A 57,671-nucleotide genomic window follows, 5' to 3' on the forward strand; every position below is an offset into this window, starting at 1 on the left:
CGATGACACAAATGACGAGTGTACTGATGTTCGCAGATAGTTGAATGCCTCTCATATGAAGCAAAATAGAGACAGCCAGCATACAGCATGCAATCAAAGTAATCTGCCAATCCGAAGCCTCTGTAACGTAACTGACGTAATGCGCGCCAGTCAAAGCGATGACGGGAACGCCGATTGGAACGGACCCTAACATGATCCAGCCCAAAACCGCTCCGACTTTTTTCTGAAAAGCCAGCTGCACGTAAGCCGTAATTCCTCCCGCGCTGGGTGCTATTTTCACAAGCCGGGCCAGTGTGCCGACAAGAAGAAAAGATAAGAAAGACATGAACACCCAAACAAATAAAGAAGCTGGACCGGCTGCGTCAGCAGTGACAGACGGCAGGATTAATATCCCGCAGCCTAAAACGGCCCCAATCGTTAATGCCGTCCCTTGTATCCAAGTGATCGAACGCTGCAATTCTGGCAACATGATTCCTCCTCTCCCGTTGATGGCTTTATTATAAGAAAAATAAGACGGCATCCATATGCTACAATTAAGTTAAATCAACAGCATTACCTTATGATAAAAGGAATTTTCACGAATTCGCTTAAACATGTAAAGGAGCCAGACAAATGGACGATACAGATCTTCACATTCTCTCGCATTTGCAGCGAAATGGCAGATTAACGATGGTTGAGCTGGGAAAGCTCGTCGGCCTCAGCTCGCCAAGCGCGGCGGAACGTGTCAGGAAGCTGGAAGACAAAGGAGTGATTACCGGCTATAGCGCGAATATCTGTTACGAAAAACTAAACAAGCATGTTACGGCTTTTATCCTAATGGAGCCGAAAAGCTGCAAGCACTACGCCGCCTTTGCAAAAGCGCATCCTGATGTGGCAGAAAATCACCGCATTACAGGGATGTACAGCTATGTAACAAAAGTGGTGACAGAATCGGTACATACGCTTGAAGATTTTATTGATGCCTCGATGGCGCACGGAAAACCGACCACGCTGGTTGTACTTTCTTCTTCCGCTCACCACCCCGCTTTTGTATAATAAAAAACCCGCAGCTCAATCTGCGGGTTTTCATCATTTTATTTTTGAGCAGCCTTTAAAGCGCGTGCCCCAATGTCTTTTCTGAAAAAGAGTCCGGGCTTGATGATCTCATCAACGGCTTTATACACTCGGTCTCTCGCCGCTTCAAACGTTTCATCAAAAGCCGTCACATTGGCGACGCGGCCCCCGTTTGTGACGAACTCTCCATCTTCTGCTTTCGTTCCGGCATGGAAGACCACAACCTGCTCAGTTTCCGCTGCAAGGCTGCCGATCGGCGTGCCTTTTGCATAGCTTTCCGGGTACCCTTCTGAAGCAAGCACAACACTTACAGCCGCGGTATCCTTCCATCTTAAGTCAACTTCCTTATCATCCAAAAGATCAAGAAGCACCTGTACCAGATCAGATTCCATGCGCGGAAGCACGACCTGTGTTTCCGGATCGCCGAAACGGGCATTAAATTCGATGACCTTCGAGCCGTTTTCAGTAAGCATCAATCCCGCGTACAAAACGCCAGTGAAGGAACGGCCTTCTTGCACCATTGCTTTTGCAGCGGGCTTGACGATGGTTTCTACAGCATGGCGGATCATTTCTTCCGAAATTTGCGGAACTGGAGAGTAAGCGCCCATTCCGCCCGTATTGGGGCCTTTGTCTCCGTCAAACGCCCGCTTGTGATCCTGGGCAATCACCATTGGATACACCTTTTCTCCTTTGACGAATGCCATTAGAGAAAACTCTTCACCGGACAGAAATTCTTCAATAACAACGGACGCGCTCGCATCACCGAACTTCTCATCCTCAAGAAAATCATGCAGACATGCAATCGCTTCTTCCTCTGTCATGGCAACTGTAACGCCTTTTCCAGCCGCAAGTCCATCTGCTTTTATGACAATCGGAGCGCCTTTTTCCTGCACATATGCCTTCGCCTCTTCAAAGGATGTAAACGTGTCGTATTCTGCGGTCGGTATGTCGTATTTCTTCATTAAATCCTTAGCGAACTGTTTGCTTCCTTCGATGATCGCCGCGGCTTTTGACGGGCCGAACACGCGCAGACCCGCTTTTTCGAATTCATCCACCAGACCTTCAATTAAAGGAACCTCAGGGCCGACAATGGTCAGGCCGACCTGATTTTCTTTTGCAAACGAGACAAGCCCGGCGTGGTCGCTTTCCTCAATGTTTACAAGCTGTGCGGAAGCTGCCATGCCGTCATTTCCAGGAGCGGCAAATACGTTCTCGACGAGGCTGCTTTGCGCCACCTTCCATGCCAGCGTATGCTCTCTTCCGCCTTTACCGATAATTAATACATTCACGTCGTTTTCATCCCCTTAATGTTTGAAGTGTCTGATGCCGGTGAATACCATGGCAATGCCGTACTCATCCGCTTTTTTGATGGAATCCTCATCACGTACAGATCCCCCCGGCTGAATGATAGCCGTAACGCCTGCTTTTGCCGCTTCTTCAACAGTATCCGGCATTGGGAAAAATGCATCAGATCCAAGTGCGCTGCCTTTCGCTTTTTCACCTGCTTGCTCAATGGCGATTTTCGCTGATCCGACGCGGTTCATTTGGCCTGCTCCTACGCCGACTGTCATGTTGTCTTTCACAAGAACGATCGCATTTGATTTCACATGCTTTACGACTTTCCAAGCAAGCTTCAAGTCTTCCCACTCTTGCTCGTTCGGTTCTCTTTTTGTCGGAATGCTGATCTCAGCATCATCGAAGCCATGCATATCTAAATCTTGAATCAGCAGACCGCCTTGAACGGATGTCAACTGTTTTTCTTTTTGAACGGCAGCTGTCACATCAAGTGTCAGCAGACGAAGATTTTTCTTCGCAGTCAGGATATCAAGCGCTTCTTGGCTGAATGAAGGCGCAATGATGATTTCTAAGAAAATGTTGTGGAGCGCTTCGGCAGTTGCCTTGTCCACTTCACGGTTCAGCGCGATAATGCCGCCGAAGATAGATGTTTTATCCGCTTCAAACGCTCTGTCAAACGCTTCTGAGATTGTTTTCCCTGTTCCAACGCCGCACGGATTCATATGCTTCACGGCAACCGCAGCAGGCTCAGTGAATTCACGGACGATTTGAACTGCCGCATCCGCGTCTTTAATGTTGTTGTAAGAAAGCTCTTTGCCGTGGAGCTGTTCCGCTTGCGCAATGGAGCCTTTAACAGGAAGTGCTGTTTGATAGAATGTTGCTTCCTGATGCGGGTTTTCTCCGTAGCGAAGCGATTGTTTTTTCTCAAATGTTACAGTGAATTGTTCTGGTTCTTTTTCACCGACAACGTTTGTCAGATAGTCAGCGATCAGTGCATCATATGCCGCAGTATGACGGAATACTTTTGCCGCCAGCTCGCGTTTTTTCTGAAGGGATACGCCGCCTTCTTCTTTGATTTGATTCAGCACTGGGCTGTAATCCGCTGGATCAACGATAACCGTCACGTCCTGATGGTTTTTTGATGCCGCACGCAGCATGCCCGGTCCGCCGATGTCGATATTTTCGATCGCTTCTTCATATGTGACATCTTCTTTAGAAATCGTTTCTTTAAATGGATAGAGGTTGACGACAACGAGGTCAATCGGCTGAATCCCGTGTTCATTGATCTGCGCCATATGCTCTTCATTGCCGCGAACTGCTAGAAGACCGCCGTGAATATTCGGATGAAGTGTTTTGAGCCGTCCGTCCATAATTTCAGGAAAGCCTGTCACTTCAGAAATTCCGATGACATTCACACCGTTTTCTTGAAGAAGCTTTTTCGTTCCGCCTGTTGAAATCACTTCAACGCCAAGCTCTGTTAATTCTTTTACGAAAGGAACGAGATTTGTTTTATCTGAAACACTGATTAATGCACGTTTAATGGTCATGCCTTTTCACCTCTGTTATTTAATCCTAATAGCTGTTTAATTACACTCGGATACCATTTATGCTCAAGCTTGTGAATCCGCTGTTCAATTGTTTCCAATGTCTCATGTTCGTCAATTTCGATTGCCTTTTGAGCGATGATCGGGCCTGTATCCATTCCTTCATCGACATAATGCACGGTGATTCCGGCCACCTTCACACCCGCGCGGTACGCCTGTCCGACTGCGTCGATCCCAGGGAACGCCGGAAGAAGTGACGGGTGAATGTTAATGATTTTTCCTCCGTATGCCTGAAGCAGCGTATCACCTATCAGCCTCATATAACCGGCAAGAACAATCAATTCAACATTGTGAAGATGAAGCTGTTCGATAATGGCCCGTTCAAATGCGGCCTTGTTTTCATAAGACTTCGGCTCAAATGCAAAGGATGGAATTTGAAATGTTTCCGCCCGTTCGATGACTTTCGCCTGCGGTTTGTCGCAAACGAGGAGCGATACGGACGCATCCCAGTTCTCCTCTTTCAAACGCGTGACGATGGCTTCGAAGTTTGAACCGTTTCCTGATGCAAATACCGCAAACTTTTTCATGAAAGTGCCGCACCGCCGAATGTGACGCCTTCGCCTTGTTTCACACGCCCGATCAAATAGGCTTTTTCGCCTTGGTTTTCAAGCGTTCCGATCACATCTGTCAGATGCTCTTCTTTGACTGCCAAAACAAAGCCGATGCCCATATTAAAGACGTTGAACATGTCTTCTTCCTTCAGCTTGCCGTACTCTTGCAGGAAAGAGAAAATCGGCGGAATCGGCCATGAGCCGTGATCGATTTCCGCACTTAAGCCTTCCGGAAGCATACGAGGGATATTTTCGATGAATCCTCCGCCTGTCACATGTGCCATGCCGTCGACTTTTCCGCTTTTCACCGCGGCAAGCACAGGCTTCACATAAATTCTTGTCGGTTCAAGCAGTTCCTCGCCAAGCGGGCGGTCAAACGGTTCGTATGTTGTATCAAGATCCAGCTCCGCATCATCCAGAAGCACTTTTCTCACAAGGGAAAATCCGTTGCTGTGAAGGCCGCTGGAGCTAAGGCCGATCAAAAGATGGCCCTCTTTGATGTTTTCTCCAGTCACGATTTCGTCCTTTTCTGCCACTCCGACTGAGAAACCGGCAATATCGTATTCATCGGCTGTATAGAGTCCCGGCATTTCAGCCGTTTCGCCGCCGACTAAGGCTGAACCTGATTGCTCACAGCCGTTCGCTACACCTTGTACGATCTGCTCAATTTTCATAGGGTCCGCTTTGCCGACCGCTAAATAATCGAGGAAAAACAACGGCTCTGCGCCTTGTGCCAGCACATCATTGACACACATCGCAACAGCGTCAACCCCAATCGTGTCATGCTTATCCATGGAAAAAGCGAGCTTTAATTTGGTGCCGACACCGTCCGTTCCCGAAATTAAAACAGGTTTTTGATAAGAAAGCTCAGACAGGTCAAACATGCCGCCAAAACCGCCGAGGCTGCCCATAACGCCAAGCCGTTTTGTGCGCTCCACATGTTTTTTCATTCGTTTTACAGCTTCATATCCGGCTTCGATGTCAACTCCTGCGTTTTTGTATGCTTCAGACATCCTATTCACTCCTTTAAGGCGCTTTTCAAAATATCTCCCCGAACGAGGGCAGAAAGAGAAAGGCAGCCGAACTGCGCTGCCTTTATGTCATTTTCAAGTTTTATTTGGTTAATACTGCTTCTTTTACATGAGGAAGCACTGTATCCTGGTAAATTTCAGTCGGATATTTTCCTGTAAAGCAAGCGAGACACTGTCCGCAATTAGAGTCATCGTATTTTCTGCCGATGCCTTTCAAGAGCCCTTCCACACTCAAAAATGAGAGGGTGTCCGCCCCGATTTCCTGACGGATTTCTTCAACAGAATGGGAAGATGCGATCAGTTCTTCATGTGTGGACGTATCAATGCCGTAAAAGCACGGATGAGCGATCGGCGGTGAACTGATTTTCACATGCACCTCTGTTGCACCCGCTTCTCTGAGCATCGTGACAATCCGGCGGCTTGTTGTTCCTCGCACGATAGAGTCATCTACCATAACGACGCGTTTGCCTTCCACAACCCCGCGCACCGCTGATAGCTTCATTCTGACGCCTTGCTCGCGCAGAGCCTGGGACGGCTGAATAAACGTTCTGCCGACATAGCGGTTTTTGATTAAGCCCAGCTCGTACGGGATGCCTGTTGCTTCTGCATACCCGATCGCCGCAGAAATACTGGAATCGGGAACCCCTGTTACGACATCAGCTTCAACTGCGGATTCCTGAGCCAGCATTTTCCCAAGGTTTTTACGCGCACTGTGCACGTTAATGCCGTCAATGTTACTGTCAGGTCTTGAGAAATAAATGTACTCCATGCTGCAAATGGACCGGTTGATATTCATAGAGAATCGCTCTGATTTCATGCCTTCATCATTGATGATCAGCATTTCGCCCGGTTCTACCTCACGAAGATACGTTGCGCCGACGACATCAAATGCGCATGTTTCTGATGCGACCACATAAGCGTCGCCCAGCATGCCGATGGATAGCGGTCTAAGCCCGTTTGGGTCAAGCGCGACGATCATTTCTGTTTCGGTCATGATCAGGAATGCGTATGCACCTTTCAGCATGGAAAGCGAGTTTTTAATTTGATCCTTCAGCGTGAAGTGGCCGCTTCTTTTGATCAGGTGAGCCAAAACCTCTGTGTCCGAAGAGGTTTGAAAAATGCTCCCTTGATTTTCGAGCTGCTGCTTCAGCTGAGTGGCGTTGACAAGGTTTCCGTTATGAGCAAGCGCCAAGCTGCCGTTGTTTTGGGAACGGAAGAGGAGCGGCTGTACATTTTCGTATCCGCCGCCTCCAGCCGTCGCATACCGAACGTGCCCGATTGCGCCTTTTCCCTTTACTTTGCTGAGCTCGCCATTTTGAAACACTTCAGTGATCAGCCCTTGGCCTTTGTGCGCCGTCAGTTTTTCACCGTCAGTCGCTACAATGCCCGCACCCTCCTGTCCTCGGTGCTGGAGGCTGTGGAGTCCGTAATACGTGATTTGCGGGGCTTCTTCATGTCCCCAAATCCCAAATACGCCGCACTCTTCATTTAAGCCTTTGATTTCAGCAAGCATGGGATAGCTCCTTTCCATGCGCGCTCAAGCTCTTTCGTTTGCGCATGAATCAATTGTTGTCCGTCTTGGTTTTGAATCGCCAGAAGACCATCAGCTGTTACCTCACCGATATGAACTGCATCTTTCACAGCTGCTTCAAATGCTGCTTGATGTTCTTTTTTCACTGAAACGACGAAGCGGGATTGAGATTCAGAGAATAATAATGCTGCTTCCCCTTCAACAGTCACGTTCGCGCCAAGATTTTCCGTCGTCATGACACTTTCTGCAATCGCTACGCCTAAGCCGCCTTCAGACACATCATGCGCAGATTGAACAAAGCCTTTTTTAATCGCATCAAGCAATGCTCTTTGGCGTGACAGTTCTACATCAAGATCGATTTGCGGTGCTTTTCCGTAAATACTGCCTTCTGTCATTTTTTGCAGCTCGCTTCCGGCAAACTCAGGTTTTGTTTCGCCAATCACGTATACGAGATCTCCCGCTTGTTTGAAATGCTGTGTTGTAATGTGTTTTGTATCTTCAATTAAGCCGACCATGCCGATAACAGGTGTCGGGTAGATCGCCGTGCCGTTTGATTCGTTATAAAGCGATACGTTTCCGCCGATAACCGGTGTGCTGAGAACACGGCACGCCTCGCTGATGCCGTCAGCCGCTTTTTCGATCTGCCAGAAGATTTCCGGTTTCTCCGGGTTTCCAAAGTTAAGGTTATCTGTGACTGCAAGCGGTTCTGCGCCTGAGCAAATGATGTTGCGCGCCGCTTCAGCGACAGCAATTTTCCCGCCGACTTCAGGATCGAGATAAAGATAACGCGCGTTACAGTCTGTCGTCATCGCCAGCGCCTTTTTCGTTCCGCGGATTCTGAGAACACCCGCATCAGACCCAGGAGCGACAACGGTATTCGTCCGCACCATGTAGTCATACTGATCGTAAACCCACTCTTTGCTTGCAATCGTCGGCTGCTGGAGGAGGGCCATCAGCGTTTCATTCGCATCACCAATTTGGGGAGCCGGAACATCCGTCTCTAAAAACTCACGGTAGTATGCTGGTTCTTGAGATGGCTTGTGGTAAACCGGAGCTTCTTCTGCCAAGGCATCAACAGGCAGCTCACATACAACCTCACCTTTGTGTGTGAGGCGAAGCATTTTATCATCTGTTACACGTCCGACAGAAACCGCTTCAAGTTCGTACTTGTCAAAAATATCGATAATTTCCTGCTCACGTCCACGCTCGATGACCAAAAGCATCCGTTCCTGTGATTCAGAAAGCATCATTTCATACGCAGTCATGCCTGTTTCACGCTGAGGGATCAGGTCAAGATTCATCTCAATACCAGAACCGGCTTTACTTGCCATTTCCGCACTTGAGCTTGTTAAACCGGCAGCTCCCATATCCTGAATGCCGACTAACGCATCACATTGGATGACTTCCAGACATGCTTCAAGCAAAAGCTTCTCCATAAACGGATCGCCGACTTGAACAGCAGAGCGCTTTTCTTCAGACGAATCAGACATTTCTTCAGATGCAAACGTAGCGCCGTGGATTCCGTCACGCCCCGTTTTCGCTCCTACGTACATTACTGTGTTGCCGACACCCTTCGCCTGGCCTTTTTTGATGTCTTCATGGTTGATTAAACCGACGCACATTGCGTTGACGAGCGGATTTCCTTCATAGCTGCTGTCAAACTGCACTTCTCCGCCGACTGTCGGGATGCCGATACAGTTGCCGTATCCGGCGATACCCGCTACTACTTCTTCAAACAAGTACTTCACGCGCGGTGAAGTCAGTTCACCAAATCGAAGAGAGTTCAATACAGCGATTGGACGGGCACCCATTGAGAAAACGTCACGGATAATGCCGCCTACGCCAGTCGCAGCGCCTTGGTAAGGTTCGAGAGCTGATGGGTGGTTATGTGATTCAATTTTGAACACAACCGCTTGGTTGTCACCGATGTCAACGATTCCGGCGCCTTCCCCCGGACCTTGCAGCACACGCTCTCCGCTTGTCGGGAATTTACGCAGAATCGGCTTTGAGTTTTTGTAGCTGCAATGCTCTGACCACATGACAGAAAAAATTCCGATTTCTGTGTAGTTCGGCAATCTGCCAAGAATGGATTCAATCAATGCAAACTCATCATCACTGACACCCATTTGCTGATACATTTTCTCTTCTTTTATTTGTTCTTTACTTGGTTCAAGCAGTAGTGACATGAGTTTCCCTCCAATTTTTCACGATAGACTGAAACAATTTAAGACCGTCGGCGCTTCCAAGCAGTTCATCGACCGCGCGCTCAGGATGAGGCATCATGCCTAATACGTTGCCTTTCTCATTCACGACACCGGCAATGTCGCTGACACTTCCATTAATATTGGAGCCGTATGTGAAAGCAATTTGATTGTTTTCTTTCAATGAAGCAAGCGTTTCGTCATCACAGTAGAAATTTCCTTCACCATGGGCAACCGGGATTGTAATCGATTGGCCCTTTTCGTAGGAAGATGTGAATAATGTTTCATCGTTTTGTACAATTAATTCAACCGGACGGCAAATGAACTTCAAATCTTTGTTGCGTCTCATTGCGCCTGGCAGAAGGCCAAGCTCCTGTAAAATCTGGAATCCGTTGCAGACGCCAAGAACAGGTTTTCCTTCAGCGGCCGCCTGTTTGATAGCTGGCATAATATTCGCAAATCGGGCGATAGCGCCGCATCTCAAGTAATCGCCGTAAGAAAATCCTCCCGGAATTAACACGCCGTCGAAGCCGTCAAGGCTTGTTTCCTCATGCCAGACGTATTCCACTTCATGGCCGAGCTCATCCTTTACAGCATGATACATATCGATATCACAGTTGGAGCCGGGTAACACAATCACCGCAAATTTCACTGTGCGACTACCTCCTCAACCTCGTATCTGTAATCTTCAATCACTGTATTCGCAAGAAGTTTTTCGCACATTTCTCTTACCAGGACGTCAAGATCACGGTCAGATTTTTCAATGGTAAGCTCCATGTATTTTCCGATGCGCACATCTTGAACTTCGTTATAAGTCATACTGTGCAAGGCATGCTGGACAGCGCTCCCTTGTGGATCTAGTACACTTTCTTTTAAGCTGACATAAACTTTTACTTTATACATGATGAATGCCTCCCAGTCTTTTGAAAATCTCTTCGTATGCGTCGGTTAAGCTTCCCAGATTGCGTCTGAATAAATCTTTGTCCAGCTTTTCGTTCGTGTCTTTGTCCCACAAGCGGCATGTGTCAGGTGAAATTTCATCCGCCAAAAGCACTTGCCCGTCTGCATCTAAACCGAATTCAAGCTTGAAATCTATTAATCTGACATGACAATCATCAAAAATGGCTTGAAGCTCTTCATTTACTGTTTTTGTAATGGACTTAATGGTTTCTACCTGCTCAGGAGTTGCCGCTTTTAAGAGCCAAATATGATCTTCTGTGATAAGCGGATCACCCAGCGCGTCATCCTTGTAGTAAAACTCGATAATCGGCTGTTCAAGCTCTGTACCTTCTGGAATGCCGAGACGTTTGGACATGCTTCCTGCTACCACATTTCTGACTACGACTTCAAGCGGCACAATCGTTACCTTTTTAATGAGCTGCTCTGTTTCCGAAATACGCTCGATAAAGTGGTTGTTAATGCCTTTAGCATGAAGGTGTTTGAAAATTAAGCTTGAAATCTCGTTATTTAAGCGCCCTTTTCCGCTGATTTCTGCTTTTTTCTCGCCGTTAAAAGCAGTGGCGGAGTCTTTATACACGACGTACAGCGTGTTTTCGTCATCGGTTTTGTAGATCTTTTTTGCTTTTCCTTCGTATAAAAGTTCATTCTTCACAATATTCACGGAAGGCCTCCTAACCCGAATGTTGGGAATTTTCAAACTAAGACGGTATAGAAGAAGCCGCCTAAAAGCTTCTTCTATGCTAAACCTAAACGTTCAAAGATCAGATCAACATTTTTCAGATGGTAGTTGTAATCAAAGCAGTCAGCAATTTTTTCTGGAGAAAGACGGGACGTGATTTTCTCTTCCGCTTCCACAAGTTCACGGAACGGCACTTGTTTTTCCCACGCTTCCATTGCTTTTGGCTGTACTGTATCATAGGCTTCTTCACGAGTCAGGCCTGTGTCAATCAAGGCAAGCAGCACGCGCTGAGAGTAGATAAGGCCGAGTGTGCGGTCCATGTTGCGCTTCATGTTTTCCGGGAAGACCGTTAAGTTCTTCACGATGTTAGAGAAGCGGTTCAGCATGTAGTTCAGAGCGATTGTCGCATCCGGAAGAATAATCCGTTCTGCTGAAGAATGAGAAATATCGCGCTCATGCCATAATGGAACATTTTCGTAAGCCGTCATCATGTAGCCGCGGATCACGCGTGCTATTCCTGTCATGTTTTCAGAGCCGATCGGATTGCGTTTGTGCGGCATCGCAGATGAACCCTTTTGCCCTTTCGCGAAAAATTCCTCAACTTCGCGTGTTTCACTCTTTTGCAGTCCGCGGATTTCCACTGCGAATTTCTCGATGCTTGTCGCGATCAAAGCAAGTGTCGCCATATAGTCAGCATGGCGGTCACGCTGAAGGGTTTGAGTTGAAATCGGTGCTGCTTTCAATCCGAGCTTCTCACATACATATTGTTCAACAAACGGGTCAATGTTCGCATATGTGCCGACAGCGCCGGAAATCTTCCCAACCTCGATGCCTTCTTTCGCTTGTTTGAAACGCTCAAGATTCCGTTTCATTTCCTCATGCCAAAGCGCAAGTTTTAAGCCGAATGTTGTAGGCTCAGCGTGTACGCCGTGTGTGCGCCCCATCATGACTGTGTATTTATGTTCTTTCGCTTTTTCTTTTATAATGTCAACAAATCTCTCAAGGTCCTTGAGCAGAATATCGTTTGCCTGTTTTAATAAGTAAGAAAGAGCAGTATCAACAACGTCAGTTGACGTTAAGCCGTAGTGCACCCATTTTCTTTCTTCACCCAGTGATTCGGAAACAGCGCGTGTAAAAGCGACAACGTCATGGCGCGTGTCCTGTTCGATTTCTAAAATGCGGTTGATGTCAAATGACGCGTTCTCGCGCATGACCTTTACGTCTTCTTTCGGAATGACGCCCAGCTCCGCCCACGCTTCACAGGCAAGAATCTCTACCTCCAGCCATGCTTGAAATCTGTTTTCATCCGTCCAAATCGCGGACATTTCAGGTCTTGAATAACGTTCGATCATTCTGCTTGTCCTCCGTCTCTATTCATCCATTTATTTGTGATCTCCTGAATCCAATGGTCTTCAGGCTGCTTCATAAATGTAATATGCCCCATTTTGCGGCCTTTTTTGATTTCATGTTTTCCGTATATATATAGCTTTGCTTCTTTTAAAAGCTCCGGCTCTTCCTCCACAAGCTTCACTTCATCGCCGAGAAGATTCACCATCATGCCCGGCTTCAGCAAATCTGTTTTCCCGAGCGGAAGGCCGCATACCGCTCTGATATGCTGTTCAAACTGGCTCGTTTCGCAAAGGTCCAGTGTATAATGCCCTGAATTGTGCGGTCTTGGCGCCAGTTCATTGACCAAAAGCTCTCCGTCTTCTGTCAGGAACATCTCAACAGCAAGCGGTCCGACAAGGTTAAGCTCGTCTGCAAGCTTAACGGCTAAATCAGCAGCCTTCTTCTGAATCCCTTCCTCCACCCGTGCAGGCACGATGCTTTGGGAAAGAATATTGTTATGGTGAATGTTTTCAGCTGCCAGAAATGTTGCAATTTCGCCGTTTACCGATCTGACGACGATTACCGACAGTTCCATTTTAAAAGAAACCCAGCTTTCGAGAATGCAGGTTCCGTGTTCTAAAAGAGCTGCAGCCTGCTCAATTTGCGCCTCTTCCTTGATCACAACTTGGCCTTTGCCGTCGTATCCGCCGCGACATGTTTTCAGGACTGCTGGAAGCCCAAGCTCCTGTACCGCCTGTTTCAGTTCATCCTTTGTTTTGACGATGCTGTACGGCGCGACTTCACAGCCCGCCGCTTGAATTGCTTTTTTCTCCGTTTCACGGTTTTGGGTAATGAGCAGCAGCTCACTTCCTTGCGGGAGATACGCATGACCTGTTAGCCAATGCAGCGCATCATAGTCGATGTTTTCAAACTCATACGTGATGATGTCGCTGATTTCAGCCAATTTTCGAATCGCTTCACGGTCATTGTAATGAGCGGTAATTTCGATATCCGCAACCTGCCCGCACGGCGAATCTTTCACTGGATCAATGACCGCGACTTTATATCCCATTTGTTTGGCGGACACAGCCATCATTTTCCCAAGCTGGCCGCCGCCGATAATGCCGATTACAGCTCCCGGATAGATGATTTGTTTAGACAAGCTGATCACTGCTTTCTAACACCGTCTGTTTTGTATTTTCTCTTCTCTCGTCCAGCTTACGGGCAAGGTCTTCGTCAAAAGCTGACAAAATTTGCGCCGCTAACAGGCCTGCGTTCACAGCGCCTGCTTTGCCGATGGCTGTTGTCGCAACAGGCACACCTCCAGGCATTTGCACGATAGAAAGAAGTGAATCCAGCCCGTTCAGCGCCTTGGACTGAACCGGTACTCCAATGACCGGCAGAGTTGTTTTCGCCGCCGTCATCCCTGGAAGATGGGCCGCTCCTCCGGCACCGGCGATAATCACCTTGATGCCTCTTTCTCTGGCAGTTTCAGCGTATTCAAACATGAAATCAGGCGTCCGGTGAGCGGAAACGACCTTTTTTTCGTACGGAACATTGAGTTCGTCAAGTATGTCGCATGCGTTTTTCATTGTCTCCCAATCGGAAGTGCTTCCCATGATGATTCCTACTAGCGGCTGCATTCTGTTCCCACCTTCTAATGCTTTTGTTTTCAGAAAATAAAAAATACCCGCTCTGCATTGCACTTATGAGGAAGCAATACAAACCGGGCATGGTACATGTATCGTCAGTCGTTCGCTTCTGCGATATATCCATGTCAGTTTTATCGATCACTTTCCTGCATAGTCCGGCAATTTACGGTCGCCGGGTAGAAACTTATGGGCCATATTCCCAAGATTATATGAGGTCGTGTTTTGATTTCATGTTTATCTTAACAACGGACATGGATAATGTCAACGATATTATCGAACGATACAAAAATTCATTCAACTAATGTTCGTGTTTTAGATCAATTTCCCTTCAAATACGATTTTTTTCCCACACGGAACGATCTGAATTGACCCATTTTCCTTTTTCTCCATAAAAATAGGCTCTTCCATTCGCCTTACAGGCAGATATCCTTCTTCTTTCATTTGCTGAAGCACCGCATCAATCGTTTGCTGCTCTGTTACTTCAAACTTTTTCTTCTTCGGCTTTGCCATTATTCTTTAATTCTCCTCTTCTTCACCGCTTTGACCCAGAAGCCGCCATGGATTGTTTTTGGTTCATATGCAATAATAAAAGCTTTTGAATCAAGTGTTTTAATCGTATCATATAGCTGAAGTTCATATCTTCTCGGCGTCAGAATCTGAAGGGCGGTGCGGTCACCTTCAAGCCCGCCGGCCACCCAGTTTGTCACGCCGTAGCCTTTTTCACGGAGCTGCCTCGGAAGATCAAGATCGAGCTCCTTCGTAATCACATTGACCATAATATAGCCAAGCGCCAATTTTTCTTCTATTTTCATGCCGACAATCACGCCAAGACCGTAACCGAGCGCGTACGCGATCACATTTTGAATCTGGTCTAAGTTATCGAGCACTAGACTCAGCCCTGTCACATAAACCAGTATTTCAATCGTACTGATGCCGGCCGCTAAATAACGCTGGCCTTTCAGCGTTAAAATCATTCTTATCGTAAAAAATGACACATAGACAATATTAATAATGAGAATTATGAGAACCATGGCTAACCCATTTGATAAGATGGTTTGCATCATTTTATTTCATCCCCCTACTCTTCATCTTGCATAAAGCATTCATATTCTACTAGAGAAATGAGTCGTTTACAATGAGCTGAGGCCATGAGCCTAAGGAAAATATTTCGACACGCTTTATGAGATTGAACAGTAGTAGTTTACCCTCTTTCTCACCTTTTCAAAATCAAAATAAAAAAGCCCGCTTTTCAGCAGACTCACCTCTTCTCATATATTGTCAGATCTCTTTTTTCATTTTCAGAAGGGACTTGTATTCTTTCTCAAGCTCACTCAGCGTATAATGAGCCAGCTGTTCCCCTCTTCCTTGATAAAATTCCGAGAGCAGTAATTTGGTTTTTAAAAATTGTTTCTTTTGATTAATCGCTCGGCGAAGTAAATCAGCCATGTCCATCATCCTCCTTAAACATAAAGGTTTGTGCGCTGGACGTTTACAGCATTTTCCCTATCATACATGGATTAATCCTACAAACCAACTATGTTTTTTAGATATATTTGTAAAAAGTGTGACATAAAAAAACCGGCTTGGATTAGCCGGTTTTTTCATTAAAGCGGAATCAGCGACGCCGTAAAATATTCAGAAATCAACGGCCAAGTCACTGCCGCAAACAGCAGCGCTATCGCAACCACAGCAAATACACAATAGATATAGTCAATCGGTGCATCCTGTGCCGCCTGATACAGACGCTGCACATACAGCGCCATCATAAAAAAGATCGAAAACAAGATCAGCACTGTAAACAGAACTGTCAGCATTGGGATATTCACGATCGCAAAGATCAGCCAAAGGATTGAAACAGCAATCACTGGTACAAGCAATGAACCCAAACCGGCAGCCGCTTCCCTGAACGTCACCTTCTGCTTCATCATATAGCGGGAGACGGCCCATACGGCTAAGACCATTACCGCGAAAAAGAGAAGCAAATACACAAGAACGACTAAAAATCCGTCATAAAAAGCGTGATGGCGTTCTCCGAAACCGAGCGGCCGATTCCAGCTCGCCTTTAACTGAAACCAGTTCCCGATTGAAAAGATCATACTGAATATAAGCATTGAAATCAGACCATACTTATAATGAGAAAAACCATCCGCTACGACGGTTTTCGCCGGTGATTTCAAAATCGAGAACGCAAAACCGCAATATCTGTTGATGGCTGCCCATACAGACGCAAGCTTGTCTTTAGCAGTTGATACACCGCGTTCCTGATGCGGTTTCTGCTTTTGTTTTTGCTTCTGCTTGCTTTGCCTGCTGGCATTTCTGGACATTCTCGATAGCGGTTCTTCATCTGCATCTATTCTTTCACTCTGGTTAACTTCTTCTTCAAACGTTTCTTTTCTTTCTTCCGTCATGTCAGCAACTCCTATCAAAAAAATACGGCGGAATACCATTCAGCAAGAAAATAAAACACTTATATAAGGTACCGAAGCCTTCCTGAACAGTCAAGTCATTTCCATTTAAGTAAAGCATGGCGGCACATCTACATGACGGTATATCGTATGAAATGGTTTTACCTTTTGCAACAAAAAAACCAGCCGCCTCGGCAGCTGGTCTTCATTCCTTATTTTAAGAAGATAAAGTACAGGATAAATACGGCAAACAGCCCGTACATGATCGGATGAACCTCTTTGGCTTTTCCTTTGCACACCATTGTAATCGGATAGAAAATAAATCCGATGGCAATCCCGGTCGCAATGCTGTACGTTAACGGCATCATGATCATGGTAAGGAAAGCGGGAACGGCCACCTCGAACTTATCCCAAGCGATTTTGCCAAGCGGCGCCACCATCAATGCACCAACAATAATAAGCGCCGGCGCTGTTACATTTGATGTAACGACTGATAAAAGCGGCGAGAAAAACGTAGCCAGTAAAAAGAGAATACCTGTTACAATTGCCGCAAATCCTGAACGGGCGCCCGCAGCGACACCTGAGCTTGATTCAACGTAAGAAGTTGTGGTAGACGTACCAAGCACGGCACCGATTACAATGGAAGATGAATCAGCTAAAAGCGCACGGCCCGCACGCGGCAATTTGTTTTCCTTCATTAAACCAGCTTGAGTTGCCACAGCAACAAGTGTACCCGCTGTATCAAAAAATCCGACAAACAAGAAAGTTAAAATGACGATCAGCATTTGTACGGAGAAAATATCCGGCAGATGAATCCACGCTTGTCCGAAAGTCGGCGCAAGGCTCGGCACACTTCCGACGATTTGAGACGGTACTGGAACCAAACCAAAAATCATGCCGGCAACTGCTGTTAACAGCATCCCGATAAACACGCCCGCGTTAACGCGAAGCACCATTAAAATAACCGTTACAATCACACCGAAAATCGTTAACAGCACAGGACCGCTGTGAATGTTTCCGATGGTGACGAGTGTAGAAGGGTTTGCAGTAATGATTCCTGAACCTTGTAATCCAACAAATGTAATAAACAGGCCGATACCCGCGCCGACTGCCAATTTCAGCTCAGGCGGAATGGCGTTGATGATTTTCTCACGAAAACCTGTTAATGAAAGAGCAACAAAAATAAGACCTGAAATAAAAACACCAGATAAAGCTGCCTGCCAGGAAATGCCCATGCCAAGGACGACAGAAAACGCAAAAAACGCGTTGAGCCCCATACCGGGCGCAATGGCGATCGGATATCTCGCTATCAATCCCATTAAAATACAGCCTGCTGCAGACGCCAGCGCTGTTGCTGTAAAGACCGCACCTTGGTCAATTCTCAGCGCCTCCGGAAAATCTTTCACGCTCTCCAAAGCAAGTGTAATCGGATTGACGAACAGAATATATGCCATAGATAAAAAAGTCGTTAATCCGCCAATGATTTCATTGCGATAGCTGGTGCCCAGCTCATCAAACTGAAAAAACGTTTTCAAGCTATTTGACTCCCTTCACTCTTTGCTATTTATTCTGTCCTGAAAACGCCAAATAAAAAACGCCCCAATACATTTTGGGACGCTTGACTACAGACGGATTTCAGTTTGAATAAATAAACGTGTTTTATTTATATCAAACGAAAGAAATGTTTACGTAGTCAAGCCATTTACGGTAGCTTGGTAGAGACTTGCGAGCCATATCCCCGCGATTATACGAATTCATCTTATTTGATTTCTGTGTCTATTGTACCAACTTCAATTTGAAATGACAATATAAATAACGAACATTACTTATTAAAAAAATTGGTTTATTCGTCTATTGACTAAATTGGCAACAATGATAAAAACCGTATGCATGGCTTCATACGGCTTTTCGACTTATGATTATTTTTTTTCGGTAGGCTGACTCACCTGATGCACTGGTACAGTAAACGAGATTGGCTTTAGTTGAATCAGGTGATTTAAAACGCCGTTATCAATATACAGACCATACTCATTAAACTCAAAATGCTTTAAAGATAACTTATTATTATAATCATCATCCAGTTCAAAAGTAGATACCATTTCGGCTGTTTTCATATTTTTTACTTTAGCTATATTTCCTTTCAAATAATAACCTTCTTCATAATCACCTACTGGATCAGGCCAAGATTGCATTTTTTTTATATCACCAAGGCCAATTGTTTCACCGATATTCACTAATTTATTTTCGTCCACGCTTGAGGTATCAATTCCAGTGAAATGGTAATGAACCAATACTTTATTTCCTTTTTGGTTAATGTTATTGATTTCAATCCCTATGTTTTGATGGTTTGTCCTTGAAACATGAAATGGCATCTCTGCATTTAGCGGGACAAGTTCACTGCCCTCTGCCTCAGATTTAATATCAGCTATTAATGTTAGCTTTTTCGCTTTTGGATTAATTGGTGATTCTAACTGTGTTTGTCCTTTTGCTCTTACCGTTCTCTCGTTCATTTTTTTGCGGTCTCCAAGTTCGATGTTTGACGCTGTCATCTCATATGTGTTTCCTAAATCATCTTTGACTTCGTTAATTTTAACTACATCATGCTTTGCTATACCTTGATAATCGATTGTAAATTGAAGTACAGATCCGAGTTTCCCGTTCTCCACTTGAATATTGGAAAATTGATAACGATTATGATGAACAGATACAACTTTTGAGCTTTCTAAATAACTCGCATTCTTTTTGGTAATAGGCAGTTTGAATCTCCAATTCCCCTGTATTTCATTAATATGAGTAATCACAAAAGGCACGGTATCCCCATTTTTTATTTCGGTCCCTTTTGTATATAGCCTTAATTGCCCAGCGTATTGTTTGTTATTTAATTTTTTGAGCATTAAGGAATCGTAGTTGATTGAAAAATTATCGTTAAAACTCGCTTTGTCCACATTATAACTGAGCTCTTTTTCATCAGACTGGAAGTTATCAACCGTGAAGTTATAGACAAGCTGTCCGGCATCGTAATAGGAGCTGTTTACAGAAACGATGATTCCCCTTGACTCAGCTTTTTCATTCAAAGCTGTGACCAAATTGCTTTTAAACAATGATAGGCCAACTTTATCTTGAAACTCCTTATAAATTTGGCCCACAATGGGTATGCTTCCCATCGCTTTGTTTACAGATGGCAGAAAAAGACCGGACGTTAAATACAGTATACATACCACAGCAGCAACAGCGATTCCATTTGTAATTGTTCGTCCCCATTTAAAACGGCGCTTGCTGTTACTTTCATTTTCAGCACGAACGACAGCTTGATGTATGGCCTTTTTTAGCGCTTTCTTAGGCACTTCTATGTCATCAAATATCTGCTTTACTTGGTGTTTGTCCATTTGTTTTGATCCTCCTTTTCCAGCTCCTGTTTCAATGCTTTTCTCGCTCTATGTAAATGCGTTTTAATTGTGCCTTCTGCCATTCCCGTTTGTTCAGCTATCATTGATATTGAATAATCTTGAAAATAATAGAGCTGTATCGTGAGCTGAACATGTTCATCAAGTGTATCAAGTGCATTTCGCAAGTCTATATATTCCTCGATATTACCTTGATGGGTTCCAGTATCGTGGTGTTTCTCGAACGGAACCAATTCCCCTTTCTTTTTATTCATGGCAAAAATGGAATTGATCAATATTCGAGTAAGCCACGTTAAAAAATACTTTGGCTCTTTTAGTTTTTCTATACTGATAAAAGCTTTATAAGCTGTTTCCTGTACAGCATCAAGTGCATCTTCTTTATTTCTTAAATAGAGATAAGCTGTTTTATATAAAGTCTCCTGATGTGCCAGCATAAGCTTTTCAAAGGCCCGAGCATTTCCTTTTCTCGCCTTTGTAATCAATCTTTCTTCCTTCACCTTATCCACCTCCTATGTTGTTAGATACGAAAACTGTCGAAACGGTTTCAAAAAGTTAACAAAAAAACGCCCCTCTTGTAAAAGGGACGTTTTTTGCAAATAACAATGCAGCACATAAAACTTTTCACTGAGTTATAATAAAGATAAGTTACCGCTATTTCGATTATACATAACTGTTCTTATATCGCCTTTTTCTCCAACCCCTTGTGTAAAGACTGTTGAATAATTAAAATTAATTGGGAGCGTATTATCTAACGATACACCATTGTCGTTAAAAGGATCGGTAATATCTATTTTAATTAAATGGCTATGCCATCCTCTTGAATTTAATTTATAAAGATCAAAATGATACTTTCTAGCATAATATAATATCTTATCAAAATGTTCAAAATCATTACCTAGTATTACAGCCTTAACAGATTCTTCTAAAGGGACAAACATTTCTTTCTCTTGGTTTTTAGTGTGAATAACAAATCTATATTCTCTTTCACCGCTCCAAGAATCTTTTTTTGTAAAAAATAATTCATTATAGAAGTATTTGATATGCGCACTCATATATTTTTCAAACCCCATACTTCTTATTTTTTCGAGACAAAGCATATAAGGATCAGTACAAGTGGGATTCAAAAAAGGATGACTAAACATAGTAACAGTAGGATATATAAATCCTTTAAAGTTACTTTTCGTTAAATCGTTTTTTTGATTAATATAGGGATAAGATAGATAATCTATTTTCCCATGATATATATCTCCATCCGTTTTATTGATTGGTAAATCTTCCTTTGATCAAAAATTATAGAAAGTCCTTTATGATTATCTGCATACTGTGCCCACATTCTCATGTCTAAGTCATGCTCTTGATAATTAGGAAAAGCATAATCATAACTAAAACAACAAACTAAATATAGTTATGAGCTCTTTCAAATAAACCTTCTTCGAAAAGAACCTTATTTTTATCCTGATAACAAAAAAACTTAAAAGGCCATATTTTAGATTCTCTAGGATCATTTACACCTTTTAAACTATTGAATTTTATTGAATTATTTTTAAATATATATTCTAGAGCAGTACCCGCTTTTGTAAAATGAACTAAATGCATATCTCACCAAATTCCTCTTTATATTCAACTTTATATTAACAAAAAAAACCATCTTATAAAAGATGGTTTTAATCTTAATCTTATTCCCACTCAATCGTCGCAGGCGGCTTACTTGTAATATCGTACACCACGCGGTTAATGTGCTTCACTTCGTTTACGATACGTGTAGAAATGACTTCTAGCACATCCCACGGGATACGCGCCCAGTCAGATGTCATGCCGTCGATTGATGTAACGGCGCGAATTCCGATTGTGTAATCATATGTTCTTGCGTCACCCATAACACCAACGCTGCGGATGTCAGGAAGAACAGTGAAGTATTGCCAGATATCACGCTCTAACCCGTGATTTGCTACTTCTTCACGCAAAATCGCATCTGATTCGCGAACGATTTCCAGTTTTTCTTCTGTTACTTCACCAAGAACGCGGATTCCGAGGCCCGGTCCTGGGAAAGGCTGGCGCCATACGATTTCATCCGGAATGCCGAGCTCTGTGCCAAGCGCGCGCACTTCGTCTTTGAAGAGCGTGTTTAACGGCTCGATCAGTTCAAACTGCATGTCTTCAGGAAGCCCGCCGACATTGTGGTGAGATTTGATCGTTTGCGCCGTTGCAGTACCGCTCTCGATGATATCAGTGTAAAGCGTTCCTTGTGCAAGGTAGTCGATGCCTTTGAGCTTGTCCGCTTCATCATCGAACACGTAAATGAATTCATTACCGATGATTTTGCGTTTTTGCTCAGGGTCAGAAACGCCTTTTAGTTTATTTAAGAATCTGTCTTTCGCGTCTACTTTAATCACGTTCATGTTAAAGCCTTCGCTGAATGTTTTCATAACACCTTCAGCCTCGCCTTTACGAAGAAGACCATGGTCTACAAAGATACAAGTCAGCTGGTCGCCGATCGCTTTATGAATCAAAACAGCAACAACAGAGGAATCAACGCCGCCGCTTAGCGCGCAAAGAACCTGTTTGTCCCCGACCGTTTCACGGATTTTTTGCATTTCGATTTCGATAAAGTTCTCCATTGACCATTTGCCTTCACAATCGCAAACGCCGAATACAAAGTTTTTCAGAAGGTCATTGCCGTATTCAGAGTGGCGCACTTCCGGGTGGAACTGAACGCCGTACCATTTTTTGTCAGCTTTGCTCATCGCTGAATTCGGGCAGTGATGGCTTGTCGCGTCAACAGTGAAGCCTTCAGGAACTTCTACAACCAAATCGCCATGGCTCATCCAAACCACTTGTTCGTTCGGAAGATCTTTGAACAAATCAGGTGTGCCTTCGATGTGGATGTTTGCTTTACCGTATTCACGCTGGCTTGCCGCTTCAACTTTACCGCCAAGGTAATGAGTCATCAGCTGCATGCCGTAGCAAATTCCCAAAACAGGAATATCAAGCTCGAAGATTTTCTCGTCACAGCGGAAAGAGTTTTCATCATACACACTGTTTGGACCGCCGGATAAAATAATTCCTTTTGGATTCATTTCTTTAATTTCTTCAGCCGTCAATGTATGGGGATGCAGCTCGCTGTATACACCGAATTCACGGATACGGCGTGTAATCAGCTGGTTATACTGACTGCCGAAATCAAGGACAAGAATCATTTCATTCACTAACTTTGTCATGGTTGTCACCTAATCTCCTCTAAGTTTTTTGACACAGAAAAAAACGAGGACAGATATGAAGCTCGCTCCGCCCTCTTTGGCAAGGCCGTTTTGTCGGAGTCAGGCAACTCGCTTCCAGACTCCGATAATATTCACTAATTCTAACAACACGTTGATAAGCGGTCAAGACCATCTTCTTTTAATTAAATTTTCCCATAACTCTCTGGATTCATTCCAAAGCGCAGCCGAATCTTCATTTCTGTAAAGCGCCCGTTCATAGCGTAATGTCAGCTTTGACATGTCTTCCGAGTCATATTTTCCATCGATTCGTTTTGCATAATCACGCAGCGTTTCACTGTCTCGTTTCGGCAGTCCTCTTCTCTTTAGCTGTTTCAGCAGCGCGCCATACGCCTCAAAAAACACGTACTGATCGCTGCGCCGCTTCAATTTTCTCACAATGAAAACAGGAATCCATAACGAACGGAAAACATACAGCAATACCGCTGTCACCAGGAGAACTGCGAGAACTGCAAGTCCTAAATACCAGCCCACACCGGCATTTGTATGTGAAGCGGACGGCTTTTTAGAACCAGCTGGCTCCCGTTTTTCCTTTTGTTTTTCCTCTTTTTCCGGCTGTTTTTTCTCTTCTTTCTGCTCCTCTTTTGTTTTCTCCTGCGAGCTGCTGCTTTCGCTGCCAGAATCCTTTGTGTCAGAGGAAGTAAACTCAGCCGGATTTGTAAATCCTTTAGTCGGCTCAAATGTGACCCAGCCCTGTTCCGGGAAATACACCTCTACCCAGGAATGGGCATTGTTATTGGTCACTTCGTAAATGCTGCCGTTTTTGTTTCCTGCTTCTTTATATTCACCGGACGTATAACCCTTTATCCAGCGGGCCGGAATGCCGGCCGAACGCAGTAGCACTACCATAGCGGAAGAAAAGTTATCACAGTAGCCCATCTTTGATTCAAACAGAAATTGATCGACATAATCCTCATCATTCTTAGGGATGGACACGTTTTCGGTTTCATATGTGAACTCATTTGATCCTAAGTAGTCCTCGACCGCTTTCACCTTATCAAACATATTATCTTGATCCTGAGTCAGCTTGATCGCAAGGGTTCTTACCCGCTCAGGCAGTGAATCCGGCAGCTGCATATAGCGGTCGCTGAATCTGTATTCTTCACTGTTGTTTCTCACTTTTACCTTTCTCAGCTCATCCAGCTTGTAGACCGGGGAATTGTACGTTACTTTATAGCTCCCCATATTTCTGATCTCGCCGGCTTGTTCACTAATCGGAGAAATTTGTTCCGTGTTCCCGTTCATTTCAAGTGAGACAGCCCGCTTTGGCTGAATGGTTTTTGCACCGATCGGGTACATCACATGGTTATACCCGTAGTGCTCATCGACTTTTACACGGACGGTGTTGCGCTCTGTCGCAACCTTATGGTCAAACCATAGATTTTCTACTTTTCCTCCGCTAAGCTGATAGGACATGCCTGTGTCTGTTTCAATCCAGCCTTTTCCTGTATACGTATCCTTCGTTTCCACACGGAAATACGTACGCTCTTTTCCCTGCCATGTAAAAACAGGTGTATCATCCTGCTGAAACGGGCCGCCGAGTGATTCATCATGGTTCCCGTAGCCGATTTTGCTTTCTCCAGCCGGCACATGATCTTGATTCGTGATTTTTTTGAGAAAAGGTACCGGATCGGGCCAAGCCGGTTCTGATTTCGGAGCGGCAAGTCCGAATCCCACCGCAGCAAAAACCAATACAGATAAAGGAAGAAACCATTTCAGGACAGATGTTTTTGGCAGTGTAATTCTTTCCATCAGCTTGATGCGGTCTAAGTATAAAAGGCCCAGCATAAAGAAGCCGATCAGCACGATACGGATGACGGCAAAAGTGGCATCATATGGCGTAAAGGTATCAAGAATCGTAATATACGCTACTGTCATGATAAAGAAAAACAAAATTCTTCTCTGGTAAATCACCCAATAATGAAGGAGATAGACCAACAGCCACAGCAGCACAAAAAACAGCAGGGTCCGAAACGAAGGAATCATGTCATTCCATTGCCCTGATTGAATCAACGTAATATTCAAATAGATATCCTGTAAAAAAGAGCTGACCCAGCTCAAGTCAAATATAGAACCTTGATAAAACAGGATGTGTATCGAGATCAGCGTAAATATGACACAAAAAGGAACGGTGACAAACCACCTCATCCTGAAAAAAGTCAGCAGAAACGTCAAACCGATAAAGACACTAAAAAAGCCCGTATGTTTCGTATCTGTAAAACTGTCAAGCGGCCTGAGCCACTCCCACAGCAATAAAAACGCCAGAAAATAAAATAACAGCAAGCTCAAACGGCTTCCCTTCTGATCATCGTGCGGCATGTGCACCCGTCACCTCTCTTTCTAAACAACACGCGAAACTCGTCCGCCTCTCATGACCTGAACTCTGATTTGACGTTTCATCATCCGTTCGATCATGACATTTTCAGCTTGGGAAAGTTCAGCATCTTTCTCTTTTGCCAGTATCACTGTAACCCGGCCTCCCCTGGTTTCTGCGATGTTCAGCAAATCTTCCGTGAACTGCCCCGTGACGACCACTTTGTCAGCCTGGCGAACAGATGGCTTCCCCAGCTCCTCCCGTACATATCGACTTACCGGGTCAGCCGCATCACAATGAGCGACGGCTAAATGCCGAAGCATGTGGTTAAAATGATGCTCCCCCTCCTGAATTGGAAAAATCGTTTTTTCCTTTCCGACCGAGGCCAAGCCTGCCCCCACGCCGTTTTTTAAGACAGAATGAAGAATTGAAGCTGTCACAGAAACGACCTCTTCGAATGCTTCAGAGGAAGAACGGTCCATCAGAAGAAATAGGTTTTTGCTTCGAGACGGTTCAAATTCCTTCGTCATCAGCTGGCTCCGCCGTGCAGAAGTTTTCCAGTCTAATGCAGCAAACCGGTCTCCCGGCTGATAATTCCGTACACTTGCTGCGACTGCGGAATGGTGCTGATGAACAGGGGAAGAACCGCTTACACCGTCTTCCTGATGCTTCTCATTCACCTGATAAGAAAGACGCTGAAAGGATGGGTAAACAAACAGGGTGTCTTCCAGCTCATAAAAAGCTGTTTTTTCAATCAAGCCGAGGACATCCCCAGTTCGCACTCTGACAGCATGAAAATGATGCTCTCCGCGCGGTACCTGAGCTAATTCATACGACATCGTCATACTCCGTTTAAACCAAGGAAAAACGAGCCGTTTGGCCACGGCTTCGTCTCGGTTCAATGACTCGATTCCTTCTGGCAGGCAATCTTCAATCACCATATACATCATGGGAAACGGCAGCTTCCTACTCAGCGTAACCGACACGCCCAGCCTGTCCCCCGCATGTAATTGTGTTTTGGCCATTTGCCGTGAAGCCTGAAAAGAGCGGAGCGGATACAACGCCAGCAGCCCGGCATACACGACAAAAGGGAGAAACGCGTAAAACAAAAACCAGCTGACAAAGCCGCCCTGAAACATCGCGTAAGAAAAAACAGCAGCCGTCAATAACGTTAATACAATCAGCTTCCACCCATATACGAACCATTGCAATTTCTTCTTCATCAGTGGATCGACGACCTTTGAACCGGTACCTTCACAGCTGACATGATCTCCCGTACAATCGTTTCTGCCTCAATCCCATCAAACTTCGCCTCAGGCTGCAGCAGCATCCGGTGTGGAAGCGTAAAAGGAGCCAAATATTGAATATCATCCGGAATGACATAGTCGCGATGATGCAGCAGCGCGTATGCTTGGGCCGCTTTCATGAGAGCAATTGATCCACGCGGACTGACGCCTAATTGAACAGAAGCATGCTGTCTCGTTTTCTGCACGATTTCAACAATATATTCTTTTATGCTGTCATCGGCGCGGACATTTTGCACTTCCCGCTGCAAACGGATGAAGTCTTCTTTTGTTATAACCGGCTCGAGCGTCTCAATCGGATGGCTGTTTTCCTGAAGAGATAACACGTCCAACTCTTCCTTAAAGGACGGATAACCCATGCGAAGTTTGAATAAAAAACGGTCAAGTTGGGCTTCCGGCAAAGGATAGGTCCCCTCATATTCGACCGGGTTTTGCGTTGCCATTACAAAAAACGGAGCGGCAAGCGGCATCGTATGGCCATCTACCGTTACGCTTCCCTCTTCCATCGCTTCAAGCAAAGCAGACTGTGTCTTCGGAGAGGTGCGGTTGATTTCATCGGCCAGCAAGATATTCCCCATAATCGGGCCGGGACGGTATTCAAATTCCATCGTTTTTGCATTATAGATGGATACGCCTGTTACATCAGATGGCAGCAAATCCGGAGTGAATTGGATTCTTTTGAAATCGGCGCCGATTGACTTTGCCAGCGCGCGGACCATCATCGTTTTTCCGACTCCGGGTACATCCTCAAGCAGCACATGCCCTTTGGCAAGAATGGCTGCTAAGCTGAGTATGGCGATGTCTCGTTTTCCAACCATTACTCTATTAATATGTTCAACTGCTTTCCCCAGCAAAGGATGCAGGTCTTCTTGGTATGCCATTCTTTTCCTCCTAGTCATCTACAAAATTCTTCATATTGTAACCTAACTTTACCACAAAAAGCGATCTGTATAAAAAAACGATTCTAGCAAATTGTTTCCAATAAAGCAGGACAAATCACACAAAAAAGCTTCCTGTGACAGGAAGCTCAATTACTTGTGTTCTAAAGGCTCCATATGAACATGCGAATAATCAATCGCATGCTCCTCCTTCATTCTCCGCTCAATTTCATTCGCAATATCGTGGCTTTCCGTAATATTTAAATCTGCTGATACCTCAACCACCACATCAACGTAGACCGTACTGCCCAAGTATCTCGCTTTAATGTCTTTTAAACGACTCACACCCGAGATCTTTTCGATCGTCTGTTTATAAGCTGAAATGTCCTTTACGTCGAAGCCATCTGTCAAAGAGTGAGATGATTCTTTAAAAATATCCCATGCCGTTTTGCAAATGAGAAGACCGATCACAAACGCCGTGACCGTATCGATCCAAGCAAGGTGAAATTGCGCAGCCACAATTCCGATAAACGTACCGATACTGACAAAAGCATCTGATTTATTATCAGCAGCCGCGGCAAGGAGCGCCTGGCTCTTCACCTTTTTGGCCAGCCTTCTATTGTACTGGTAGACTGCAAGCATCAGGGCTGCCCCGCCCGCTGCCGTCCAAGCCGCAATCATATCCGGCGTCTCTTGTTTAGCAGAAAAAATAGATTCCCCGGCGCTGAACAGCACCTGCAGTCCGACAACCATCATAATAAAAGATGCGATAAGTGATGCAATCGTTTCCGCCCGAAAGTGGCCGTATGGATGATCTTCGTCAGGAGGTTTTTGAGAGATGCGCAGGCCGATCAGCACAGCAACAGAAGCAATAATGTCAGTTGTGTTATTTAATCCGTCTGCCGTAAGTGCTTCCGAATGAAAGAGATAACCGATGATCAGCTTAATCGCGGACAGAACAAGGTACGCGGCAATACTGACCAGCGCCCCGGTTTCTCCTTTTTTCAGTTCATCATATCTCTCCATATAAAACCTCCTCTCCGCTCGCGTTTTCCTATTATTATGATACAAAGCTGAACCGCAGTGGGTCTACAGAAACATGATTCACCCGCCACAGGAAAATAGTGACGATAGAACATTTTTTCCCTAAACCAATTTATTTTCTCCTCTAAAAAGACCTTCAAATTCAATGACACCAACACATCTCGTGATCTGCTGTATATTAGGAATTATAACAACCTACAAAATGAATCATGACAGAAACATTTTTTCTTTTATTCCAAGCATATCTGCTGAAAACACAGTAAATAAAACCCTACAAATTTGAAATAAACTGTTATATTTTCTTACACGAATTTTCGACAAACTGTATATTTATGATAGAGTTTCAATTATCATAATATTCAGTAATGACTTCATTCTTAAAGGAGGCAACTTATGAACCAGTCTCAATCAGGATTAAAAAAAGAATTAAAGACCCGCCATATGACAATGATTTCGATCGCCGGCGTGATTGGAGCCGGCCTATTTGTAGGCAGCGGTTCAGTGATTCACTCGACCGGACCCGGTGCCATTATTTCTTACGCGTTAGCCGGTTTATTGGTCATTTTTATCATGAGAATGCTCGGTGAGATGTCTGCCGTAAACCCGACGAGCGGATCGTTTTCTCAATACGCTCATGATGCCATCGGGCCGTGGGCAGGATTTACAATCGGCTGGCTGTATTGGTTTTTCTGGGTGATTGTTATCGCAATCGAAGCCATTGCCGGTGCTGGCATTATTCAATACTGGTTCCATGATATTCCGCTATGGCTGACAAGTTTGATCTTGACGATCGTGCTCACCCTGACAAACGTCTACTCCGTTAAGTCTTTCGGTGAGTTCGAATATTGGTTCTCCCTCATTAAAGTTGTTACCATCATCGCGTTTCTAATCGTTGGTTTTGCCTTTATTTTTGGCTTTGCGCCTGGCAGTGAACCAGTGGGTTTATCCAATATTACAGGTAAAGGCGGATTTTTCCCGGAAGGCATCAGCTCCGTATTGCTCGGCATTGTCGTGGTCATCTTCTCTTTTATGGGAACAGAAATTGTTGCCATTGCAGCGGGAGAAACATCCAACCCGATCGAATCCGTGACAAAAGCGACCCGATCCGTTGTATGGCGCATCATCGTCTTTTACGTTGGCTCTATCGCCGTTGTTGTGGCGCTTTTGCCTTGGAATTCAGCAAATATTTTAGAAAGCCCTTTCGTCGCTGTACTTGAGCATATTGGAGTGCCGGCAGCCGCACAGATTATGAACTTTATCGTCCTCACAGCCGTACTCTCTTGCCTGAATTCGGGTTTGTACACCACATCCAGAATGCTGTATTCGCTTGCAGAAAGAAACGAAGCGCCGCGCCGTTTTATGAAATTGAGCAAAAAAGGCGTTCCTGTACAAGCCATTGTCGCCGGAACATTTTTCTCATATATCGCGGTTGTAATGAACTACTTTTCACCGGACACCGTCTTTTTATTCTTAGTCAACTCATCAGGCGCAATTGCTTTACTCGTCTATCTTGTCATCGCTGTTTCCCAGCTAAGAATGCGAAAAAAACTCGAAAAAACAAATCCTGAAGCATTGAAAATCAAAATGTGGCTCTTCCCTTTCCTAACCTACTTAACCATCATAGCCATCTGCGGAATTTTAGTATCTATGGCGTTTATTCATTCCATGAGAGACGAGCTGCTGCTGACAGGTGTTATCACGGGAATCGTTCTGATTTCTTATCTTGTGCTCAGAAAACGGAAGGTGAGCGAGAAAGCGGCAGCCAAGCCAGTCACACAGCAGCCCGACATCCTGCCTTAAATGCTGATCAAATCCTAAACGACCTGCCGTTTAGGATTTTGTTATTTCTTCTTAGGGAAGGCAGCGGCACGCAGATTTTTTTGTAACCATCACGTCCTTATGATCATTAACTATAATACCAATTTGGAAAATTTAAATAAGGACAGATGAAAATGACACTTGAAAAATTTGTGGATGCTCTCCCAATCCCAGATACACTAAAGCCAGTGCAGCAATCAAAAGAAAAAACATACTATGAAGTCACCATGGAGGAATGCGCCCATCAGCTTCACCGCGATCTCCCCCCGACCCACCTGTGGGGCTACAACGGCCTATTTCCCGGGCCTACCATTGAGGCCAAAAGAAACGAAAACGTGTATGTGAAATGGATGAACAACCTTCCGTCAGAGCATTTCCTTCCGATCGATCACACGATTCATCACAGTGACAGCCAGCATGAAGAGCCAGAAGTAAAGACTGTTGTTCATTTACACGGAGGCGTCACGCCAGATGATAGTGACGGGTATCCAGAGGCCTGGTTTTCCAAAGACTTTGAACAAACAGGCCCTTACTTTAAACGAGAGGTTTATCATTATCCGAATCAGCAGCGCGGTGCTATTTTGTGGTATCACGATCACGCCATGGCGCTCACCAGGCTGAATGTCTATGCCGGACTTGTTGGCGCTTATATTATTCACGATCCAAAGGAAAAACGCTTAAAGCTGCCTTCCGGTGAATACGACGTGCCGCTTCTGATCACAGACCGCACGATCAACGAGGACGGTTCTTTGTTTTATCCAAGCGGGCCGGAAAACCCTTCCCCGTCACTGCCTAACCCTTCAATCGTTCCGGCTTTTTGCGGAGAAACCATACTCGTCAACGGGAAGGTATGGCCATACTTGGAGGTCGAACCTAGGAAATACCGCTTTCGCGTCATCAACGCCTCCAATACGAGAACCTATAACCTGTCACTCGATAATGGCGGGGAGTTTATTCAGATTGGTTCAGACGGAGGGCTCCTGCCGCGCTCTGTAAAACTGAACTCTTTCAGTCTTGCGCCCGCTGAACGTTACGATATCATCATTGATTTCACAGCCTATGAAGGACAATCAATCATTTTGGCAAACAGCGAGGGCTGCGGAGGTGACGTTAATCCAGAAACAGATGCGAATATCATGCAATTCAGAGTCACAAAACCGTTGGCACAAAAAGACGAAAGCAGAAAGCCAAAGTACCTCGCCTCATACCCTTCCGTGCAGAATGAAAGAATACACAACATCAGAACACTGAAACTGGCAGGCACCCAAGACGAATACGGCAGACCCGTCCTTCTTCTCAATAACAAACGCTGGCACGATCCTGTCACAGAAGCACCAAAAGCTGGCACAACTGAAATATGGTCCATCGTCAATCCGACACGCGGAACACATCCGATCCACCTGCATTTGGTCTCCTTCCGTGTGTTAGACCGGCGTCCGTTTGATATCGCGCGTTATCAAGAAAGAGGGGAATTGTCCTACACCGGCCCGGCTGTCCCGCCGCCGCCAAGTGAAAAGGGCTGGAAAGACACCATTCAAGCACATGCAGGTGAAGTCCTGAGAATCGCGGCGACATTCGGGCCATACAGCGGACGATACGTATGGCACTGCCATATTCTTGAGCATGAAGACTATGACATGATGAGACCGATGGATATAACAGATCCCCGTAAATAACCCGACAAACTTGCCTCTCGCAGGCAAGTTTTTTCTATATGAAACTTATAGCCCCATTTTTCGTATAACATAAAAACAGCAAAAAGGAGCTGCTTTTTATGCTGACAAACGACCTAAATGAAAAAACAAAACAATACATTTCCATTTATGCCGAATTAAAATCAAAATTAAAATGGAAAGTTGCACACGATCAGATATTAATGCTCATTTCTTCTGCATATATTGTGAATAAAAGAGAGTTTGACTTTCAGCGCTTTTATGATTTGAGCAGCTATATCAAATCAAACATCAGCAGCTTCTCAACACTCAATTCGCACCACCGCTTTACTGTAGCTTCTATGCTGGACATTCATTTTCAGCATGAGGCAAAACAAACGTTTCATACTTTCATCGATGTATACAATGAAATGGTGAAGCTTGGATATAAGCGGGATATGTTCACGTACCTTTCCGCTCTGATCTTGCTCACCGGCAAATCTGAAACGACAAACAAAAGAGAACAGATGAACATGGGGCTATCTGTTTATCAGCAGATGAAGAAAAATCATTATTTCCTCACTTCAACTCAGAATATTCCGCTTGCCGTACTGCTTGGCGAAAACGGAAAAGGTTTGCAGGCGGTAAACAAGGCGGAAACATGCTTTCAGCTGCTGGCGGCCAACGGGTTTAAAAAAGGACAGTACTTACACCAGGTCAGCCATATTCTGGCCTTGCAAAGTGAAAAAGACCCTGAAACGCTTGTTTCCCAATGCAAACATATATATCAATCCATCACTGATTCTTTCAAAAAGTTAAAGGATTACCATTATCCAGATCTTGCCCTTCTCACATTTCTGGAAGAGCCAAACATCAAAACCGTTTTGGGCATCACTCACGAATTAAACCAAGAAAAAGCATTTAAATGGCAAAAGGAAATGAATATCAAAATTGCTGTCAGCCTATATCTCAGTGAGCATATGGAGAAAAATCTGCTGATGGAATCAGGACTATACACCGCAATCGAAACGGTCATTCAAGCCCAGCAGGCAGCCGCGACAGCTGCTATCATCAGCTCAACAGCAGCCAGTCATTCTCATGACGGAAACTAGAGAAGGAGGGAAAACATGCCATACATCACATTAGAAGATCAGACACGCTTATATTATGAAACGCACGGGAGTGGTACACCGATCCTGTTTATACACGGCGTGCTGATGAGCGGACAATTTTTCCACAAACAATTTTCAGCACTTTCTGCCAATTATCAGTGTATTCGTCTCGACCTTAGAGGACACGGCGAATCTGACAAAGTGCTTCACGGACACACCATTTCTCAATATGCCCGTGACGTAAGGGAATTTCTAAAAGTAATGGAGCTCGATCATGCCGTTCTTGCCGGCTGGTCAATGGGCGCTTTCGTCGTATGGGATTATCTCAATCAATTTGGGAATGATAACATACAAGCAGCTGTAATCATCGATCAATCCGCTTCCGACTATCAGTGGAAGGGCTGGGAACACGGCCCGTTTGATTTTGACGGTTTAAAAACGGCGATGCACGCCATTCAGACTGACCCGCTGCCATTCTACGAGAGTTTCATCCATAATATGTTCGCAGAACCGCCTGCCGAGACAGAAACAGAATGGATGCTGGCAGAAATCCTCAAACAGCCGGCTGCCATTTCAAGCACGATTTTATTTAACCAAACGGCTGCTGATTACCGCGGCACCCTTCAAAACATCAATGTGCCGACATTGCTGTGCTTCGGAGAAGACCGGAAATTTTTCTCGACAGCAGCTGGGGAACACTTGCGCAGCAATATTCCAAACTCGACGCTCGTCACCTTTTCTAAAAGCAGCCATTGCCCGTTTTTAGAAGAGTCCGACGCTTTTAACAGTACACTCCTCTCCTTTTTAGATGGTCTGATTGGAAAACCATAAAGAAAAAGGAATTAGGAGATTGAGGAAAAGTATGAGACAATAAGAAATGTGCAGTAAAATACATGAGGGAAGAAGTGACTTTATGTCTTACTATAACAAACGTAATCAAGAACCGCTGCCTAAAGAAGATGTGAGTACATGGGAATGCACAAAAGAAGACTGCAACGGCTGGACCAGAAAAAACTTTGCCAGCAGTGACTCGCCATCATGCCCTTTGTGCGGAAGCAAAATGATCGACGGCATCCGTTCATTAGTAAATCTCCAAAACAACAGTCAAACGAAAACAAGCTAGCTCTTCCCTATAACAAGTGCAGTCTCCTGCAAGCAAACAATCCTCGAACGGAGACGCAAATTCTATATCCAGAATAAAAGCCTCTCATTGCAAGAGTCCGTAAATTTGAAAGAAGCCCAAACTGTAAATGTTTAGGGCTTTTTGTCTGTTCGTGTGGTATTATATGGATATTGAAGAGGTGATAACGTGATCGCAAACCAGCAGCAAAAAGACTTGAAAAAAAGAGCTAGGTTCAAAAAGCTGAACCTTGCAATCAACGCTTATGTTGAACTTCTGTTTTTGTCGATACCTCTGATCCATCTCTTTACATGGCTCGGATCATTAGCCCTGCACCTCGTCCATTAAAAAACCACTCAGCCCATGCCGAGTGGTTTTTATTAGTTGATGACAGAAAAGCTGTTGATGATGCCGTTTGGATTTTCCCATACTTTTTTGAACGTCTTATTTTCAAAGTTATAGGAATAAATCGTCCGCACCTTGGCTTCACGCCCTGTTTCATCCTTCAGTTTTTTAGCCCCCTCGGCTTCGGCAAGAAAATAAATGTTCTTTCCATCCTTAGAGAACTGCGGCTGTGCGTCAATTAACAGCTTGAATGATTTTTGATTTGAAATGATGGTTTCATATTTTTTCGTATCCGCATTCAGTAACTTAATAGATGCGGTTTGCTCCGTGCCTTTCTGCGTATATGATGTAAATAAAATCCGTTTATCATCATCAGAAACAGCAATATCGCTGATAAACTGGTCAAGGCTCTTCAGCTCATCAAATTTGTTTTGGTGGCCTGCCGCAAAATGAATCGTTGTCGGTTCAGGATCGATTCCCTTTTCGTTCGCTTCATCTGTTTTCTTGTAATCTTCTTCTACAGAATAATGCAGCAATGCAAATGAATCTGTTTTTTGGTTATAAAAGAAGCTGCTGACGGTGTCATCTTGATCATTAGCGGCAGGATAAAGGTTTTTGTACTTCTTCGTTTTCAGATCAAAAGCTGCAATCCGGAAATTGCTTTCGTCCGCTTTTCCTAAGCGGAAATAGATGGTTGAACCGTCTTTTGACAAAAACAAACTGTCCGCACTCTCAGCGCCTTTATAAAGCATCGTCTTTTTATTAGACTTTAGATCCAGCTTAAAAAGCCTCATTTCATTTTGGTCATTATTGCCTGTATAATAGAGCACTTGCTGCTTTTGATCCAAAGCAAATGCCGGATAGCTGGTCAGCTTCTCCTCATGGATCACCTTATCATTTTCATAATACTTCGTCTGCAGATCGGTATTCGTAATCGAAACAAGCAGTTTATCACCGCTTTCCGCATGTACTGAAACACCAGCAGTGCTCTCATGGCCTTTATCCTTTGCAGCATAAAACGCAAAACCCGCTACAGCGGCTGCTATCACGACAGTTAACAATAATATGATTCTTTTTTTCATCTTTTATCTCCACCAATAGAAAAAGCAAGAATGTGACTTCTTGCTTTACAGATTATATATGTAGATTAATAGCTGTAATGTCCCGCTACTTTTCCTTTGCTTAATGGGTATCCAAGCGCTTTAAACGCTTTAGGGCTTACATCCAGTACTGCATTAGGCATTCTGCCAACATCATTTTTGTAAACCGTAATTACCTTTTTAGGCTTCGCTTTTGCATAAGCTCTGATTTTTGTCCCGTTTTTAGGAACATCAAATCCGATCTTGGTCGCACAATCCCAATGTCCAAGTTTTTTACCTGAAGAGCCTTTTTTCCCGACTCCATTATACCAAGTAATATTTCCGTTCACATGTTTCGCACTGGCATCTGATGTAAAACTGAAAGCTCCCAAAGTACTTCCTACTAAGATAAAAGCGGCTAAAATGACTTTCTTCAACATTTCGTCCCCCTGTTTGTTAACTTCTAGGAAAAATTATACACGATGAAACAGGGATTTTTTATTTCAATATCCTTACAGTAATGTTACAAAGTCAGAAAAATTATCTCTGCTAAAATAAACCATGGAAGATTATCCTATTATAATTGCAGTGTTAGCGTTATAATTGTTGATAGAGTAGTTAACGCATTCAATATGAACGAACCATTACCGTATTGTTCAAACCAAATTCATAGTTATGTATACGACTCATACTCTCTCATATTAAAGAAAAAAGAGTGTGCGAGACTCTTTTTTCTTCAAAGTTTCTTTTTTCAAAAAAACATAAATTATATTATATAAAAATTTCATTTCTTTTTTGGTTTTAAAAATGGCGATTTTGTGAACAGTTCATATTGATCAGTGCGGAATGTTACTCATATCAAAAGATATAGGAGTGGTAATCCATGAAGGCAGCAAGATGGCATAACCAAAGGGATATCCGTATTGAAAATATTGAAGAGCCAAAAACGGAGCCGGGAAAAGTAAAGATCAAAGTCAAATGGTGCGGCATCTGCGGCAGTGATTTACACGAGTATCTGGGCGGCCCGATCTTTATTCCGGTTGACAAACCGCATCCATTAACGAATGAAACAGCACCTGTCACAATGGGCCATGAATTCTCCGGTGAAGTTGTTGAAGTCGGAGAAGGCGTTGAAAATTATAAAATTGGAGACCGCGTCGTAGTCGAACCGATTTTTGCCACACACGGCCACCAGGGCGCCTACAACCTTGATGAACAAATGGGATTCCTCGGCTTAGCCGGCGGAGGCGGCGGTTTCTCTGAATACGTCTCTGTAGATGAAGAACTGTTGTTCAAACTTCCTGATGAATTATCATATGAACAAGGCGCGCTCGTTGAACCTTCTGCGGTCGCTCTATATGCTGTCCGCTCAAGCAAACTCAAAGCCGGCGACAAAGCGGCTGTATTCGGCTGCGGCCCGATCGGACTTCTGGTGATTGAAGCGCTGAAAGCTGCCGGTGCGACTGATATTTATGCTGTCGAGCTTTCACCTGAACGCCAGCAAAAAGCTGAGGAGCTTGGAGCGATCATCGTTGATCCGTCCAAAACAGACGATGTAGTCGCTGAGATTGCAGAACGTACAGGAGGCGGTGTTGACGTAGCATTCGAAGTCACAGGCGTTCCAGTGGTATTACGGCAAGCGATCCAATCTACTGCAATTGCCGGTGAAACAGTCATCGTCAGCATTTGGGAAAAAGGCGCTGAAATTCACCCTAACGACATCGTAATCAAAGAACGTACAGTGAAAGGAATCATCGGGTACCGTGACGTATTCCCTGCTGTATTGTCATTAATGAAAGAAGGCTATTTCTCAGCGGACAAACTCGTAACGAAAAAAATCGTATTAGACGATTTGATTGAGGAAGGCTTCGGGGCTCTTATCAAAGAGAAAAACCAAGTCAAAATCCTTGTCAGACCTAACTAATTTGAAACCAAAAAGAATCCGCGTCTGTATGCGGATTCTTTTTTTATCTTATCCAATCACTTCAGCGCTGGAATCTTTTTTCACCTCGCCGCGATCATAAGCGCGGAAGTTTTCCTCCAGCTGTTCAAGCGAAAGTCCTTTCGTTTCCGGTAAAAACTTCTTCACAAACAGTACAGAGCAAATTCCTAATACAACGAAGATAAAGAACGTTGTGGACAGCCCGATGGCGGCCAGCAATATCGGGAAAGTGAAACTGACTGCAAAATTCACCATCCACAGACAGAATACCGTGACACCCATTCCCAGACCGCGAAGGCGAAGCGGGAAAATCTCAGAAAGCATCAGCCACGTCACTGGTGAAATTGCACCCTGCTGAAAAGCAAGGAATGTAACCGTTAATGAAAGAACCACATATGGAAGAGCCGGTGATCCTTCAAGTACAAGTGAAAATATCCCGATCAGCAATAATGCCGTTGTCGTACCGATCAAGCCTGTCATCAGCATCGGCCGGCGGCCTACTTTACCAAGAAGCCAGATTCCAACGAACGTTGCCAATACCGAAATCACGCCATTGGCGATATTTCCGATTAAAGCGGCTTCCGTTTGAAAACCAGAATCTCTTAAAATTTCAGTTCCATAATACATAATCGAGTTTACACCTGTAATTTGCTGTACAATCGCAATCCCTAACCCAATGAACACAATGCGGCGCACCCATGGGACCGAAAGATCTTTAAACGTCGCTTTTTCAAGCTGATCCTCTTTTTTGAAAGCGAATTCAATTTCTTGCAGCTCAGATGCCGCCCGCTTTTCATCCCTGATTTTTTTCAATACACGCAAAGCATCTTCTTTTCTACCTTTAGAAACGAGCCAGCGAGGACTCTCAGGCATTCTGATCATGCCGAAAAACAGGAATAGGGCTGGAAGTGACGCAATGACCAGCATATATCTCCACACATGGGAGTTGTCTCCCATTGTTGTTCCAAGGATTGCATTAAAAACAAAGGCCAAAAGCTGTCCTGATACAATCATCAATTCATTCTGCGTCACCATCCGCCCCCTGCTTTCCACAGGAGACATCTCCGCTAAATAAGCAGGAACCGTAACTGATGCACCCCCGACCGCAATGCCGAGCACAAAACGGGAGATAATCATGATCGTTACATTTGGAGCAAACGTACATCCGATCGTTGAAATAAAAAATATAACAGCGAGAAACAAAATATTTTTGCGGCGTCCGTTAAAATCAGACATCCTTCCGCCAAACACAGCACCGAGCGCAGCTCCAAAAAGGAGTGAACTGGTGACGAGCCCCTCTGTGAGGGCATTGAGGTTAAGCTGGTCCGGCTCTCCCATATACGGCAAAGCTCCATTGAGCACTCCGGTATCATAACCGAATAAGAGCCCGCCGAAAGTCGAGACTAAAATAATTGTACGTAAAAATGACATTTGATTGCCTTGTTTATCCATACTGTTTCCCCCAGTCTTTTTCAAAATCGATCAATACGTATTTCAAAAACTTATTCTAGGGCTTCTGCCTTCCTCACATTTCGTAAGCAGGCTTCAGAAAAAAGTTCATCATGTTTTTCTCCAATGGCCTCATAACCTTCCCTTCCTCTTAGCATGTCAGCTCACCTGAAAGCGATTTCATTTTTCACTAAAAGAACAGTGAGTACTTCTTGCACATATACTTTGTGATTTGTTACTTCATAGTCACTTGATAGTTCTATTGTAGTGATATCATAGTGACATTTTTGTTACATCTGATATCATCATAATTATAAAAACGCTTTCAGTCAATATAAATTTCTGAAAATTTTTTACTCAATAAAAGAAAATTCACCAATTCAAGGGGAAAATGAACTTTTTTCTTCATGAAATTGCGTAAAACAAGTCAAAATCTCTGTGAGTTTCTGTTCATCTGCTACTATAAACAAAATGGTTAAGTGTTGAGTAACTTCTCCTATTTATCTTCTCTGCAATGACTCTCTTATCAAACATTCGACCAATTGTTTCAGACTCAAGATAAAAGGAAATAGAAAAGAAAATAAAAGATGGCTGGCTTAGGGGAGGCAACAAAATTGAATGAGGTTTATATCATTGCAGGCCTTTTATTGTTGACAGCGGGGATGATTGATTTTTTATGGACCACATTATGGTTAGAGAGCGGTGCAGGCCCGATCACAAGATGTCTGTCTGCATGGCTGTGGAAAGGCTGCCGTAAAATCAGCGGAGACCATGCAAAGGTTCTAAGCATGGCAGGTCCTCTGCTGTTATGCCTGACGTTAGTGATATGGATCGTTTTATTTTGGGGCGGGTGGTTTTTGATTTTCTCAAGTGACCCCCATTCACTCGTGGAAACTCAATCTAAAGAACCGGCATCCTGGTCAGATCGAATTTATTTTTCCGGTTATGTCATGTTTACATTAGGAAATGGCGACCTCGCACCGAACGGAGACCTATGGAAGCTTGTCACGGTTATTGAAACGGCTCAAGGCCTGCTTACCATCACATTCTCTGTCACATATTTGATTTCCGTCTTGAGTGCTGTTAATCAAAAGCGCTCATTTGCCCAAAGTGTATTGAGTCTGGGGCGTGATGGAACAGAAATTGTCCAGAATGCATGGAACGGCAAAGATTTTCACGAGATTGATTTTCTTCTTATCGCTATCTCATCAGAGCTGGGAAAGCTGACCGCTCAGCATAACGCCTTCCCTATCCTTCATTTTTACCATAGCACGCAGCGCCAGGAATCATCCATTATAGCTGTCACTGTATTGGATGAGGCATTAACCATTTTGAAATACGGCATTCCTGAACAATATCAGCCGAATCAGCTTCACATCAAAGAAACGCGCTCAAGTATCAAAAACTACTTGGATACCGTTCATACTGCCTATATCCATCCAGCTGAACAAGCGCCGCCGGAACCAGACATCTCAAAACTTCAACAATCAGGCATACCGGCTTTATCCAAGCAAACATTTCAAACTGCCGTCAATTCTTTAAAGGAACGTCGTCAATTGCTGCTGGGAATTGTCCAAGCGGGTGCCAGAAAATGGCCTGTTCAGGAACAGACAATAGACAACGCGTAAAAAAGTCCCGAGTGTCTGATCACTCCGGACTTTTCACTGCATGATGTTTATACAAGCTTCTGGCCGCAATTCGGGCAAAAATTGGCTTCACCGGTTTTTGTTCCGCAGTTCGGACAGAAATTCGGTTTGCTTCCGTTGCCAGATGACTGTGAACCTGATGGCTGTACCTGCTGATTTTGATTCATTTGATTCATCATCTGATTGGCCATATTCATTCCCATCATCATTCCAGCCATATCAGAAGCCGCTCCGCCTCCGTTCATCTTTCCGGATGCCATTCCATCCGTCATTGATATTTGCTGGTATTTGTTTACATCCCCAACCATACCGTAGGAAGCGTTCTTCGTAATCATATCTTGAACTTCTTGAGGGTAGTTAAAGCTCATGATTTGAAAACCGGTAATCGTCATTCCGTCGCTGATTAATTGCATATCTAAGTCGTCTTGAATCCCCTTCGCAATGTCAAATGCGTTGGCTTGGAGATTAAACATATCTTTCCCTTCTCTTGTGATCCACTTCATAAGAAGCTGATCCAGAATAGAAGTGATCCGGATTTTAATATCCTCTACAAAGTATTGATCCTTCACGCCAGCGATTTTATCAATCAGGCTGATATAGTCCTGCACCTTGAAATGAAATGTGCCGTTTGCGCGAATTGGCATCCCGCCAGGCATTCCCGCTGCCGGAATATTGATCGCCTGCTTTGTTCCCCATCTTACGGTAAATTCCTTCGTATTGACAAACAGCACCTCGGCGCGCATGCCGCTGTTAAACCCAAACTTAAAGCCCTTCAACGTTGAAAGGAATGGAATAATTTCTGATTCAATATCATAATCGCCATCATCTTGAAAAATCCCTTCAACTCGCCCATTGTTCAAGAAGACAGCATCCTGTCCGGGACGAATGATTAAACGACTCCCTTTTTTGATTTCACGATTGTTCCATTTATAAAAAATCATATCATCTCTAAATTCTTCCCACTCTACTACATTTGCTAATTGGTTTCTGAAAAACGACATCATAACTCTTCCTTTCTCTACTTTTTTCCACTAGAAACTGCCGCGGCTTCCGCTGTATGACGTGCCGCCTTTCGTAACACCGCCATCGCCGCCGCTGTCTTTATCATTTGATGGTTTTCTTTCTCTAGTTACAGTCGTTCTGATATAAGTGTCGTATTGATCAATCACATCAGACGTACGATGATCCATATATGTATTCCCATTAACCGTTACTTTGCCGCCCGCATGATAAAGCAGGATTGAAACCGCGATTCCCCCGACTGCGATGGCAGCTACCAGCTGAAACCACCATTTAAAGAACACGCTGTCGGGATTGACTCCCGGTTTTATGCCCATATCTTTATAAGAAAGCTGAATATAGGTCTTAAAAGCTTTGAAATAATCTTCATTTGATAAATCAGATGAAATCGTATTTCTGATGCTGTTTAGCCTGCTGTTGTCCAAATACTGTTCAGCTTTTTTGAAGCCCGCGATGAATACTTCTTTGTTTGCCATATCAATCGTTAAAATGGCTGTGCTGCCTTTCCCGTAACGATCATAAAAATCGCCGGTATAATCGGCAATATCTTCACCGTTTGTGCTTTTGGTCGTAATAATGATGAAGTCAGTGTCCCTCTTTGCACCCAGCTCTGCCGAGAGAGATTCAAGTTTTCCGATTTCCGCTTTTGATAATAGATGGGCTTGATCATATACATGCTGCTGTGATTCAGAAGCTCTCGCCGCTTCGATCCCCAGTACCGGCATCACCATGAAGACAGCCAGCACAACAAGAATCGCTTTCCCTAAAAGTACGCGCATCAAAATCCGCCTCCCATCATCAATGAGACGAGCTTCAATGCAAGAAATGTCCCGCCTGCTATTCCGCTAAACCATGCCGCCACTTTTCCTGAACTGATCGGCGGCTTTCCAACAACCTTTCCTGTTTGGCCGTTCATCGCAAAGATATGCTCTGCTCTTTCATAATCGTAACTGACCATCCAAACAGGAAGCAAAACATAAAAGCTGTTCACATTTTTCGTGTGAATATGTTTGTCCCTCACATTGACCGACGTATAACCGGAAAAAGTAGAATGTATGTATGAATCTATATAACTGCTGATTTTCTCTTTCGCCCTCGGAAAAAGCTCCTCATCGGTATAATTGTATTTTTCCGCAATATAACCGGCCAAATATGCCGTTTGAAAGTCCTTCAGCTGATCGTATGAATAAGGCTCCAATTTGTCCATTAATTCATCATTCATTTTTTCAGAGGCATCGACAGGGATTTTCAAATAATCGAGATTGATATCACGAAACGCTTCAAAATGTTCTGTTTCTGTGCAAATATAATCCCCTTCTTCATACTGATGGACTCTGGTACAGTTCGCCCTCACCTGTACTTCACTATTTAAATCAAACATCCAAAACGGAATATACATGCCGGTGATGCTTTTAATACGATCGGCCGACATGAATCCTCTTGGTGTCAGAAGGCCTTTTTTGCACCACTTTCGAAATGCCTGCTCCGCTTCTTGTTTACTGATTGTAAATGGAATGACCTTAGCCGGTGCCAAATGTCCTGATAAACGCTCGGCAAGTATTGCAGCACCTCCGCAGAAGCTGCAAGTCGTCGCTGTCGTTTCAGCTTCCGTGATCAAAACGGCACCGCAGTTTTCACATTGATATTCTTTTGCCTCATCTTCAGAAAACCGCGCCGCAATGTTTTCTTTCGGGAGGCTTTCAATATTGTCCTGTCTTCCGCAGCTGCCGCAGGATAACGAGCCGGATTCACTGTCAAATGCCATATCACTGCCGCAGTTCGGACACTTATAAGATATTATCATTACCGTTCCCTCTCAAATCTTATGATAAATGGTGCCGCAGCCGAAAGCTGCGGCCTCCTATGTATTATTTATCCAGCATCATTTTCGCTTTTAACGCCGCAAGTTCATCATCAACCTGACTTGAGCCGGCAGTGTCATATTTTGCAGTCAGATCAGCAATATCATCCTGCGGAGCACTGTTCAGTTCAGCCATTGCATTGGCCTGATCAAGCGCCTTATTTACTTTGTCCTCCATTCTGTCGAATGCAGACATTGATTGGCTTGTACTCGAAACAGAAGCGCCAAGCTTGTTCATTCTATCTTGCGTTTTCGCTACTGCCCACTTCGCCTTGATCATATTTTTGCGTGCTTCCAGCTCTCCAATGTCAGAAACCAGTTTGTCATGCATTTTTCTCATCTGTGCGGCATTGGTTGCAGCAATTTGATTCGCCGTCTGCAGCTCAGAAAGCTTTGATTCCAAAGATGTTTTTCTTTCAAGGAATTTTCTCGCATCGCCCTCATTCCCCGCTTGCAGTGCCTTCATTGCATAGCTTTCCATCTTTTCCATGTCTGCCTTGCACTCGTGACATTCTCTTTTTGCTCTCTGCTCCTCAGCCATAACAGCTGCTGTTTCTGCCTTAACCTTAGCCAAATCGCTATTCATGTTTCTTAAATACTGATCTACCATTTTCTCTGGATTTTCAGCCTTGTCTAATAAAGCATTGATATTCGCGGACATAATATCTTTGAATCTTCCAATTATACTCATCAATCGTTCCTCCTAGAAGCTATTTCGTTAAACCTCTTATTACATATACTATTTATTATCGTTAAAAGTTTCATTTTTTTAATAAAAAATGACATTTAAACAGAAAAATATATAACTTTTTACCTGCAAAATAAAAGAATAAATATAAAAAAGGATGCCTCCCAAAAGTCCAAAGACTTTCAAGAAACATCCTCATCTTTATAGAGAAACTTCAATCTCTTCCATGCTGGGCAGTGCATCAATCGCTCCAATTTTAGTGCACACAAGAGCTCCCACCTTATTGGCAAATGACACAATCTCACGCAGCTTCGCAAAATCAGCATCTACAGATTGAATGTGATCCGTGTTTGCCAATTGATATAAAGCCGCACCGACAAAAGCATCTCCCGCCCCTGTTGAGTCAATTGATGTAACCGGAATGCTTGGAATGATTTCATGATCTTTTCCATTCGAAAGAAGAGTTCCGCTTTTCCCAAGTGTCACAGCAACCATTTTCGCTCCGATCTCATGAAGGATCGCAACGCCCTTTTCATGATCCTTCACACCGCTGATAATCTCAAGCTCCTCGTCACTGACTTTCACAAAATCGCTTACAGCAATCGCTTTTTTTGCGATACTAACAAACTCTGAAATCCTTCCCTTCCATAAATCTTCACGATAGTTAGGGTCGAACGAAATAAACTGTCCATTGTCTTTCGCAATCAACATAAGCCGTAAATAGGCTGAGCAAAACGGATCTGATAACAGTGCCGTTGCAGAGCCGAAATGAAGAATTTTCGCTTCGTTTAGTTTTTCCTGGTCAATGTCCTCCAGCGTAAACAAAGCGTCCGCGCCTCTATTAAAAACAAAGTCACGCTCTCCATTTTGTTTTAATGAAACAAAAGCAAGCGTTGTAGGCGCTTTCTCATCCATGACCAGCATAGAGGTATCGACGTGTACAGCGTCCAATGTTTGCTTTAGAAAATACCCAAACGGATCCTTGCCCACTTTTCCGCTGAAAGCGGCGTCTCCGCCCAGCTTGGCAATGGCTGCTGACACATTCGCCGGTGCACCGCCGGCACTTTTTAAGAAATGGCGCCCTTCCATTAAATCAACGTCAACATCGGTACAAAAGAAATCAATTAACAATTCTCCAATACAAACTACAGAATGACTACGCATATTATCACACTCATTTATAAAGTCTAGATTACAGTCTCAGTATATTACTTTCTGCCATAAATACAACCATTTACATTGAATATTAAAAATTTTACATATATTTACCTCGCAGACCTTTGCTCCAGCTCAGAGATGATGTGCTTATATCTTTTTTCCGTTAAAGGATAGAAGGCGATGAGAATAATAGATAGCAAAATGAAAAATCCCGGAATCAAAGCATTCATATTTTTAATCGCATTCAATGACGTAACTGTCTGATCTGCATTCGCCACATATCCGGCGATTCCTAAATAAATGGCCGAAAATGACCCGGCTAACGCAACACCCAGCTTATTAATAAAGCTCATGCTGGAAATCACAACACCATCCGCGCGAACTCCGGTTTTCCATTCCGCATAATCGACACAATCCGCAACCATTCCCCAAGCAAGCGTATTTAAAGGCGTTGTGAAAAATCCCGAAGCGAAAAGCCAAATGAAAATGAGTGTAATAGAAGAATACGGCGTAAAATGCAGGCCGGCATAAGAAATAAGCGATAGAGCTGCCGTGATCATCATAACTTGTTTTCTGCCCCACTTCTCAGAAAAGTAAGGAATAAACAAATTGCTGATCAGTGCTGCTCCAAAAAATAAAACAGTTCCCAAAAACACAAATTCCTTATGATTTACGTTATACGTAAAATAGTACACCATCGTACTGAGCTTAATATTAAACCCGATCGCAAAAGCCAAAAATGATGAAACTAACATAAGCAAAGGTTTGTTTCGGATTAAAACGGATAACGTCTTTTTGATCCCTTGTTTTTTTCTCTTTTTAGGATGAATCCGCTCCCGTACAGTAAAGAAACTAAATAGATTCAAAACGATGCTGACCGCCGCATAGATGAGCGCTGTCATCTGAAATCCAAACGCCTGATCCTCTCCTCCGATAGCAGTTGCAAGCGGTGTCGCACAGGAAATAGATAAAAGGATGCCGATATACACCAAAATCATCCGTGTTGTTGTCAGAACCGTTCGTTCCTCCACAGAATTCGTCATCCGCCCCGTTAAGCTGTTCACCGGAATCGTTTGCATACTAAAGGACATCCCCAGCAGAATATAGGTGATGTAAGCATATACCATATTCCCCGTCTCACCGAAATGAGGCGTCGTGAAACATAAAACCGTAAAAAGCGCAAAAGGAAATGCCACCCACAACAGATATGGCCTTGCCTTTCCCCATCTTGTGTTCGTTTTGTCTAAAATCAATCCCATGATCGGGTCAAATATAGCATCCAGCACCCGCACAACAAGAAACAACGTTGCGATCACCGCAGGCTGAATGCCGCCGACGTCTGTATAATAGAATAATAGGTATGCGTTTACAAACTGAAAGACAATATTATATGACATATCGCCGAATCCATATCCGATTCGCTCAAACCAGGACAGACCGTGATGCTTCGCCTTCAATGTCGTTGCTTTTTCTGTTTCAATCATCATTTCCCACCCCAAGAATCCATTTTCATTTCCAGTAAACAAGAGGGAGAATACAAAGATCCTCCCTGTTCACTCAGCGATTTGGATACACCATCACTTTTAAACATTCATTCTTAAATTGAAGCGCCCGCTCCATCGCCTCTTGCGTCTGCTCCAGTGAATATTGGTCCGTTACTAGATGCTTCGTGTCTACAATGCCTGAAGCGAGAAATTCGATTCCCTTTGGGTACGTATTGGCATAACGGAAGATCCCGTAAATATCAATCTCATTATCCGCAATAAACGGCACATTGAGCGGAATCTCGTTCTGTGAAGGCAAACCGACAATCGCCAGTTTCCCGCCCCGGCGCACAGAAGCAAGTGCAGATTGCAATGCCGTTGGATTCCCCGCTGTTTCCCAAGCAACATCAACGCCTCTATCATTCGTGATCGTTTTAATTTCTTCAAGCGCGTCCTGTTCACGGATATTGATGACATGAGTCGCTCCCATTTTTTTCGCAGCTTCTAACCGCAGCGGCTCTAAGTCGGTCACGATAATTGTGCCTGCCCCAAATGCTTTAGCTGCCGCAACAGCCATTAACCCAACAGGGCCCATCCCCATAATCGCAATTGTTGATCCGGGCTGTAGCTTCGTTCTCGCCGCTGCATGAATGCCGACAGAAAACGGCTCGATCAAAGCAGCATCTTCATAGGAAAGTGAATCGGGGATCAAAAAAACAAAGTCCTGCCGCATTTTGATATATTGGACAAACGCGCCATCTACTGGCGGTGTAGCCAAAAACTGTACATCCGGACAAAGATTATAGCGCCCTTCCTTGCACGCCTCACAGCGTCCGCACGTGACGCCCGGCTCTACAGCGACACGGTCTCCCACCTTGAATTGATCGACAGCTGATCCGACAGCAGCAATTTCTCCCGCACATTCATGGCCAAGGATAAATGGTTTTTCCACAACATAGTTGCCTATTCTGCCATTTGTATAGTAATGCAGATCCGATCCGCAAATTCCGACAGCCATCACCTTAATCAACACTTCATCATGATTGATGTCAGGCACAGGCAATGTTTCAATTTTGATCTCTCTTGTGTTGTGCATAACAGCCGCTTTCATGTTCTGAGGTACTGTGTGAGTCATTTGGCAAATTCCTTTCTTTAGAAAATAAAATGTAAGTGCATACATTTTTGTTTTCTCTGTTACTGCCCCCATTTTATCTGCTTTGCAACACGTTCAACAGCCTTTCCTGCTGTATAAAAGGACAGCCGCACTGTACTTTACTATTTTCTCATATACAAAAAACGCTGGATTGATAAAATAGTACTAATAGGAGGTGCAGGCTTATGGCTGAACTTGAAAACCGAAAACAATTTGCACAACTGCTGGCACCTGGCGTCAAAACGCTAAAACTTCATCCTGATTATAAAGTCAGAAGGAAAAAGAACGAAAAAACAGGACAGTCTTATATAGATAAAATCGCACTCCAGCTGGGGGTTTCCTCTAACACGATCAAAAGCTGGATCGGACAGATGGGGGCAAACTATATTCCCGGGAGAATCGACGACGGAAAACTGTTCGGAATGATCTGGATCATTCTCGAAAAGACCGACTTGGATATCGAGTGGTTGACCAACCTGCTGGAAACCACCACTATCCCTGTCATCAAACCCGCATTGCCTGTATGGGTAGCATCTTGTCTTAAAAAAGCAAAAACACTAGGAAAAGATGGATCATTTGGAGCTCCGAGTGATGACGATATTGAAATAGCAGTAAAACGGCTGTTTCATGATATCTCCGTCCAAAAAACGAATACGCTTACAGAACAGCCTATCACGCATAACCTCCCCTCACGCTGGTCCGGAAGCTTTATCGGACGCAGCTTTGATATGGAAGCGATACGGCAATGGATGCTTTCTCCGTCACCAGTCTGTTTAATCACCGGCTGGGCCGGCATGGGTAAAACCACAATCGCTCTTGAAGCTGCCTATTCCTGTGTCGACGATACTTCAGATTGGCCGGCATTCAACAGCATTATCTGGGTCAGCGCCGATTGGAAAGGCTTAAGCTTTAGCGATTTTTTAAATACGATCGCCTATCAGCTCGGACGCGCTGAACAAATCGATAAATCAATCAATGAAAAACGGTTCGTCGTCCGCAATGCGTTAGCCAATTACACTAGAGAAAAACCAGTACTGCTGATTGTTGACAGCATCGATACCGCAGAACGTGAGATTCACGAATTTATCACCAGCCTTCCGCAAGGCGTGAAAGTTCTCCTCACAGCTCGGGAAAACGTAAAGCAAACCTATCGGGAAAGCTTCGGAGAAATGGCAGCCATCCAGCTGAGCGGCCTTGACCAAACAGATGCCTTGGAATTTTTCCAGCAAGAAGTGCACCGCTGCTTACAAACATGCAACCTCCCATATAAGCGGGAAAAGCTGGAGCAGCTGTTACATCTATCGTCTGAACTGAAGTACGAATTCATTTCAGCGACTGCCGGAAACCCGAAAGCCATGGCACTCAGCATCGCCTATATGTCAGACGATGACATTCCCGCCCAGCAGCTGATTCACGAGCTCGGAAAAGCGGGCTACTCTCTGCTGGAATTGTTTGAGTTCCTCTTTGGCCGCACATGGGACAGATGCAACGAAGATACACGAAAGCTATGGCAGACGCTTTGCTTTTTCAGCAAGCCGCCTGATGAAAAAAGTCTGGCGGCAGCGGCCGGATTAGACGCTCGCCGTTTTCATTACGCAATTGAACAAATGCGATCTTTTGCTCTGATTCAGCCGGAACGAAGCGAAGGAAGAACACAGTACTTAGCGCATCAAACCGTTGTCGCTTACGGAGAACAGCACTTGTCCGAACATCACGAATATGAAAAAGAAGCCCGCAGCCGGTGGGCGCACTATTATATTGATTATGCCGCAACCCAATTAAAGCGGGAACAGCCAAACTCCATCTATTGGAGCTATTTGTTGGGACGAAATTTAGATCAAATGAAACAAGAATGGCCAAACATCTTAAAGGTCATCAAATGGGCGAGCGAAACCGGACAAAAAGAAATCCTAATCGAACTCATCACCCGTATCAGCCATTTTTTAAGCAGAATCAACCTGCCTCTGCGAATCGAATACGGAAGCAAAGCAGCCGACGCCGCCCATCTATTAGGCAAACACACACGAGAAGCGTACTTCCGAATCGACACAGCAGGCTGGGCACTGACGGAAGTCAATGATTTAGACGGAGCACTTCAGCAAATTGAAGCCGGCCTAAAGATTCTGGAACAATCAGACGCGGCAGAGCACGACGTTCACGATCTAAAGGTTTGGGGACACGCACTCAAAGCAAGGCTGTTTTTAAAAGCCGGGCAACAGGAAAAAGCAGAGACCATTTTAAACGAAATCGAAGATCAACCAATTTCCCCTACGATTCAACATAGGGTTCTATTGGTTCGCGGTGACTTAAGCTTCGCGAGAGGTTATGACGAATACGCCATTCAATTATACGAAGCGGCAAATGAGATCAGCTCTACGTACGGCGGCGAAAAAACGATAGAAGCCTATTTTAATTTAGGTGTGGCTTACGTGAAGTGTGACCAGTTTGAGAAAGCGGAAGAAGCCTTTGAGCAGATGCTCTATGACAAACATAACGCGAATCAGGTTGAATTGATCTATTATGATTATGGGATGGCGCAGTTGTTATATCGTAAAGGAGAGAAAACGAAGGCGAGTGAAGCTAATCAGAGGGCGATTCGTTTGATTGATTCGTGGGAGCCTGCGATTAATATTCGGAGAGAGGTGGAAGAACTGGAAATGGTGATTAAAGAAAACGACTAGTACGCATAGTAGTTCTGTCAGTAATCTCACTCAGTTTCTTTATTATAAATAGGAAAGGCCAACTGAAGTCTCAGTTGGCCTTTCGTTTCTTATTAAGGTCTACAAATGTACTGAACAAGGTTTTCCCGTATGTATTCTTTCTCGTATAAAGGAAAGCGTATTATTTGCCAGCTTTTTGCGACAAAGAACAATACCTGAATGACCACAATTGTAGACATATCTTGTTGGTTTCCCCCAACTTTCCCATAAATAATCTGCATCTTTTAAGTCAATATACTGATCATGTTTAGCAGAAATCAGCAGAATGTTATCTTTACTAACTTTCGGTAAAGCTTGACTAGCATCTGTGATATCCCAATACTTCACTAAATCTTCATATGTCACACCATTTTGTTCTAATTCTTCTCTTATGAATTTACCTGGGATCGTGTTCCATATTGAATAAGAAAGGCGATTGGCATAAAAGATTGATACCAATACATTTATTTGGGATTCAAGGGTAGCAATTAGATTAGTAACCCATCCCCCTAAGCTAACTCCCACCATGATAACAGGGCCTTTTTTATTTGCTTTTATCCAGTGAATGAACGCACGTAAGTCTACAATGGCCTGTCTTGTCGACTCAATTGTACGATCAATATTTGCACTAATCATCAATTCTCCACTATACAGTGAATTTTCCGGTTCTCTTTCAAAATGGTATGGAAGAGAATAATAGTACATGTTCCAGCCTAAATCGTTCATTATACGATTATGAAATATTTTTTTGATCCTATTGTACGAATCCATGCGCCAGCCGTGTACAAAGATGACATTGGGTGGATCTATATCATTTTCATTTAAAAAAACCTCCCCTTTTAAAGTATCATTAACAAGATTCCCAGATTGAATTAAGGATTCATAACTAAACGTTCCAACCCTATAATTTTTTTTAGATTCATTCAAATCAATTGAAACATCAGCTATATTTGCACTGTAAAATTCCTCTCTATCAACTACATCAGCTTTACAAACAGCAGCAAAATGTTTATCTTTGCTTCTTTTTCTGTGTAAATCATATAAAGCCAAACGATCTATCATTTCTGAAAAATGCACTATTAAGTCCTCCTTGATAATATCAGAGTTGATAATTGAGTTGTCTGTCTCAATAGAGTTGGGACGGATTTCATCAAGAATCTAACTCCATCAACAGTGAATTTTTGGGGATCGGATATCATTATTCTGTTGCTTTACCATAAAAGACTAGTTTCTAATTGCAAGGAAAACTTTTAGTAGCTAAAAAAAAGCAGCACAAATAGACATTTTAACAGAATTTCTCTTTGACAGTACTTTCCTAGGGGAGACCGTCTAAGAGTGTTGGTGGCACTATTATTTAGATAACTGGGTCTTTTTTGTCGTATGAGAGTATACCAATATGGTCTCCTGTCTGCAATAGAGAGAGAAGTAACAAAGGTTTGGACGAATAATTTTTAAACCCTATTTACCGAGTTATTAGATAAGCTCTACAAAGAGTAATGAACGGAGAAAGTAAACTAAGAATAAACAAAAAGGAAAGACTGATTTATCATGGTATATTCATTTGAATTTAAAAAAGACTCTTTAGGATACATAATAATAGTTCTTCCAACAGAACTAGAATACTTTTCCGATTTCATTGAAGATATTGTTTCAGTAGAGGAAGCTGATGAATACTTAAATATTGTTCAAGAAGTATTGGATGGTTCTTCTGAAGAATATGAGATTCAAGGGTATAAGAGTGATGATTGAAACTTTTGTAGGTCCTTTGAATTTCAAGGGACCTTTTTATTACTTCAATATCGCTTCAATTTTTGTTTTCGGTCCATAAATGCCATGTAAGCCCGTACATACTACACAGGTTTATTTACACATCAAAAAAGACAGAAAAAAAGAAGCTTCTCACAAGTTCGGTGAACTCATGAGAAGCCTCGAAAATTTATAAATAACATCAAAAGGGCATCAAAAATGACGTCCGTTGCCGACAAACCCTTGTAAATCAAGGGTTTTTTGTCGGTTTTACATCATGCCGCCCATACCGCCCATGCCGCCCATATCAGGCATTCCTGCGCCGCCAGCGTTTTCTTCTGGCTTGTCAGCGACAACGGCTTCTGTTGTTAAGAACATTGCAGCTACAGACGCAGCGTTTTGAAGAGCTGAGCGTGTAACTTTTGTTGGGTCAACGATACCTTTTTCGATCATGTTTACCCATTCGCCAGTTGCAGCGTTGAAGCCTACGCCGATTTCTTCGTTTTTGAGGCGTTCAACGATGACAGATCCTTCAAGACCAGCGTTGTGCGCGATTTGACGGATTGGCTCTTCAAGTGCGCGAAGCACGATGTTGATACCTGTTTGAGCATCGCCTTCAGCTTCAACTGCAGCCACTTTGTTATATACGTTTACAAGCGCTGTACCACCACCGGATACGATGCCTTCTTCAACAGCTGCGCGAGTTGAGTTCAGGGCGTCTTCGATGCGAAGTTTACGCTCTTTCAGCTCAGTTTCAGTTGCAGCGCCGACTTTGATGACAGCTACGCCGCCAGCAAGTTTCGCAAGACGCTCTTGTAATTTTTCTCTGTCGAATTCAGAAGTTGTTTCTTCCACTTGAGCGCGGATTTGAGTCACGCGGGCAGAAATTTTGTCTGTTTCGCCAGCGCCTTCAACGATTGTTGTGTTTTCTTTTGTAACGACAACTTTAGAAGCGCGTCCCAATTGTGTGATTTGAGTAGATTTCAGGTCAAGGCCAAGATCTTCTGTGATGACTTCTCCGCCAGTAAGGACAGCGATGTCTTCAAGCATTGCTTTACGGCGGTCACCGAAGCCAGGAGCTTTAACAGCCACTGCGTTGAATGTGCCGCGAAGTTTGTTCACAACAAGTGTTGCAAGTGCTTCGCCTTCAACATCCTCAGCGATCAGAAGCAATGGTTTGCCTTGCTGAACAACCTGCTCAAGCACAGGAAGGATTTCTTGAATGTTTGTGATTTTTTTGTCTGTGATTAAGATGTAAGGATTGTCAAGAACCGCTTCCATCTTATCAGAGTCAGTTACCATGTAAGGTGACGCATATCCGCGGTCGAATTGCATACCTTCCACAACTTCAAGTTCAGTTGTGAAGCCTTTAGACTCTTCGATTGTGATAACGCCGTCGTTTCCTACGCGCTCCATTGCTTCAGCGATAAGGCTTCCGACTTCCTCATCAGCAGCAGAGATCGCAGCAACTTGAGCGATAGACTCTTTGCCTTCAATTGGCTTAGAAATTTCTTTTAAGTTTTCGATCGCAACCGCTACAGCTTTTTCCATACCTTTACGCACGCCTACAGGGTTAGCGCCTGCTGTTACGTTTTTAAGGCCTTCACGGATCATTGCTTGCGCAAGAACTGTCGCAGTTGTTGTACCGTCACCGGCAACGTCATTTGTTTTGCTGGCTACTTCAGCAACAAGCTTAGCACCCATGTTTTCAAACGCATCTTCGAGTTCGATTTCTTTTGCGATTGTTACACCGTCATTTGTGATTAACGGAGAACCGAATTTTTTCTCTAGAACCACGTTGCGTCCTTTTGGTCCTAAAGTTACTTTAACAGCATCAGCAAGTGCATCGACACCACGAAGCATTGCGCGGCGAGCTTCTTCACTAAACTTAATTTCTTTTGCCATGTTTACAAGACCTCCTCAAATGTTTTAAGTATTGTTTATTTAAGAATTAGCCGATAACAGCTAAAATGTCGCTTTCACGTAAGATTAAGTATTCAGTACCTTCGTATTTCACTTCAGTACCTGCGTATTTTGAGAAGATAATGCGGTCGCCCTCTTTTACTTCTAAAGCAACGCGCTCTCCGCTTTCTAACACGCGACCTGAACCAGCTGCCACGATTTTGCCTTCTTGCGGTTTTTCTTTTGCAGAATCCGGCAACACAATTCCGCTGGCAGTTTTTTCTTCAGATTCTACGAGTTCAATGACAACGCGATCACCTAATGGCTTTAACAATGTAATAACCTCCTCAATAGTATGAATATGTAATTTTAGCACTCGACACTAAAGAGTGCTAACACAATTCTTATAATAAAGAATCTCCCTTCCAATTTCAAGTGATAAGATAAAAATTTTTTCACGCTTACATGATTCTTTTCAGCTCCCTTATCCCTTAGCTTTTTCACCCCCGTTCCGATTATGTTACAATAGCTGTAGATGAACGAAACCCATTTAACAAAGGAGTACATACCATTTGAGAAAACAGTATTGGTTTATTATTTTGACATATATCATCATGCAGTTTTCCGCATTAATCGGGATTCCCTTGTTATTTAAATTCGGTTATGCCGGAGGACAGCCTACCAAGGAGAATATGCTGCATGCACAAGGATTATGGTCCGTTATCAGCTTTATCGCCTGTCTCGTTGTCGTTCTGCTCATTCTGAGAACTGTTCCGAAAACAACGCTGCGAAACGGCCGGAAAGACTCCGTCGGACTTTCTATCCTTTGGGCGATAGCCGGTTTTTTCATTGCCCTTTTCTCTCAAGGAATAGCAGGCTCTATTGAATATTATGTATTCGGCATCGGAAGAGAATCAGAAAATACACAAGCTATTCTGGATGTCATTCAGGCAGTCCCGCTCATGATTATGGTTTCTTCTGTCGTCGGGCCTATATTAGAAGAAATCATCTTCAGAAAAATCATTTTCGGCACACTGTACGAAAAAACGAATTTCTTCTTTGCCGGACTGATCAGCTCGGTTATTTTCGGTATTGTTCACGCTGATTTGAAGCATCTTCTTCTTTATACAGCAATGGGTTTTACCTTTGCATTTTTATATGCGAGAACAAAACGGATATGGGTGCCGATTTTCGCCCATGTCATGATGAATACATTTGTCGTCATCATGCAGCTTGAGCCTGTTCAGAACTACCTTGAACAGCAGAGCACACAAATGCAATTGATTATTGGAGGATTATTTTTATGAGAAACCCGGTAGTTTGGGGAATGATCTACTTTGCCGTAGGGTGCATCTTTACTTATCTTGCCGCAAGCTCGCCAGGCAGCATGTGGTCATTTTACTCCATCCTGCTGATGGTGTTCGCCGCTTACAACATCAGCATTTCTTTTAAGATGTTCGCCTTTTCATTTAAAATTAAAAAGAACCAGAAATAAAGAAAATCCATTTCTCTCATGAGAAATGGATTTTTTATTATTGCCCGGAAGACACGTCCTGATCGGCAGCACTGCTTTTCTGCGCTTTCCGATAGGCTGCCTTCGATATAAGAATACTGATTTCATATAAAATCAACAGTGGAACAGTGACCATCATATGAGACAAAAGCTCAGGCGGTGTAATTAGGGCAGCGATCACAAGCAGCGTAAAATACGCATACTTTCTGATTTTCGCTAAGAACATCGGTGTCACAATTCCAAGCCTGGTCATAAACATGAGGATGACCGGCATTTGGAACAGCAGTCCAAACGGAATCGTCAGCTGCAAAAGAAAATGAAAATATTCATTAATTCCGATCACCTGATTGACATTCAAATCCTGAGAGATCCGCTTCATAAAATCAACAACAAAAGGAAATAAAATATAATATGAAAAAGATAAGCCCGCTAAAAACAGCAAAATAGAGATCGGAATGTAGCTGAGCGTTACTTTGCGCTCTTTCTCATAGAGGCCTGGACTCACAAAAGCCCAAAGCTGATAAAGAATAATCGGTGAGGTCAGGACAATCCCGATGATAAACGCGAATTGCATAAACACAAAAAGCGGGTCTGTCAGATTAAACGCATTAAGCGTAAGCTCCTTCGCTTCATCCGTTTTTTGCAGATAAACAATCATGGGCTTCGCTAAAAAAAATCCTGCGATAGAGAAAACGACAAATGCCAGTGCCACAACCAGCAATCGTTTTCGAAGCTCAGCAATATGTTCCAGCAGCGACATTTGATTCACTTTCATTCGTGTCATCCTAACTTACTGATCTTCTTTCTTTTTTTCCTCGTCATCACTCGTTAATCCTTTAGTAGCATTTTTGAATTCACGAAGTGTGTCTCCAGCAGCTTTCCCCAGTTCAGGCAGCTTTTTGGGACCGAAGATGATCAGAGCAACGATTGCGATAACAGCAAGGCTTCCAGGACCGATCGGCATATTTGGGCTCCTCCTTTCCCTCTATTCGATTTCCTCTAAAACTGAATAATGCTTCAAGAAATAAACCAGTGACTGAAGCTCTACAGCTAAATCTATATGATGAATTCGAATGTGTTCCGGCACATTCAAACGGGCCGGCGTAAAATTAAGGATTCCCTTGATTCCTAACGCGACCAATCTGTCTGTAATGGATTGAGCGGCAACTGCTGGCACTGTAAGAATGGCAACTGATTCATTTTTTACGTGTTGTTCAAGGTCGTCAAGGTTATAGACAGGCACGCCGCCTACCTCAGTTCCTATTTTACTCTCATTTATATCAAAAGCCATAGAAATTTTTGTGTTATTATTTTTTGTGAAATTATAGTGAAGAAATGCCGTTCCCAAGTTCCCCACACCAATCAAGATGACATCTGTCATCTCATCCTGATCAAGCGTTTTTCGGAAAAATGACAGCAAATAATCCACATTATATCCATATCCTTTTTTGCCAAGAGCTCCAAAATAGGAAAAATCCCTGCGAATCGTGGCAGAATCAACCTTTACGGCATCACTGAGTTCAGCGGATGATACACGCTGTTTTCCTGACGCATGCAGATTCTTTAAAAAGCGATAGTAAAGCGGCAGCCGTTTTGCCGTCGCCTGCGGAATTTTTGATTGATCCTTATTCATTTTTGGTCCTCCACATTATACTCGGATAGTTCTCTTTTAAAGTCACCGTTTTTCCCGCCTGTCTTCTCCAGCAAGAAAGTAGGGCCGATGACCATTCCCTTATCAAGGGCCTTGCACATATCGTAAACGGTAAGAGCGCA

At 43.8% G+C, this 57,671-nt stretch carries 57 protein-coding genes, 1 pseudogene and 2 riboswitches (2 of these 60 running past the window's edge); of the genes and pseudogenes, 13 read left to right on the forward strand and 45 right to left on the reverse strand.

The window, feature by feature from the left end:
- Positions 1 to 469, reverse strand: the start of a protein-coding gene (locus AC0DBE_RS14855; RefSeq protein WP_472962695.1) for an APC family permease. The gene continues 806 nt to the left of window position 1, outside the view; 469 of the gene's 1,275 nt are visible here — the first part of the coding sequence; its start codon is at positions 467 to 469; the stop codon falls past the left edge of the window.
- 143 nt (positions 470 to 612) lie between these two features.
- Here AC0DBE_RS14855 and AC0DBE_RS14860 point away from each other — a divergent pair, with 143 nt between their 5' ends.
- Entirely contained in the window at positions 613 to 1,035 is a 423-nt protein-coding gene (locus AC0DBE_RS14860) for an Lrp/AsnC family transcriptional regulator (protein ID WP_014112924.1), read from the forward strand.
- A gap of 38 nt (positions 1,036 to 1,073) precedes the next feature.
- Here the strand turns inward: AC0DBE_RS14860 and purD are convergent, their stop codons facing one another.
- The 26 genes from purD to mneS form a co-directional block, all read right to left on the reverse strand.
- On the reverse strand, positions 1,074 to 2,342 hold the full coding sequence (gene purD, locus AC0DBE_RS14865; RefSeq protein WP_014112923.1) for a phosphoribosylamine--glycine ligase: 1,269 nt from the start codon (positions 2,340 to 2,342) through the stop codon (positions 1,074 to 1,076).
- A gap of 15 nt (positions 2,343 to 2,357) precedes the next feature.
- Positions 2,358 to 3,896: a bifunctional phosphoribosylaminoimidazolecarboxamide formyltransferase/IMP cyclohydrolase gene (gene purH / locus AC0DBE_RS14870; RefSeq protein WP_472962698.1), complete on the reverse strand. Its 1,539-nt coding sequence runs from the start codon at positions 3,894 to 3,896 to the stop codon at positions 2,358 to 2,360.
- Complete coding sequence (gene purN / locus AC0DBE_RS14875; RefSeq protein WP_087987790.1) at positions 3,893 to 4,480, reverse strand: phosphoribosylglycinamide formyltransferase; 588 nt, start codon at positions 4,478 to 4,480, stop codon at positions 3,893 to 3,895. The genes purH and purN overlap by 4 nt, the downstream gene beginning before the upstream one ends.
- Positions 4,477 to 5,517 carry a phosphoribosylformylglycinamidine cyclo-ligase gene (gene purM / locus AC0DBE_RS14880; RefSeq protein WP_472962700.1) on the reverse strand — a complete coding sequence of 347 codons (1,041 nt, stop codon included), beginning with the start codon at positions 5,515 to 5,517 and terminating at the stop codon, positions 4,477 to 4,479. The genes purN and purM overlap by 4 nt, the downstream gene beginning before the upstream one ends.
- Positions 5,518 to 5,617: 100 nt before the next feature.
- A complete protein-coding gene (purF, locus tag AC0DBE_RS14885) occupies positions 5,618 to 7,048 on the reverse strand; it encodes an amidophosphoribosyltransferase (RefSeq protein ID WP_014112919.1) in 1,431 nt (476 codons plus the stop codon).
- Positions 7,024 to 9,252, reverse strand: coding sequence for a phosphoribosylformylglycinamidine synthase subunit PurL (gene purL / locus AC0DBE_RS14890; protein ID WP_072181555.1), 2,229 nt, complete (start codon positions 9,250 to 9,252; stop codon positions 7,024 to 7,026). The genes purF and purL overlap by 25 nt, the downstream gene beginning before the upstream one ends.
- On the reverse strand, positions 9,236 to 9,919 hold the full coding sequence (gene purQ / locus AC0DBE_RS14895) for a phosphoribosylformylglycinamidine synthase subunit PurQ (RefSeq protein WP_114150855.1): 684 nt from the start codon (positions 9,917 to 9,919) through the stop codon (positions 9,236 to 9,238). The genes purL and purQ overlap by 17 nt, the downstream gene beginning before the upstream one ends.
- Positions 9,916 to 10,170, reverse strand: coding sequence for a phosphoribosylformylglycinamidine synthase subunit PurS (gene purS / locus AC0DBE_RS14900; protein WP_014112916.1), 255 nt, complete (start codon positions 10,168 to 10,170; stop codon positions 9,916 to 9,918). The genes purQ and purS overlap by 4 nt, the downstream gene beginning before the upstream one ends.
- On the reverse strand, positions 10,163 to 10,888 hold the full coding sequence (purC, locus tag AC0DBE_RS14905; protein ID WP_014112915.1) for a phosphoribosylaminoimidazolesuccinocarboxamide synthase: 726 nt from the start codon (positions 10,886 to 10,888) through the stop codon (positions 10,163 to 10,165). Before purC ends, purS begins: the two co-directional genes overlap by 8 nt.
- Before the next feature lie 74 nt (positions 10,889 to 10,962).
- The gene (gene purB / locus AC0DBE_RS14910) at positions 10,963 to 12,258 is read right to left on the reverse strand and encodes an adenylosuccinate lyase (RefSeq protein ID WP_024715850.1); all 1,296 of its coding nucleotides are present in this window, start codon (positions 12,256 to 12,258) and stop codon (positions 10,963 to 10,965) included.
- The gene (gene purK / locus AC0DBE_RS14915) at positions 12,255 to 13,397 is read right to left on the reverse strand and encodes a 5-(carboxyamino)imidazole ribonucleotide synthase (RefSeq protein ID WP_472962704.1); all 1,143 of its coding nucleotides are present in this window, start codon (positions 13,395 to 13,397) and stop codon (positions 12,255 to 12,257) included. Before purK ends, purB begins: the two co-directional genes overlap by 4 nt.
- On the reverse strand, positions 13,390 to 13,878 hold the full coding sequence (purE, locus tag AC0DBE_RS14920; RefSeq protein ID WP_003219405.1) for a 5-(carboxyamino)imidazole ribonucleotide mutase: 489 nt from the start codon (positions 13,876 to 13,878) through the stop codon (positions 13,390 to 13,392). The genes purK and purE overlap by 8 nt, the downstream gene beginning before the upstream one ends.
- Before the next feature lie 140 nt (positions 13,879 to 14,018).
- Positions 14,019 to 14,120, reverse strand: a riboswitch (purine riboswitch).
- Positions 14,121 to 14,199: 79 nt separating this feature from the next.
- Positions 14,200 to 14,397, reverse strand: a complete 198-nt coding sequence (locus tag AC0DBE_RS14925; RefSeq protein WP_003219403.1) for an NETI motif-containing protein — start codon at positions 14,395 to 14,397, stop codon at positions 14,200 to 14,202.
- Positions 14,397 to 14,951 (reverse strand): DUF2179 domain-containing protein, encoded by a 555-nt coding sequence (locus AC0DBE_RS14930; RefSeq protein WP_041520875.1) that lies wholly within the window; start codon positions 14,949 to 14,951, stop codon positions 14,397 to 14,399. The genes AC0DBE_RS14925 and AC0DBE_RS14930 overlap by 1 nt, the downstream gene beginning before the upstream one ends.
- A gap of 214 nt (positions 14,952 to 15,165) precedes the next feature.
- Positions 15,166 to 15,333: a Fur-regulated basic protein FbpA gene (locus tag AC0DBE_RS14935; protein ID WP_014112910.1), complete on the reverse strand. Its 168-nt coding sequence runs from the start codon at positions 15,331 to 15,333 to the stop codon at positions 15,166 to 15,168.
- A gap of 158 nt (positions 15,334 to 15,491) precedes the next feature.
- Entirely contained in the window at positions 15,492 to 16,295 is an 804-nt protein-coding gene (locus AC0DBE_RS14940) for a hypothetical protein (protein ID WP_014112909.1), read from the reverse strand.
- A 209-nt stretch (positions 16,296 to 16,504) separates the two neighbouring features.
- Positions 16,505 to 17,827 carry a hypoxanthine/guanine permease PbuG gene (pbuG, locus tag AC0DBE_RS14945; protein ID WP_014112908.1) on the reverse strand — a complete coding sequence of 441 codons (1,323 nt, stop codon included), beginning with the start codon at positions 17,825 to 17,827 and terminating at the stop codon, positions 16,505 to 16,507.
- Between the two features lie 135 nt (positions 17,828 to 17,962).
- A riboswitch (purine riboswitch) is annotated at positions 17,963 to 18,064 on the reverse strand.
- A gap of 147 nt (positions 18,065 to 18,211) precedes the next feature.
- Positions 18,212 to 19,678, reverse strand: coding sequence for a DUF4179 domain-containing protein (locus AC0DBE_RS14950; RefSeq protein WP_472962706.1), 1,467 nt, complete (start codon positions 19,676 to 19,678; stop codon positions 18,212 to 18,214).
- The gene (locus AC0DBE_RS14955; RefSeq protein WP_472962707.1) at positions 19,660 to 20,193 is read right to left on the reverse strand and encodes a sigma-70 family RNA polymerase sigma factor; all 534 of its coding nucleotides are present in this window, start codon (positions 20,191 to 20,193) and stop codon (positions 19,660 to 19,662) included. The genes AC0DBE_RS14950 and AC0DBE_RS14955 overlap by 19 nt, the downstream gene beginning before the upstream one ends.
- A 132-nt stretch (positions 20,194 to 20,325) precedes the next feature.
- Positions 20,326 to 20,748 carry a hypothetical protein gene (locus AC0DBE_RS14960; RefSeq protein ID WP_242734588.1) on the reverse strand — a complete coding sequence of 141 codons (423 nt, stop codon included), beginning with the start codon at positions 20,746 to 20,748 and terminating at the stop codon, positions 20,326 to 20,328.
- Between the two features lie 173 nt (positions 20,749 to 20,921).
- Positions 20,922 to 21,035 (reverse strand): DUF2971 domain-containing protein, encoded by a 114-nt coding sequence (locus AC0DBE_RS14965; protein WP_472962709.1) that lies wholly within the window; start codon positions 21,033 to 21,035, stop codon positions 20,922 to 20,924.
- Between the two features lie 337 nt (positions 21,036 to 21,372).
- On the reverse strand, positions 21,373 to 22,914 hold the full coding sequence (gene guaA, locus AC0DBE_RS14970; protein ID WP_003219388.1) for a glutamine-hydrolyzing GMP synthase: 1,542 nt from the start codon (positions 22,912 to 22,914) through the stop codon (positions 21,373 to 21,375).
- Between the two features lie 162 nt (positions 22,915 to 23,076).
- Complete coding sequence (locus tag AC0DBE_RS14975) at positions 23,077 to 25,290, reverse strand: DUF4129 domain-containing transglutaminase family protein (RefSeq protein WP_472962711.1); 2,214 nt, start codon at positions 25,288 to 25,290, stop codon at positions 23,077 to 23,079.
- A 21-nt stretch (positions 25,291 to 25,311) separates the two neighbouring features.
- Positions 25,312 to 26,508 (reverse strand): DUF58 domain-containing protein, encoded by a 1,197-nt coding sequence (locus AC0DBE_RS14980; RefSeq protein WP_326200720.1) that lies wholly within the window; start codon positions 26,506 to 26,508, stop codon positions 25,312 to 25,314.
- Entirely contained in the window at positions 26,508 to 27,470 is a 963-nt protein-coding gene (locus AC0DBE_RS14985; protein WP_326198628.1) for an AAA family ATPase, read from the reverse strand. Before AC0DBE_RS14985 ends, AC0DBE_RS14980 begins: the two co-directional genes overlap by 1 nt.
- A gap of 150 nt (positions 27,471 to 27,620) precedes the next feature.
- Entirely contained in the window at positions 27,621 to 28,493 is an 873-nt protein-coding gene (gene mneS / locus AC0DBE_RS14990; RefSeq protein ID WP_072565864.1) for a manganese transporter MneS, read from the reverse strand.
- A gap of 411 nt (positions 28,494 to 28,904) precedes the next feature.
- On the opposite strand from mneS, the gene gabP reads away from it, so the two are divergent.
- The 6 genes from gabP to AC0DBE_RS15020 all read left to right on the forward strand — a co-directional run bounded on the left by gabP (position 28,905) and on the right by AC0DBE_RS15020 (position 34,561).
- Positions 28,905 to 30,311 carry a GABA permease gene (gene gabP, locus AC0DBE_RS14995; RefSeq protein ID WP_014112901.1) on the forward strand — a complete coding sequence of 469 codons (1,407 nt, stop codon included), beginning with the start codon at positions 28,905 to 28,907 and terminating at the stop codon, positions 30,309 to 30,311.
- 152 nt (positions 30,312 to 30,463) lie between these two features.
- Complete coding sequence (gene cotA, locus AC0DBE_RS15000; RefSeq protein ID WP_041521139.1) at positions 30,464 to 32,005, forward strand: outer spore coat copper-dependent laccase CotA; 1,542 nt, start codon at positions 30,464 to 30,466, stop codon at positions 32,003 to 32,005.
- Between the two features lie 98 nt (positions 32,006 to 32,103).
- The gene (locus AC0DBE_RS15005; RefSeq protein WP_472962714.1) at positions 32,104 to 33,093 is read left to right on the forward strand and encodes a DUF4003 family protein; all 990 of its coding nucleotides are present in this window, start codon (positions 32,104 to 32,106) and stop codon (positions 33,091 to 33,093) included.
- 15 nt (positions 33,094 to 33,108) lie between these two features.
- Positions 33,109 to 33,924 carry an alpha/beta fold hydrolase gene (locus tag AC0DBE_RS15010; RefSeq protein ID WP_014112899.1) on the forward strand — a complete coding sequence of 272 codons (816 nt, stop codon included), beginning with the start codon at positions 33,109 to 33,111 and terminating at the stop codon, positions 33,922 to 33,924.
- A gap of 82 nt (positions 33,925 to 34,006) precedes the next feature.
- On the forward strand, positions 34,007 to 34,216 hold the full coding sequence (locus tag AC0DBE_RS15015) for a cold-shock protein (protein ID WP_003219370.1): 210 nt from the start codon (positions 34,007 to 34,009) through the stop codon (positions 34,214 to 34,216).
- Between the two features lie 186 nt (positions 34,217 to 34,402).
- A complete protein-coding gene (locus tag AC0DBE_RS15020; RefSeq protein WP_014112898.1) occupies positions 34,403 to 34,561 on the forward strand; it encodes a hypothetical protein in 159 nt (52 codons plus the stop codon).
- A gap of 32 nt (positions 34,562 to 34,593) precedes the next feature.
- Here AC0DBE_RS15020 and AC0DBE_RS15025 read toward each other — a convergent pair whose 3' ends face one another.
- Entirely contained in the window at positions 34,594 to 35,640 is a 1,047-nt protein-coding gene (locus AC0DBE_RS15025) for a PD40 domain-containing protein (RefSeq protein ID WP_072565862.1), read from the reverse strand.
- Positions 35,641 to 35,705: 65 nt separating this feature from the next.
- Positions 35,706 to 36,077: a cell wall metabolism protein WalM gene (gene walM / locus AC0DBE_RS15030; protein ID WP_090558421.1), complete on the reverse strand. Its 372-nt coding sequence runs from the start codon at positions 36,075 to 36,077 to the stop codon at positions 35,706 to 35,708.
- Positions 36,078 to 36,520: 443 nt separating this feature from the next.
- Between walM and bdhA the strand changes: the two genes are divergently transcribed.
- Entirely contained in the window at positions 36,521 to 37,561 is a 1,041-nt protein-coding gene (bdhA, locus tag AC0DBE_RS15035) for a (R,R)-butanediol dehydrogenase (protein WP_090558419.1), read from the forward strand.
- Positions 37,562 to 37,609: 48 nt separating this feature from the next.
- Here the strand turns inward: bdhA and iolT are convergent, their stop codons facing one another.
- Positions 37,610 to 39,031 (reverse strand): myo-inositol transporter IolT, encoded by a 1,422-nt coding sequence (gene iolT, locus AC0DBE_RS15040; protein ID WP_242734577.1) that lies wholly within the window; start codon positions 39,029 to 39,031, stop codon positions 37,610 to 37,612.
- Between the two features lie 611 nt (positions 39,032 to 39,642).
- Between iolT and AC0DBE_RS15045 the strand changes: the two genes are divergently transcribed.
- Entirely contained in the window at positions 39,643 to 40,656 is a 1,014-nt protein-coding gene (locus AC0DBE_RS15045; protein WP_072565860.1) for a potassium channel family protein, read from the forward strand.
- Between the two features lie 47 nt (positions 40,657 to 40,703).
- On the opposite strand, the gene AC0DBE_RS15050 is transcribed toward AC0DBE_RS15045, so the two are convergent.
- From AC0DBE_RS15050 to gutB, 7 genes are all read right to left on the reverse strand, one after another.
- The gene (locus AC0DBE_RS15050; RefSeq protein WP_072565859.1) at positions 40,704 to 41,675 is read right to left on the reverse strand and encodes an SPFH domain-containing protein; all 972 of its coding nucleotides are present in this window, start codon (positions 41,673 to 41,675) and stop codon (positions 40,704 to 40,706) included.
- A gap of 30 nt (positions 41,676 to 41,705) precedes the next feature.
- On the reverse strand, positions 41,706 to 42,473 hold the full coding sequence (locus AC0DBE_RS15055) for a TPM domain-containing protein (RefSeq protein ID WP_472962718.1): 768 nt from the start codon (positions 42,471 to 42,473) through the stop codon (positions 41,706 to 41,708).
- Entirely contained in the window at positions 42,473 to 43,498 is a 1,026-nt protein-coding gene (locus tag AC0DBE_RS15060; protein ID WP_014112890.1) for a TFIIB-type zinc ribbon-containing protein, read from the reverse strand. The genes AC0DBE_RS15055 and AC0DBE_RS15060 overlap by 1 nt, the downstream gene beginning before the upstream one ends.
- 64 nt (positions 43,499 to 43,562) lie before the next feature.
- Complete coding sequence (locus AC0DBE_RS15065) at positions 43,563 to 44,246, reverse strand: PspA/IM30 family protein (protein WP_090558415.1); 684 nt, start codon at positions 44,244 to 44,246, stop codon at positions 43,563 to 43,565.
- Positions 44,247 to 44,444: 198 nt separating this feature from the next.
- Positions 44,445 to 45,407 (reverse strand): carbohydrate kinase family protein, encoded by a 963-nt coding sequence (locus AC0DBE_RS15070; protein ID WP_472962721.1) that lies wholly within the window; start codon positions 45,405 to 45,407, stop codon positions 44,445 to 44,447.
- Between the two features lie 101 nt (positions 45,408 to 45,508).
- A complete protein-coding gene (locus tag AC0DBE_RS15075; RefSeq protein ID WP_079289003.1) occupies positions 45,509 to 46,885 on the reverse strand; it encodes an MFS transporter in 1,377 nt (458 codons plus the stop codon).
- Positions 46,886 to 46,958: 73 nt separating this feature from the next.
- The gene (gene gutB, locus AC0DBE_RS15080) at positions 46,959 to 48,020 is read right to left on the reverse strand and encodes a sorbitol dehydrogenase (RefSeq protein WP_268454443.1); all 1,062 of its coding nucleotides are present in this window, start codon (positions 48,018 to 48,020) and stop codon (positions 46,959 to 46,961) included.
- A gap of 203 nt (positions 48,021 to 48,223) precedes the next feature.
- Between gutB and AC0DBE_RS15085 the strand changes: the two genes are divergently transcribed.
- Positions 48,224 to 50,719, forward strand: coding sequence for an NB-ARC domain-containing protein (locus AC0DBE_RS15085; RefSeq protein WP_472962723.1), 2,496 nt, complete (start codon positions 48,224 to 48,226; stop codon positions 50,717 to 50,719).
- A 99-nt stretch (positions 50,720 to 50,818) separates the two neighbouring features.
- On the opposite strand, the gene AC0DBE_RS15090 is transcribed toward AC0DBE_RS15085, so the two are convergent.
- Both AC0DBE_RS15090 and AC0DBE_RS15095 read right to left on the reverse strand, forming a co-directional pair.
- The gene (locus AC0DBE_RS15090; protein ID WP_472962740.1) at positions 50,819 to 51,508 is read right to left on the reverse strand and encodes an alpha/beta hydrolase family protein; all 690 of its coding nucleotides are present in this window, start codon (positions 51,506 to 51,508) and stop codon (positions 50,819 to 50,821) included.
- A gap of 144 nt (positions 51,509 to 51,652) precedes the next feature.
- Positions 51,653 to 51,936, reverse strand: a pseudogene (locus tag AC0DBE_RS15095) (hypothetical protein); the annotation flags it as partial.
- 349 nt (positions 51,937 to 52,285) lie between these two features.
- On the opposite strand from AC0DBE_RS15095, the gene AC0DBE_RS15100 reads away from it, so the two are divergent.
- Complete coding sequence (locus AC0DBE_RS15100) at positions 52,286 to 52,486, forward strand: hypothetical protein (RefSeq protein WP_240508183.1); 201 nt, start codon at positions 52,286 to 52,288, stop codon at positions 52,484 to 52,486.
- Between the two features lie 267 nt (positions 52,487 to 52,753).
- On the opposite strand, the gene groL is transcribed toward AC0DBE_RS15100, so the two are convergent.
- Positions 52,754 to 54,388, reverse strand: coding sequence for a chaperonin GroEL (gene groL, locus AC0DBE_RS15105; RefSeq protein WP_014112882.1), 1,635 nt, complete (start codon positions 54,386 to 54,388; stop codon positions 52,754 to 52,756).
- A 46-nt stretch (positions 54,389 to 54,434) separates the two neighbouring features.
- Complete coding sequence (groES, locus tag AC0DBE_RS15110) at positions 54,435 to 54,719, reverse strand: co-chaperone GroES (protein ID WP_003155970.1); 285 nt, start codon at positions 54,717 to 54,719, stop codon at positions 54,435 to 54,437.
- 238 nt (positions 54,720 to 54,957) lie between these two features.
- Here groES and AC0DBE_RS15115 point away from each other — a divergent pair, with 238 nt between their 5' ends.
- Both AC0DBE_RS15115 and AC0DBE_RS15120 read left to right on the forward strand, forming a co-directional pair.
- Positions 54,958 to 55,692: a CPBP family intramembrane glutamic endopeptidase gene (locus tag AC0DBE_RS15115; RefSeq protein ID WP_014112881.1), complete on the forward strand. Its 735-nt coding sequence runs from the start codon at positions 54,958 to 54,960 to the stop codon at positions 55,690 to 55,692.
- Entirely contained in the window at positions 55,689 to 55,880 is a 192-nt protein-coding gene (locus AC0DBE_RS15120) for a YdiK family protein (protein ID WP_003225680.1), read from the forward strand. Before AC0DBE_RS15115 ends, AC0DBE_RS15120 begins: the two co-directional genes overlap by 4 nt.
- Before the next feature lie 37 nt (positions 55,881 to 55,917).
- Here the strand turns inward: AC0DBE_RS15120 and tatC are convergent, their stop codons facing one another.
- The 4 genes in view from tatC to moaC are tightly spaced (at most 21 nt apart) and all read right to left on the reverse strand, a layout consistent with a single transcriptional unit that may run on beyond the window.
- The gene (tatC, locus tag AC0DBE_RS15125; RefSeq protein ID WP_472962727.1) at positions 55,918 to 56,682 is read right to left on the reverse strand and encodes a twin-arginine translocase subunit TatC; all 765 of its coding nucleotides are present in this window, start codon (positions 56,680 to 56,682) and stop codon (positions 55,918 to 55,920) included.
- A 6-nt stretch (positions 56,683 to 56,688) separates the two neighbouring features.
- A complete protein-coding gene (tatAY, locus tag AC0DBE_RS15130) occupies positions 56,689 to 56,862 on the reverse strand; it encodes a sec-independent protein translocase protein TatAY (protein WP_003225684.1) in 174 nt (57 codons plus the stop codon).
- A 21-nt stretch (positions 56,863 to 56,883) separates the two neighbouring features.
- Positions 56,884 to 57,531: a redox-sensing transcriptional repressor Rex gene (locus AC0DBE_RS15135; RefSeq protein WP_003225686.1), complete on the reverse strand. Its 648-nt coding sequence runs from the start codon at positions 57,529 to 57,531 to the stop codon at positions 56,884 to 56,886.
- Positions 57,528 to 57,671: the end of a cyclic pyranopterin monophosphate synthase MoaC gene (moaC, locus tag AC0DBE_RS15140; RefSeq protein ID WP_014112879.1), read on the reverse strand. Its footprint extends 369 nt past the window's final position; only the last 144 of its 513 coding nucleotides appear in the window; the start codon falls outside the window, past its right edge — the gene reads right to left on this strand; its stop codon occupies positions 57,528 to 57,530. The genes AC0DBE_RS15135 and moaC overlap by 4 nt, the downstream gene beginning before the upstream one ends.

This window comes from Bacillus sp. VA15 (genome assembly GCF_055721145.1).

Coding starts and splice junctions, on each gene's coding strand:
- AC0DBE_RS14860 (WP_014112924.1), top strand. CDS start 613: ATGGACGATACAGATCTTCACATTCTCTCGCATTTGCAGCGAAATGGC.
- purH (WP_472962698.1), bottom strand. CDS start 3,896: ATGACCATTAAACGTGCATTAATCAGTGTTTCAGATAAAACAAATCTC.
- purN (WP_087987790.1), bottom strand. CDS start 4,480: ATGAAAAAGTTTGCGGTATTTGCATCAGGAAACGGTTCAAACTTCGAA.
- purM (WP_472962700.1), bottom strand. CDS start 5,517: ATGTCTGAAGCATACAAAAACGCAGGAGTTGACATCGAAGCCGGATAT.
- purF (WP_014112919.1), bottom strand. CDS start 7,048: ATGCTTGCTGAAATCAAAGGCTTAAATGAAGAGTGCGGCGTATTTGGG.
- purL (WP_072181555.1), bottom strand. CDS start 9,252: ATGTCACTACTGCTTGAACCAAGTAAAGAACAAATAAAAGAAGAGAAA.
- purS (WP_014112916.1), bottom strand. CDS start 10,170: ATGTATAAAGTAAAAGTTTATGTCAGCTTAAAAGAAAGTGTACTAGAT.
- purB (WP_024715850.1), bottom strand. CDS start 12,258: ATGATCGAACGTTATTCAAGACCTGAAATGTCCGCGATTTGGACGGAT.
- purE (WP_003219405.1), bottom strand. CDS start 13,878: ATGCAGCCGCTAGTAGGAATCATCATGGGAAGCACTTCCGATTGGGAG.
- AC0DBE_RS14925 (WP_003219403.1), bottom strand. CDS start 14,397: ATGGCAAAGCCGAAGAAGAAAAAGTTTGAAGTAACAGAGCAGCAAACG.
- AC0DBE_RS14930 (WP_041520875.1), bottom strand. CDS start 14,951: ATGATGCAAACCATCTTATCAAATGGGTTAGCCATGGTTCTCATAATT.
- AC0DBE_RS14935 (WP_014112910.1), bottom strand. CDS start 15,333: ATGGCTGATTTACTTCGCCGAGCGATTAATCAAAAGAAACAATTTTTA.
- AC0DBE_RS14940 (WP_014112909.1), bottom strand. CDS start 16,295: ATGACGGAAGAAAGAAAAGAAACGTTTGAAGAAGAAGTTAACCAGAGT.
- AC0DBE_RS14950 (WP_472962706.1), bottom strand. CDS start 19,678: ATGGACAAACACCAAGTAAAGCAGATATTTGATGACATAGAAGTGCCT.
- AC0DBE_RS14960 (WP_242734588.1), bottom strand. CDS start 20,748: ATGAGTGCGCATATCAAATACTTCTATAATGAATTATTTTTTACAAAA.
- AC0DBE_RS14965 (WP_472962709.1), bottom strand. CDS start 21,035: ATGAGAATGTGGGCACAGTATGCAGATAATCATAAAGGACTTTCTATA.
- guaA (WP_003219388.1), bottom strand. CDS start 22,914: ATGACAAAGTTAGTGAATGAAATGATTCTTGTCCTTGATTTCGGCAGT.
- AC0DBE_RS14975 (WP_472962711.1), bottom strand. CDS start 25,290: ATGCCGCACGATGATCAGAAGGGAAGCCGTTTGAGCTTGCTGTTATTT.
- AC0DBE_RS14980 (WP_326200720.1), bottom strand. CDS start 26,508: ATGAAGAAGAAATTGCAATGGTTCGTATATGGGTGGAAGCTGATTGTA.
- AC0DBE_RS14985 (WP_326198628.1), bottom strand. CDS start 27,470: ATGGCATACCAAGAAGACCTGCATCCTTTGCTGGGGAAAGCAGTTGAA.
- mneS (WP_072565864.1), bottom strand. CDS start 28,493: ATGGAGAGATATGATGAACTGAAAAAAGGAGAAACCGGGGCGCTGGTC.
- gabP (WP_014112901.1), top strand. CDS start 28,905: ATGAACCAGTCTCAATCAGGATTAAAAAAAGAATTAAAGACCCGCCAT.
- cotA (WP_041521139.1), top strand. CDS start 30,464: ATGACACTTGAAAAATTTGTGGATGCTCTCCCAATCCCAGATACACTA.
- AC0DBE_RS15005 (WP_472962714.1), top strand. CDS start 32,104: ATGCTGACAAACGACCTAAATGAAAAAACAAAACAATACATTTCCATT.
- AC0DBE_RS15010 (WP_014112899.1), top strand. CDS start 33,109: ATGCCATACATCACATTAGAAGATCAGACACGCTTATATTATGAAACG.
- AC0DBE_RS15015 (WP_003219370.1), top strand. CDS start 34,007: ATGTCTTACTATAACAAACGTAATCAAGAACCGCTGCCTAAAGAAGAT.
- AC0DBE_RS15025 (WP_072565862.1), bottom strand. CDS start 35,640: ATGAAAAAAAGAATCATATTATTGTTAACTGTCGTGATAGCAGCCGCT.
- walM (WP_090558421.1), bottom strand. CDS start 36,077: ATGTTGAAGAAAGTCATTTTAGCCGCTTTTATCTTAGTAGGAAGTACT.
- bdhA (WP_090558419.1), top strand. CDS start 36,521: ATGAAGGCAGCAAGATGGCATAACCAAAGGGATATCCGTATTGAAAAT.
- iolT (WP_242734577.1), bottom strand. CDS start 39,031: ATGGATAAACAAGGCAATCAAATGTCATTTTTACGTACAATTATTTTA.
- AC0DBE_RS15050 (WP_072565859.1), bottom strand. CDS start 41,675: ATGTCGTTTTTCAGAAACCAATTAGCAAATGTAGTAGAGTGGGAAGAA.
- AC0DBE_RS15055 (WP_472962718.1), bottom strand. CDS start 42,473: ATGCGCGTACTTTTAGGGAAAGCGATTCTTGTTGTGCTGGCTGTCTTC.
- AC0DBE_RS15060 (WP_014112890.1), bottom strand. CDS start 43,498: ATGATAATATCTTATAAGTGTCCGAACTGCGGCAGTGATATGGCATTT.
- AC0DBE_RS15065 (WP_090558415.1), bottom strand. CDS start 44,246: ATGAGTATAATTGGAAGATTCAAAGATATTATGTCCGCGAATATCAAT.
- AC0DBE_RS15070 (WP_472962721.1), bottom strand. CDS start 45,407: ATGCGTAGTCATTCTGTAGTTTGTATTGGAGAATTGTTAATTGATTTC.
- AC0DBE_RS15075 (WP_079289003.1), bottom strand. CDS start 46,885: ATGATTGAAACAGAAAAAGCAACGACATTGAAGGCGAAGCATCACGGT.
- gutB (WP_268454443.1), bottom strand. CDS start 48,020: ATGACTCACACAGTACCTCAGAACATGAAAGCGGCTGTTATGCACAAC.
- AC0DBE_RS15085 (WP_472962723.1), top strand. CDS start 48,224: ATGGCTGAACTTGAAAACCGAAAACAATTTGCACAACTGCTGGCACCT.
- AC0DBE_RS15090 (WP_472962740.1), bottom strand. CDS start 51,508: ATGGATTCGTACAATAGGATCAAAAAAATATTTCATAATCGTATAATG.
- AC0DBE_RS15100 (WP_240508183.1), top strand. CDS start 52,286: ATGGTATATTCATTTGAATTTAAAAAAGACTCTTTAGGATACATAATA.
- groL (WP_014112882.1), bottom strand. CDS start 54,388: ATGGCAAAAGAAATTAAGTTTAGTGAAGAAGCTCGCCGCGCAATGCTT.
- AC0DBE_RS15120 (WP_003225680.1), top strand. CDS start 55,689: ATGAGAAACCCGGTAGTTTGGGGAATGATCTACTTTGCCGTAGGGTGC.
- tatC (WP_472962727.1), bottom strand. CDS start 56,682: ATGACACGAATGAAAGTGAATCAAATGTCGCTGCTGGAACATATTGCT.
- tatAY (WP_003225684.1), bottom strand. CDS start 56,862: ATGCCGATCGGTCCTGGAAGCCTTGCTGTTATCGCAATCGTTGCTCTG.
- AC0DBE_RS15135 (WP_003225686.1), bottom strand. CDS start 57,531: ATGAATAAGGATCAATCAAAAATTCCGCAGGCGACGGCAAAACGGCTG.